At 52.5% G+C, this 56208-nt stretch carries 59 protein-coding genes (2 of these 59 only partly in view); 32 read left to right on the forward strand and 27 right to left on the reverse strand.

Annotated elements, in window-relative coordinates; all coding sequences use genetic code 11:
* On the reverse strand, window positions 1-997 hold the 5' portion of the coding sequence (locus C8N40_RS08340; RefSeq protein ID WP_108211314.1) for a RimK family protein. It extends 482 nt beyond the left edge of the window; 997 of the gene's 1479 nt are visible here — the first part of the coding sequence; the start codon lies at window positions 995-997; its stop codon lies off the left edge, out of view.
* 3 nt (window positions 998-1000) lie between these two features.
* Window positions 1001-1723 (reverse strand): C39 family peptidase, encoded by a 723-nt coding sequence (locus C8N40_RS08345; protein ID WP_108211410.1) that lies wholly within the window; start codon window positions 1721-1723, stop codon window positions 1001-1003.
* Window positions 1724-1943: 220 nt separating this feature from the next.
* On the opposite strand from C8N40_RS08345, the gene C8N40_RS08350 reads away from it, so the two are divergent.
* Window positions 1944-2594, forward strand: coding sequence for an MCP four helix bundle domain-containing protein (locus C8N40_RS08350; protein WP_245905045.1), 651 nt, complete (start codon window positions 1944-1946; stop codon window positions 2592-2594).
* Between the two features lie 90 nt (window positions 2595-2684).
* Here C8N40_RS08350 and argH read toward each other — a convergent pair whose 3' ends face one another.
* The 9 genes from argH to C8N40_RS08395 form a co-directional block, all read right to left on the reverse strand.
* Window positions 2685-4019, reverse strand: a complete 1335-nt coding sequence (gene argH, locus C8N40_RS08355) for an argininosuccinate lyase (protein ID WP_108211316.1) — start codon at window positions 4017-4019, stop codon at window positions 2685-2687.
* 144 nt (window positions 4020-4163) lie between these two features.
* Complete coding sequence (locus tag C8N40_RS08360) at window positions 4164-5231, reverse strand: M20 family metallo-hydrolase (RefSeq protein WP_108211317.1); 1068 nt, start codon at window positions 5229-5231, stop codon at window positions 4164-4166.
* 12 nt (window positions 5232-5243) lie between these two features.
* Entirely contained in the window at window positions 5244-6059 is an 816-nt protein-coding gene (gene proC, locus C8N40_RS08365) for a pyrroline-5-carboxylate reductase (RefSeq protein ID WP_108211318.1), read from the reverse strand.
* 203 nt (window positions 6060-6262) lie between these two features.
* The gene (argB, locus tag C8N40_RS08370) at window positions 6263-7051 is read right to left on the reverse strand and encodes an acetylglutamate kinase (protein ID WP_108211319.1); all 789 of its coding nucleotides are present in this window, start codon (window positions 7049-7051) and stop codon (window positions 6263-6265) included.
* Between the two features lie 192 nt (window positions 7052-7243).
* Window positions 7244-8194 (reverse strand): Rossmann-fold NAD(P)-binding domain-containing protein, encoded by a 951-nt coding sequence (locus C8N40_RS08375; RefSeq protein ID WP_108211320.1) that lies wholly within the window; start codon window positions 8192-8194, stop codon window positions 7244-7246.
* Entirely contained in the window at window positions 8194-9348 is a 1155-nt protein-coding gene (locus C8N40_RS08380; protein ID WP_108211321.1) for an aspartate aminotransferase family protein, read from the reverse strand. The genes C8N40_RS08375 and C8N40_RS08380 overlap by 1 nt, the downstream gene beginning before the upstream one ends.
* A 146-nt stretch (window positions 9349-9494) precedes the next feature.
* The gene (gene argC, locus C8N40_RS08385; RefSeq protein WP_108211322.1) at window positions 9495-10499 is read right to left on the reverse strand and encodes an N-acetyl-gamma-glutamyl-phosphate reductase; all 1005 of its coding nucleotides are present in this window, start codon (window positions 10497-10499) and stop codon (window positions 9495-9497) included.
* Entirely contained in the window at window positions 10487-11689 is a 1203-nt protein-coding gene (locus tag C8N40_RS08390; RefSeq protein WP_108211323.1) for an argininosuccinate synthase, read from the reverse strand. The genes argC and C8N40_RS08390 overlap by 13 nt, the downstream gene beginning before the upstream one ends.
* Window positions 11690-11719: 30 nt before the next feature.
* On the reverse strand, window positions 11720-12406 hold the full coding sequence (locus tag C8N40_RS08395; protein WP_245905046.1) for a GNAT family N-acetyltransferase: 687 nt from the start codon (window positions 12404-12406) through the stop codon (window positions 11720-11722).
* A 574-nt stretch (window positions 12407-12980) separates the two neighbouring features.
* Between C8N40_RS08395 and C8N40_RS08400 the strand changes: the two genes are divergently transcribed.
* A complete protein-coding gene (locus tag C8N40_RS08400; protein WP_108211324.1) occupies window positions 12981-13277 on the forward strand; it encodes a hypothetical protein in 297 nt (98 codons plus the stop codon).
* A gap of 2 nt (window positions 13278-13279) precedes the next feature.
* Here the strand turns inward: C8N40_RS08400 and C8N40_RS08405 are convergent, their stop codons facing one another.
* Complete coding sequence (locus tag C8N40_RS08405) at window positions 13280-14536, reverse strand: aspartyl protease family protein (RefSeq protein WP_108211325.1); 1257 nt, start codon at window positions 14534-14536, stop codon at window positions 13280-13282.
* A gap of 507 nt (window positions 14537-15043) precedes the next feature.
* Between C8N40_RS08405 and C8N40_RS08410 the strand changes: the two genes are divergently transcribed.
* Window positions 15044-15496 (forward strand): GNAT family N-acetyltransferase, encoded by a 453-nt coding sequence (locus tag C8N40_RS08410; protein ID WP_108211326.1) that lies wholly within the window; start codon window positions 15044-15046, stop codon window positions 15494-15496.
* 1 nt (window position 15497) lies between these two features.
* Entirely contained in the window at window positions 15498-16568 is a 1071-nt protein-coding gene (locus C8N40_RS08415) for an alanine racemase (RefSeq protein WP_108211327.1), read from the forward strand.
* A 142-nt stretch (window positions 16569-16710) separates the two neighbouring features.
* Here C8N40_RS08415 and C8N40_RS08420 read toward each other — a convergent pair whose 3' ends face one another.
* Window positions 16711-17634, reverse strand: coding sequence for a universal stress protein (locus tag C8N40_RS08420; RefSeq protein WP_108211328.1), 924 nt, complete (start codon window positions 17632-17634; stop codon window positions 16711-16713).
* A gap of 144 nt (window positions 17635-17778) precedes the next feature.
* Between C8N40_RS08420 and mbhE the strand changes: the two genes are divergently transcribed.
* The 7 genes from mbhE to mnhG all read left to right on the forward strand — a co-directional run bounded on the left by mbhE (window position 17779) and on the right by mnhG (window position 23825).
* Complete coding sequence (gene mbhE, locus C8N40_RS08425; RefSeq protein WP_108211329.1) at window positions 17779-20085, forward strand: hydrogen gas-evolving membrane-bound hydrogenase subunit E; 2307 nt, start codon at window positions 17779-17781, stop codon at window positions 20083-20085.
* Window positions 20082-20624 carry an MnhB domain-containing protein gene (locus C8N40_RS08430; protein ID WP_108211330.1) on the forward strand — a complete coding sequence of 181 codons (543 nt, stop codon included), beginning with the start codon at window positions 20082-20084 and terminating at the stop codon, window positions 20622-20624. Before mbhE ends, C8N40_RS08430 begins: the two co-directional genes overlap by 4 nt.
* Before the next feature lie 3 nt (window positions 20625-20627).
* A complete protein-coding gene (locus C8N40_RS08435) occupies window positions 20628-20981 on the forward strand; it encodes a Na+/H+ antiporter subunit C (protein ID WP_108211331.1) in 354 nt (117 codons plus the stop codon).
* Window positions 20982-21061: 80 nt separating this feature from the next.
* Window positions 21062-22588 (forward strand): proton-conducting transporter transmembrane domain-containing protein, encoded by a 1527-nt coding sequence (locus C8N40_RS08440; protein ID WP_108211332.1) that lies wholly within the window; start codon window positions 21062-21064, stop codon window positions 22586-22588.
* Window positions 22589-22599: 11 nt separating this feature from the next.
* Window positions 22600-23100, forward strand: coding sequence for a Na+/H+ antiporter subunit E (locus C8N40_RS08445; RefSeq protein ID WP_108211333.1), 501 nt, complete (start codon window positions 22600-22602; stop codon window positions 23098-23100).
* Window positions 23097-23366: an MrpF/PhaF family protein gene (locus C8N40_RS08450; protein ID WP_108211334.1), complete on the forward strand. Its 270-nt coding sequence runs from the start codon at window positions 23097-23099 to the stop codon at window positions 23364-23366. The genes C8N40_RS08445 and C8N40_RS08450 overlap by 4 nt, the downstream gene beginning before the upstream one ends.
* A gap of 3 nt (window positions 23367-23369) precedes the next feature.
* On the forward strand, window positions 23370-23825 hold the full coding sequence (mnhG, locus tag C8N40_RS08455) for a monovalent cation/H(+) antiporter subunit G (RefSeq protein WP_108211335.1): 456 nt from the start codon (window positions 23370-23372) through the stop codon (window positions 23823-23825).
* On the opposite strand, the gene C8N40_RS08460 is transcribed toward mnhG, so the two are convergent.
* A complete protein-coding gene (locus tag C8N40_RS08460; protein ID WP_108211336.1) occupies window positions 23776-24612 on the reverse strand; it encodes a metallophosphoesterase in 837 nt (278 codons plus the stop codon). The genes mnhG and C8N40_RS08460 overlap by 50 nt on opposite strands.
* A gap of 191 nt (window positions 24613-24803) precedes the next feature.
* On the opposite strand from C8N40_RS08460, the gene C8N40_RS08465 reads away from it, so the two are divergent.
* Window positions 24804-26588 carry a chloride channel protein gene (locus C8N40_RS08465; protein WP_108211337.1) on the forward strand — a complete coding sequence of 595 codons (1785 nt, stop codon included), beginning with the start codon at window positions 24804-24806 and terminating at the stop codon, window positions 26586-26588.
* Window positions 26589-26753: 165 nt separating this feature from the next.
* Here the strand turns inward: C8N40_RS08465 and C8N40_RS08470 are convergent, their stop codons facing one another.
* Window positions 26754-27800, reverse strand: a complete 1047-nt coding sequence (locus C8N40_RS08470) for an o-succinylbenzoate synthase (protein ID WP_108211338.1) — start codon at window positions 27798-27800, stop codon at window positions 26754-26756.
* A gap of 145 nt (window positions 27801-27945) precedes the next feature.
* Between C8N40_RS08470 and egtB the strand changes: the two genes are divergently transcribed.
* The 5 genes from egtB (at window position 27946) to C8N40_RS08495 (ending at window position 33675) form a co-directional block, all read left to right on the forward strand.
* Complete coding sequence (gene egtB, locus C8N40_RS08475; RefSeq protein WP_108211339.1) at window positions 27946-29220, forward strand: ergothioneine biosynthesis protein EgtB; 1275 nt, start codon at window positions 27946-27948, stop codon at window positions 29218-29220.
* Window positions 29221-29222: 2 nt separating this feature from the next.
* Window positions 29223-30230 (forward strand): L-histidine N(alpha)-methyltransferase, encoded by a 1008-nt coding sequence (egtD, locus tag C8N40_RS08480; protein ID WP_108211340.1) that lies wholly within the window; start codon window positions 29223-29225, stop codon window positions 30228-30230.
* A gap of 82 nt (window positions 30231-30312) precedes the next feature.
* Complete coding sequence (locus tag C8N40_RS08485) at window positions 30313-31425, forward strand: pyridoxal phosphate-dependent aminotransferase (RefSeq protein WP_108211341.1); 1113 nt, start codon at window positions 30313-30315, stop codon at window positions 31423-31425.
* A 239-nt stretch (window positions 31426-31664) separates the two neighbouring features.
* Entirely contained in the window at window positions 31665-33008 is a 1344-nt protein-coding gene (locus tag C8N40_RS08490; protein WP_108211342.1) for an MATE family efflux transporter, read from the forward strand.
* 79 nt (window positions 33009-33087) lie between these two features.
* On the forward strand, window positions 33088-33675 hold the full coding sequence (locus C8N40_RS08495; RefSeq protein ID WP_108211343.1) for a DUF922 domain-containing protein: 588 nt from the start codon (window positions 33088-33090) through the stop codon (window positions 33673-33675).
* Between the two features lie 47 nt (window positions 33676-33722).
* On the opposite strand, the gene C8N40_RS08500 is transcribed toward C8N40_RS08495, so the two are convergent.
* The gene (locus C8N40_RS08500) at window positions 33723-35261 is read right to left on the reverse strand and encodes an FAD-dependent oxidoreductase (protein ID WP_108211344.1); all 1539 of its coding nucleotides are present in this window, start codon (window positions 35259-35261) and stop codon (window positions 33723-33725) included.
* Between the two features lie 213 nt (window positions 35262-35474).
* Between C8N40_RS08500 and C8N40_RS08505 the strand changes: the two genes are divergently transcribed.
* Window positions 35475-35831: a tRNA-binding protein gene (locus C8N40_RS08505; protein ID WP_211318062.1), complete on the forward strand. Its 357-nt coding sequence runs from the start codon at window positions 35475-35477 to the stop codon at window positions 35829-35831.
* Between the two features lies 1 nt (window position 35832).
* On the opposite strand, the gene C8N40_RS08510 is transcribed toward C8N40_RS08505, so the two are convergent.
* Window positions 35833-36237, reverse strand: a complete 405-nt coding sequence (locus C8N40_RS08510; protein WP_245905047.1) for a DUF4296 domain-containing protein — start codon at window positions 36235-36237, stop codon at window positions 35833-35835.
* A 58-nt stretch (window positions 36238-36295) separates the two neighbouring features.
* Between C8N40_RS08510 and C8N40_RS08515 the strand changes: the two genes are divergently transcribed.
* The 7 genes from C8N40_RS08515 to C8N40_RS08545 all read left to right on the forward strand — a co-directional run bounded on the left by C8N40_RS08515 (window position 36296) and on the right by C8N40_RS08545 (window position 42072).
* On the forward strand, window positions 36296-37177 hold the full coding sequence (locus C8N40_RS08515) for a DUF58 domain-containing protein (protein WP_108211346.1): 882 nt from the start codon (window positions 36296-36298) through the stop codon (window positions 37175-37177).
* Entirely contained in the window at window positions 37170-38084 is a 915-nt protein-coding gene (locus C8N40_RS08520) for a hypothetical protein (protein ID WP_146173537.1), read from the forward strand. Before C8N40_RS08515 ends, C8N40_RS08520 begins: the two co-directional genes overlap by 8 nt.
* Complete coding sequence (locus C8N40_RS08525; RefSeq protein ID WP_108211348.1) at window positions 38065-39117, forward strand: vWA domain-containing protein; 1053 nt, start codon at window positions 38065-38067, stop codon at window positions 39115-39117. Before C8N40_RS08520 ends, C8N40_RS08525 begins: the two co-directional genes overlap by 20 nt.
* Window positions 39118-39281: 164 nt before the next feature.
* Window positions 39282-39974, forward strand: coding sequence for a YggS family pyridoxal phosphate-dependent enzyme (locus tag C8N40_RS08530; protein WP_108211349.1), 693 nt, complete (start codon window positions 39282-39284; stop codon window positions 39972-39974).
* Window positions 39975-40184: 210 nt separating this feature from the next.
* Window positions 40185-41105: a glycerophosphodiester phosphodiesterase family protein gene (locus C8N40_RS08535; RefSeq protein WP_108211350.1), complete on the forward strand. Its 921-nt coding sequence runs from the start codon at window positions 40185-40187 to the stop codon at window positions 41103-41105.
* 54 nt (window positions 41106-41159) lie between these two features.
* The gene (locus tag C8N40_RS08540) at window positions 41160-41606 is read left to right on the forward strand and encodes a DUF2750 domain-containing protein (protein ID WP_108211351.1); all 447 of its coding nucleotides are present in this window, start codon (window positions 41160-41162) and stop codon (window positions 41604-41606) included.
* 88 nt (window positions 41607-41694) lie between these two features.
* Window positions 41695-42072, forward strand: a complete 378-nt coding sequence (locus C8N40_RS08545; RefSeq protein ID WP_108211352.1) for a DUF423 domain-containing protein — start codon at window positions 41695-41697, stop codon at window positions 42070-42072.
* Between the two features lie 207 nt (window positions 42073-42279).
* Here C8N40_RS08545 and C8N40_RS08550 read toward each other — a convergent pair whose 3' ends face one another.
* From C8N40_RS08550 to C8N40_RS08565, 4 genes are all read right to left on the reverse strand, one after another.
* Window positions 42280-42711, reverse strand: coding sequence for a hypothetical protein (locus tag C8N40_RS08550; protein WP_108211353.1), 432 nt, complete (start codon window positions 42709-42711; stop codon window positions 42280-42282).
* Window positions 42712-43053: 342 nt separating this feature from the next.
* Window positions 43054-43497, reverse strand: a complete 444-nt coding sequence (locus C8N40_RS08555) for a DUF1573 domain-containing protein (protein WP_108211354.1) — start codon at window positions 43495-43497, stop codon at window positions 43054-43056.
* A gap of 80 nt (window positions 43498-43577) precedes the next feature.
* The gene (locus tag C8N40_RS08560) at window positions 43578-44984 is read right to left on the reverse strand and encodes an ATP-dependent DNA helicase (RefSeq protein WP_108211355.1); all 1407 of its coding nucleotides are present in this window, start codon (window positions 44982-44984) and stop codon (window positions 43578-43580) included.
* Between the two features lie 297 nt (window positions 44985-45281).
* Window positions 45282-45749 carry a PaaI family thioesterase gene (locus C8N40_RS08565; protein WP_108211356.1) on the reverse strand — a complete coding sequence of 156 codons (468 nt, stop codon included), beginning with the start codon at window positions 45747-45749 and terminating at the stop codon, window positions 45282-45284.
* 37 nt (window positions 45750-45786) lie between these two features.
* Between C8N40_RS08565 and C8N40_RS08570 the strand changes: the two genes are divergently transcribed.
* The 4 genes from C8N40_RS08570 (at window position 45787) to coaD (ending at window position 48217) form a co-directional block, all read left to right on the forward strand.
* Window positions 45787-46272: an NUDIX domain-containing protein gene (locus C8N40_RS08570; protein WP_108211357.1), complete on the forward strand. Its 486-nt coding sequence runs from the start codon at window positions 45787-45789 to the stop codon at window positions 46270-46272.
* A gap of 38 nt (window positions 46273-46310) precedes the next feature.
* The gene (locus C8N40_RS08575) at window positions 46311-47246 is read left to right on the forward strand and encodes a DUF3822 family protein (protein ID WP_245905048.1); all 936 of its coding nucleotides are present in this window, start codon (window positions 46311-46313) and stop codon (window positions 47244-47246) included.
* An 84-nt stretch (window positions 47247-47330) separates the two neighbouring features.
* Entirely contained in the window at window positions 47331-47705 is a 375-nt protein-coding gene (locus C8N40_RS08580) for a four helix bundle protein (protein WP_108211359.1), read from the forward strand.
* A 35-nt stretch (window positions 47706-47740) separates the two neighbouring features.
* Window positions 47741-48217: a pantetheine-phosphate adenylyltransferase gene (coaD, locus tag C8N40_RS08585; protein WP_108211360.1), complete on the forward strand. Its 477-nt coding sequence runs from the start codon at window positions 47741-47743 to the stop codon at window positions 48215-48217.
* Here coaD and C8N40_RS08590 read toward each other — a convergent pair.
* Window positions 48174-48854, reverse strand: a complete 681-nt coding sequence (locus C8N40_RS08590) for an NUDIX hydrolase (protein ID WP_108211361.1) — start codon at window positions 48852-48854, stop codon at window positions 48174-48176. The genes coaD and C8N40_RS08590 overlap by 44 nt on opposite strands.
* Before the next feature lie 106 nt (window positions 48855-48960).
* Here C8N40_RS08590 and pyrE point away from each other — a divergent pair, with 106 nt between their 5' ends.
* Entirely contained in the window at window positions 48961-49599 is a 639-nt protein-coding gene (pyrE, locus tag C8N40_RS08595) for an orotate phosphoribosyltransferase (protein ID WP_108211362.1), read from the forward strand.
* A gap of 83 nt (window positions 49600-49682) precedes the next feature.
* On the opposite strand, the gene C8N40_RS08600 is transcribed toward pyrE, so the two are convergent.
* Window positions 49683-51614: an OmpA family protein gene (locus C8N40_RS08600; protein ID WP_108211363.1), complete on the reverse strand. Its 1932-nt coding sequence runs from the start codon at window positions 51612-51614 to the stop codon at window positions 49683-49685.
* 6 nt (window positions 51615-51620) lie between these two features.
* On the reverse strand, window positions 51621-52202 hold the full coding sequence (locus C8N40_RS08605) for a 7-carboxy-7-deazaguanine synthase QueE (RefSeq protein ID WP_211318066.1): 582 nt from the start codon (window positions 52200-52202) through the stop codon (window positions 51621-51623).
* Window positions 52203-52382: 180 nt separating this feature from the next.
* Between C8N40_RS08605 and C8N40_RS23280 the strand changes: the two genes are divergently transcribed.
* Window positions 52383-52517: a hypothetical protein gene (locus C8N40_RS23280; protein WP_281259505.1), complete on the forward strand. Its 135-nt coding sequence runs from the start codon at window positions 52383-52385 to the stop codon at window positions 52515-52517.
* 13 nt (window positions 52518-52530) lie between these two features.
* Here C8N40_RS23280 and C8N40_RS08610 read toward each other — a convergent pair whose 3' ends face one another.
* Genes C8N40_RS08610 through lepA form a run of 3 tightly spaced genes read right to left on the reverse strand, consistent with a single transcriptional unit; the run spans window position 52531 to window position 55668 of the window.
* On the reverse strand, window positions 52531-53412 hold the full coding sequence (locus C8N40_RS08610) for a bifunctional 5,10-methylenetetrahydrofolate dehydrogenase/5,10-methenyltetrahydrofolate cyclohydrolase (RefSeq protein WP_092098346.1): 882 nt from the start codon (window positions 53410-53412) through the stop codon (window positions 52531-52533).
* A gap of 20 nt (window positions 53413-53432) precedes the next feature.
* Window positions 53433-53864, reverse strand: coding sequence for a hypothetical protein (locus tag C8N40_RS08615; protein ID WP_146173538.1), 432 nt, complete (start codon window positions 53862-53864; stop codon window positions 53433-53435).
* Window positions 53865-53883: 19 nt separating this feature from the next.
* Window positions 53884-55668 (reverse strand): translation elongation factor 4, encoded by a 1785-nt coding sequence (gene lepA / locus C8N40_RS08620; RefSeq protein ID WP_108211365.1) that lies wholly within the window; start codon window positions 55666-55668, stop codon window positions 53884-53886.
* 160 nt (window positions 55669-55828) lie between these two features.
* On the opposite strand from lepA, the gene C8N40_RS08625 reads away from it, so the two are divergent.
* Window positions 55829-56208: the 5' portion of a DUF1003 domain-containing protein gene (locus tag C8N40_RS08625; RefSeq protein WP_108211366.1), read on the forward strand. 184 nt of this gene lie beyond the right edge of the window; 380 of the gene's 564 nt are visible here — the first part of the coding sequence; it begins with the start codon at window positions 55829-55831; its stop codon lies off the right edge, out of view.

The raw sequence follows: 56208 nt of genomic DNA on the forward strand, positions 1-56208 counted from the left end.
TCACCACTCCTTGCGAGAAAGAGCTGTCGGGCAGCTTCAGCACACAGGGCAGCCCCAGTTCCTTCACCACCTCCTGCCGGTTATCCTTGTGGATGATCATCGTTTTGGGGACTGGGACCTTGGCTTTGGCCAGCAGCTCGGCCAGGTATACTTTGTTCGTGCACCGGAGTATAGAAACCGGATCATCGATCACCACCAAGCCATCGGCATAGGCCTTCCGGGCAAAGCGGTACGTATGGTGGTTTACAGCAGTTGTCTCTCGGATAAAGAGGGCGTCAAACTCGGGCAGACGGCGGTAATCGTCCTTGGTGATGAGCTCGGTGTAAAAGCCCTGGCACTCGGCGGCCTCCACAAAATGCTGGATTGCTTTCTCGTTCGAGGGCGGGGCCTTCTCCTGCGGATCCACCAGGATGGCCAAGTCGTAAGCCTTGCGGTTGATGCGGGCACCCGAGAAGCGGTGGCGGGCAAAGTATGACTTGGCAAAGCTCTTCAAATACTTCCGGTGATCTTCTTGAACCTCGTTAATAGGCACCTGCGAGATGCTTTGCAGCACCCAGTTATCCTTGTACACGAACTGCGCGCGCAGCAAAGGAGCCTGGAAGTGGTCGTGCAGGGCCTTGCACAGCTTTTCATACTTCTGCGCCAGGTTCTGCCCAAAGTATATACTTAAGGTAAAGCTCGTTGATTTGAGCCCGGCCAGGCTTTTCTGGATCAGGTCCTCCATCTCCACGGTGATGGCCCGCACGATGGTAGGGCTTTTGAGATCCTGCATCGTCGTCACGCTGGGGATGGGCTTGTGGCCCCGCGCCTCGGCCAGCAGCGACACGTAGTAGCCGGCGCTCTGGTAGCGGTGCGAGCGGCACAGGTTAAAGATGCGCGCGCTGCGGATGTCGGTGTAAGTAGGGTTGGTAAGGTATGTCTGGGCGTCGACCACCTCGGTATCCTCAATCGCCTCCTCCCAGTCTTTGGGGTAGTCGACAATAATTATTTTTCGCATGGTTTAATCTTCGAGCGGTTCATAGTGTGCCGGCAGTATGGCCAGCAGGTTAGCGTCGTAAGTGGCCATTCCCAGCATAATGGAATTGACCAGGTGGGTGCCTTTTACTTCGTAATAGTTGTCGCCAAAGTATGGGTTCTCGCGGTAGGGGTCGGCCACCACAATACTTTTCTGATCCTCCCCGAAACCGCACAACACCACAAAATGCCCCATCGGGTAGCCCTGCACGTCGTCGTAAACAGAGTTTCCCTGCTCATCGGCATACTCGCGGGCACTTTGGTAGAGGTAGGTGGCACTTAGGCCCGTCAGGAGCGGGATGTCGGCGTCAAAGTACTTCTTGAGCAGCTGCTTGTTGAGGTCCCGGCAGCGCAACTCGCCGCCCAGCCGCAGAAACTCAATGTAGGCCTGCGTGGCCCTGTGCAGTTTGGCGCTCTTTTTATACTTTAGTTGGTCCTCCAGTTTCAGGATAATGTCTTCGTTGCTCAACCCGATCCAGGTGGGGTCGAAGACGAACATGTTGTACGTATAAATCCGAGCCCGGTAACCTCGCTTAAGTGCATGGCATGCCAATAATACCTCCAGCGTCCCTCCCTCATCCAGCGACGGGACTTCCTTAATCACATCGCTGAGCGAAATTGGATCTTTAAAATACCGGTAAACCGCATGCAGGCTGGTAGGGCCGCAGGTCGAGTCGTCGGGTTGTGTGTGGATTTTTATCGGAATCACTGAAAATACATCTGCCTTAGAATGGTACAACAACGTGTTGTTATACGCTGCATCAGGCAAAAGTTTTAAAACATAAGCAAGATATTTCGTGCTAAAATTTAGCTGTCCGGAATCAATCCGGAGCAAACGAAGTTGGGAAAACAGAGGGAAATGATTACCTTAAATTGCACAAGTACCTGATACTATGAGTTGGAGCTTCAGAATAGGGAACCGAAACCGGATGGCACTGGCGCTTAGCTTTGTTTTCCTGATCATCATGGCCGCGAACTGGTTTGTGAGCTATAGCATGACCAAGGTGAGCGGCCAGTTTAAATCGGTGTATGCCGACAGGCTGGTGCCGGCGCTGGACATCTCGGCGATGCAGGAGCGCTACTACCAGAACCGCCTGCTGCTGGAGGAGCATTTGCTGGCCAGCACTGGAGAGGAAGAGCAGCGCGTTTTGCAGGAGATGGCGCAGAACGAGGCAGACCTGGACTCCCTGTTACAGAAGTTCCGGGCTACCTACCTGACCACGCAGGAAAACAGCGACCTGCAGGATTACCTGCAGGCCGGGAAAGATTACGCCAAGACCCAGCAAGCCATACTTGACATGAGCCAGGCCGGGGACAAACCTGCTGCCCTGGCGATGTTTCGGCAGGAAGGCATGGCTGCGTTCCAGGAGCTATTGAAGCCCCTGCACGCGCTGAGCCAGCTTCAGGAGAAAGTGGGCCATGAGTTGTATGAAGACGCCGAACGGCAGATGACGTCGCTGAAGGTGCTCTCTTACCTGGTGATTGCCATGGCGGTTATACTTGCCCTGCTGGTGGGCACGCTCCTGCAGTCTTCCAGAAAGCTTACTAACATCAAGCCCCAGAAGTATCACCTCAACTAAGACCAGTAATGAAGCAGTGATTCAAAGGGTTATGCGTGATTACTTGTTAATACTGCAGGAAAGAGAGTCATCAGAATCTGACAAACCCCATTAATCACTGGTCAGTTTAGCATAGGCCTGCGCAACGCGATCAAAATGAAAGGCCGCTAGCAGCTGCTGCATCTGCTCGGCGACTTTATCGTTGCACAGGTTACCGATACTGCCTTCGTGGGTATGGGTGGCTTCAGCCGGTGCTTCAAAGGTGCCCGCGTCTATACTTTCTCCCACCGCTTTGTAGGCATCCCGGAACGGCATGCCCTGCAGCACCAACTCGTTCACGGCATCCACGCTGAAGAGGTATTTATACTTTTCATCTTCCAAAATACCTTCCTTTACCTGCAGTTGCTCGGCCATGTAGGCCATCATCTGCAGACAGCTCTTAAGCTCCTGGAAGGCAGGAAAAAGACTTTCCTTGAGCAACTGCATTTCGCGGTGGTAGCCGGAGGGCAGGTTGATGAGCAGCATGCTGATGTCGGTAGGCAGCGCCTGCAGCTTGTTACACTTGCCACGCAGCAGCTCGAACACGTCCGGATTCTTTTTGTGCGGCATGATGCTGGAGCCGGTAGTCAGGTGGTCGGGCAGCGTTACGAAGCCGAAGTTTTGGCTCATGTACAGGCACAGGTCCATGCTCATGCGGGCCAGGGTAGCAGCCACAGCAGCCAAGGCCACGGCTACGGTGCGTTCGGTTTTGCCACGGCCCATCTGGGCGTACACCACGTTATAGTTCATACTTTCAAAACCCAGCAAATCGGTCGTCATCTGGCGGTTGAGCGGGAAAGAGGAACCGTATCCGGCAGCAGAGCCCAACGGGTTTTTATCCGCAATTTTATAGGCAGCCAGCAGCAGTTGCATGTCGTCTACCAGGCTCTCGGCATAAGCGCCAAACCACAGGCCAAACGACGAGGGCATCGCTACCTGAAGGTGCGTGTAACCTGGCAGCAGCACGTGTTTATACTTTTCGCTCTGGGCCTGCAGCACCTCAAACAAAGCCTGCACCTCCTGCACTACCTCCTGCAACTGGTGGCGGAAGTATAACTTGAGGTCTACCAGCACCTGGTCGTTGCGCGAGCGGCCGCTGTGGATTTTTTTTCCAGCCTCTCCTACTCTTCTGGTCAACTCCAGCTCTACCTGCGAGTGAATGTCCTCCACTCCCTGCTCAATGGCAAAATCACCCGCCTCTATACTTTTGTAGATGTTCTTCAGCTCCGCCTGCAGCACCTGTAACTCCTCAGCCGTGAGCAAGCCTATACTTTGCAGCATCTGCGTGTGCGCCAGCGAGCCCAGCACGTCAAAGCGTGCCAGCTCCATATCCAGCTCCGCATCGCGGCCAACGGTAAATTTCTCTATCTCAGCGGCTACAGTCGTGTTCTTTTGCCAAAGCTTCATGTTTTAATTTTGAATGAGTGGGTGAGTGATTGAGTGAATTAACAATTAATGGAGGAATTATTAATGATGAATGAGTAAACTATACTTGTAGCTTGAATAACTTTTGTCCATACCTAGTATTCATTACGCATTATTCACGCATCATTAAACTATTACTTTCTCCAGCAGCTCGATATAGAGTTTTATGCCTTCCTCTATCTCGTGCAGGTAGATGTACTCGTCGGCCATGTGCGAGCGGCCGGAGAATCCGGGGCCCATCTTAAGCGACGGGATAGGCAGTAGCGCCTGGTCAGAAGTAGTCGGTGAGCCGTAGGTTTTGCGGCCCATACTGATGCCTGCCTGCACCAGCGGGTGCTCCAGCGGGATGCTGGACGGCCTCAGGCGCATGGAGCGCGGCTTAACGTCAGCTTTTACATGTTGCTGTATCGTTTCCAGTACCTCCTCCATCGTATAGGCATCGGTCAGGCGCACGTCCACGGTAAAGGCGCAGGTATCGGGCACCACGTTGTGCTGCGTGCCGGCCTGCACCACCGTGACGCTCATCTTCACCGGCCCCAGGTGCTCGGATACTTTCGGGAAAGTATAGCTTTGAAACCACTGGATGTCGGGCAAGGCTTCGTAAATGGCATTGATGCCTTCTTCGCGGGCGGCGTGTCCGGCTTTGCCACGGGCCGTGCAGTCGAGCACCATCAGCCCTTTCTCAGCAACGGCCAGGTGCATTTCGGTGGGCTCGCCCACGATGGCTACCTCCAGGTCGCCCAACTGCGAAAGTATACTTTCGATGCCGTTTTGCCCGCTAATTTCTTCTTCTGCCGTGGCCGCCAATACCAGGTTATACTTCAGTTCCTGCCGCTCATAGAAGTATAAAAATGTGGCTATCAGCGACACCAAGCAACCGCCGGCATCGTTGCTGCCCAGGCCAAAGAGCTTGCCGTCTTCTATACTTGCCTCAAACGGATTACGGGTATAACCGGCATTGGGCTTTACCGTGTCGTGGTGTGAGTTGAGGAGCAGGGTGGGCAACTTTGGGTTGTAGTGTTTGTTGAAGGCCCATAGGTTATACTGCTGCTGGTGAACTTCTTCTACACCATGGCTTTTCAGAAATCCGGCAAGTAGGACAGCGGTTTTACCTTCCTCTTTGCTTAAAGAGGGGGTAGCAATCAATGAACTAAGTAATTCTACAGCCTCGTTGTAGAGGTCTTTCTTGGACATGCTATACTGAAATTATTCGTTCTTATAGAGCTGCTCGGCTTTATGGGAGGATGTTTTTATTCCCTTGATCATGGCAGAGCTAAAGCCGTGGTGCTCCATTTCGTTAAGTCCGGCAATGGTGCATCCCTTCGGAGAGGTAACCTTGTCGATTTCGTTCTCAGGGTGGCTCTGGAAGTGAAGCAGTAAGGATGCCGCCCCCTTTGCCGTTTGTGCTGCCATGCGTAGGGCGTCCCCGGCATGGAAGCCTATTTCGGTGCCCCCTTGCGTTGCCGCGCGTATAGAGCGCAAAAAGAAAGCAATGCCACAGGCACAAAGCGCCGTTGCTGAGGTCATCAGCTCCTCCTCTATCTCCACCGTATCCCCCACGGCCTGGAAAATCTGCCGCACCAGCGCCTGATTCTCCTCGGTAGCCATACTTCCTGCGATACAGGTCATAGACTCACGGATGGCGATGGCCGTATTTGGCATGGCTCTGATCACCTGTACCTCTTTACCCACACGCTGTATGATATCGGCCACTTTCACCCCTGTCACAATGGAAACAAACAGGTGGCGCTTCGGGTCTACGACAGGGGCAATAGCATCGATCACACCATTCAGCTGTTGCGGCAGGATACTTAGAATGATGATATCTGCTCCTGCCACTGCCGCCTCGTTATTGCTGGTTACATGGAAGCCTTCCTGGGTCAGGCTTTCCAGGGAGCGAAGGTTGCGGCGGGTAAGGGTAATGTCGCTTGCCCGGTGCAGACCGGAAGCAACAATTCCATTAGCCAGGGCCACACCCATGTTACCGCCGCCTATGATGGCTATTTTTTTGGATTCTGTCATTGTGCTTGTCATTGCTGTAGTATAAGGAAAGGGCACTATGCCATAGAAGCAATATAAGTAATTTTACCAAGCCTTACGGCAGCCCTTTCCATAGCAAATCAAACTACAGTGTGATCAAGGTGCCGGCCAGGCCCCCTTTGCCTGCCATCTGCGTGATGACTGTAGCAGCCCGACGGCCTGTGCGTATAGTTCCTGCTGCTCCATTAGTTCAGGCTGATGGTAGTGCCGCTGTAACGGGCAGTATTTATACTTGTCAACGCCTCGGCCTCACAAATAAGGACTTGCGCCACGCCCTGCTGCAGCGCGGCAAAGGCATTGTCCAGCTTCGGTATCATACCCGCATGTACCACGCCTTCCTCCTTCAGCGTTTTATACTTTTCTGTATGGATGTGGGCGATAACCGAGTTATCATCCTCTGCATTTTGCAGCACGCCTTTCTTCTCGAAACAATACACCAACTGCACCTTATACTTTGGTGCCAGTGCCGTGGCCAGTACCGAGGCAATGGTATCGGCATTGGTGTTGAGCATGTTGCCCTGGCTGTCATGCGTGAGCGGCGCAAAAACAGGCGTAAGTCTGGCCTCTATAATTGCCTCCAGCGCAGCCACATTTATACTTTCCGAACCGGCCACATCGCCGACAAATCCGTAATCTATCGCTTTCACTGGGCGCTTTTGCGCCGGAATGATGTTACCGTCAGCACCGGTAAGGCCGATGGCGTTGCAGCCAAGCGCCTGCAGTTTGGCCACCACCTGCTTGTTTACCAATCCGCCATACACCATGGTTACCAACTCCAGCGTTTCAGCATCCGTAATGCGGCGGCCATCAACCATTTTCGGGGTAATGCCCAGCCGCTGTCCAAAGGCTGAGGCAATTTTGCCCCCGCCATGCACCAGCAGTTTGGGTCCCGGCAATTGGGCAAAATCAGCTAAAAACGACTGCAAGCGCTCCGGATTGTCCAGGATGTTGCCGCCTATTTTTACTATAATCATATTTATTGACAAAAGACTTTATGACAAAAGGCAAAGGACTATACTTTATCCCATGCTTTGTATCCGCTATACTTTAATTTATTGCCTGTGGCGCCAGTGCAGTCAGAGACGCGACTTTCACTCGTTAGCACCAGTTTGGAAACAGGCGCCAGTAAAATCGAATACTAACAACGAACAACCAATAACGAGTAACTACAAAGCTTCCAGCATGCGCTTGAGCACAGCTTGGGCGGCGTAGGTGCGGTTATTGGCCTGCTCCAGCACCAGCGAGTTCGGTCCGTCCAAAATTTCGTCGCTCAACTCTACATTGCGGCGCACCGGCAGGCAGTGCATCACCTTGGCGTTGTTGGTGGCCTGCAGCTTCTCGTTAGTCAGCATCCAGCCCTCCCCGTCTGTCAGCACTTTTCCGTACGCGGTGTAGCTCGACCAGTTCTTCACGTACACGAAGTCTGCGCCCTGCAGCGCCTCCTGCTGGTTTGTGGTTACGGTGGCGTTTTGGGTAAACTCCTCAGCCAGTTCATAGCCTTCCGGGTACGTGATGACCAGCTCTACGTCTGCCTGCCCCATCCACTCGGCAAAGGAGTTAGCCACGCACTGCGGGATTGGCTTGATGTGAGGTGCCCAGCTCAACACTACTTTCGGGCGCTTCCCGGAAGCGGCATTTTCTTTAATCGTCAGCAAGTCCGCCAGGCTCTGCAGCGGGTGACGCGTAGCCGACTCCAGGCTCACGATTGGCTTTTTAGTGTACTGGATAAACTGATTCAGCAGTTCCTCATTGTAATCCTCGTCGCGATTTTGCAGTTTCGGAAACGAGCGAATGCCGATGATGTCGCAGTACTGGCCCATCACAGCGGCGGCCTCTTTAATGTGCTCTACCGTGGTGCCGTTCATGATGGCCCCCTCCTGCGTCTCCAGTGCCCAGCCTTCTTTGTCCAGGTTCATCACAATCACGTTCATGCCCAGGTTCTGGCCGGCTTTCTGTGTGCTCAGGCGCGTGCGCAGGCTCGGATTCAGGAAAATCAGCCCCAGCGTCTTGTTCTCGCCGAGGGTTTTATACTTATAGGGATTCGCTTTCAGGTGCTGCGCCTCCTCCACCAGTTGGTTCAGGTCAGACACGTCATGCACAGAAGTATATTTTTTCATTAGATCGATTGCGGTTCGGTTTGGTACAGGATGGCCTCGAAAGCCTGCATGAATTTCTCTACTTCGCGGGCGCCAATGCACAACGGTGGCAAGAGGCGCAGCGTGTTTTTGTCGGATGAGGAGCCTGTAAAAATCTGGTACTCCTCCAGCAGTTGCTTGCGGATAGGGGCGCAAGGTTTATCCAGCTCCACCCCTATCATCAGTCCCTGGCCACGTACGTCCTTTATACCTGGCAGCTGGCGCAGCGCGTTCATCAGGCGTTGCCCTATCTGCTGGGCGTTCTCCATCAGGTTTTCCTCTTTTATCACCTCTACCACAGCCAGTGCTGCAGCGCAAGCCAGGTAGTTTCCGCCAAAGGTGGTGCCCAGCATGCCATGACGGGCCTCTATATCCGGATGAATCAACACACCGGCTACCGGGAAACCATTTCCCATGCCCTTGGCCATTGTAATCAGGTGGGGTTTTATATCCGCGTGCTGATGGGCAAAGAACTTACCCGAGCGGCCGTAGCCGGACTGCACCTCATCCAGTATAAGCAGGGCACCCACTTTTTCGCAGCCAGCGGCCAGCGTTTTCAGGAATGCAGGCTCCGGCAGTTGCACGCCACCCACGCCTTGAATGCCTTCCACTATCACAGCAGCTAGCTCTGAACCGTGCTCCTGCAGCGCATGGGCAAAGGCAGCCACATCGTTTAAAGGCAGAAAAATGATGTTATCCGTTTGGTTGATAGGCGCCTGAATCTTGGTGTCGTCGGTGGCGGCCACGGCGGCAGAAGTACGTCCGTGGAAAGCCCCTTTAAAGGCGATGACTTTTTTGCGGCCCGTCTGGAAAGAGGCCAGCTTCAGGGCATTCTCGTTCGCCTCAGCCCCGGAGTTGCACAGGAAAAGGCTGTAGTTTTCGTAGCCGCTCAGTTCACCCAGCTTATCAGCAAGCTCCTGCTGCATGGGCATCTGAACCGAGTTAGAGTAAAAACCGATATCGTATAGCTGGCGCGCGATGCGCTTCACGTAGTGGGGATGGCTGTGACCGATGGAGATAACGGCATGACCGCCGTACAGGTCGAGGTAGCGCTTGCCCTTGTCGTCCCAAACGTAGGCACCCTGGGCACGAACGGGCGAAATATCAAAGAGCGGATAAACATCGAAAAGATTCATGCTGTAAGGTATGGTTTAGAGGTAGGAGGTTAAACAATAAAGGAAATACTCGACGTACATAGCTAAATTGCTGATTGTTGTAATGTTAAATTGTTGTTCCGTATTACTATGGTGCGAACAGCAAGTAACGGTAACGATTAACGATATTAAAAAGCCGAAGCTTTCAGCCTCAGCCCGGCCTGCTCATCCAGCCCGAATAGCAGGTTCATGTTCTGCACGGCCTGGCCCGATGCGCCTTTCAAGAGGTTATCAATCAGGCTGGTGATGACCAGATACTCACCCTGCTTTTGCAGGTGCAGCAGGCATTTGTTTGTATTCACTACCTGCTTCAGGTCCGGCGTGCTTCTGCTGATGCTCACAAACGGGTGACCGTCATAATAGTTGGCAAATAATGCCTCCGCCTCTGCCTGGCTCAAGTGGCAACGGGTGTAGCTGGTGCACAGGATGCCCCGGGTAAAGGGCCCGCGGTAGGGCACAAAGTTTATACTTGGCAACTCACCTGGCTGCATGCCCTGCAGGGTGCGGCGGATCTCGTGCAGGTGCTGGTGGTTGAGCACTTTGTAGTTGGAGATGTTGCCGCTGCGCCAGCTGTAGTGCGAGGTAGCGCTCAGGCTCTGTCCGGCACCGGTGCTGCCCGTAATGCCGCTCACCTGTACCTCTTCGGTCAGCAGGTTCTGCTCGGCAAGTGGTAGCAGCGCCAACTGAATAGCGGTGGCAAAGCAGCCCGGGTTGGCGATGTTCTGCGCCTCCCGGATAGCGTTGCGCTGCAACTCCGGCAAACCGTATACAAAGTCTCTCCCACAACCACTTACAATGTTTTCCTTCAAGTTTTCATTCCATCGGAAATCTTGGCTTAGGTCGATGATTTTTATACTTGCGGGCAGCTGCGCCGCCTCTAAAAACTGCTTCGCCGCGCCATGGCCTACGCACAAAAACAGCACGTCCACGTCCTGCTGCATCTCGTCGGTAAAGTATAAATCCGTGTCGCCAAGCAGGTCGCTGTGGGTGTCGTGCACCGGTTTGCCAGCCTGGCTGTTGCTGTGCACAAAGGCTATCTCTACGTTTGGGTGGTTAAGGAGCAGGCGCAGCAGCTCGCCGCCGGTATAACCTGCGCCGCCCACAATACCTGCTTTTATACTTAGTCCGCCCATTCCGCTGTGTTGTTTACCGTGTGGTACATCTTGGTCTGGTTGCCGAAAATCTTGGCAAAGCCCTTCACGTCGTCAGACGTCCAGGCGCGGTTCATTTCGCCGTAGCTGCCGAACTTGTCGCTCATCAAATCGTGTGCGCTCTCGATGCCCTGTACCTGGAAGTGGTACGGCGCCAGTTGCACGAACACTTTACCCGTTACGTTCTGCTGCGTGCTCTCCAGGAAAGCCTCAATGTCGCGCATCGTTGGGTCGAGCAATTGGCCCTCATGCAGCCAGTTGCCGTACCAAGCCGAAAGCTGGTCTTTCCAGTATAGTTGCCACTTGGTGAGCACGTGTTTCTCCAGCAGGTGGTGCGCTTTGATGATGACCATCGGAGCAGCTGCCTCGAAGCCCACACGGCCCTTGATACCGATGATGGTGTCGCCTACGTGAATGTCGCGGCCAATGGCAAAGGGGGCGGCCAATTCCTGCAAGTGCTGGATGGCCTGTACCGGATGCTCGAAAATCTGCTCGTTTACGCCTTTCAGTTCGCCTTTTTCAAAGTATAAAGTCACGCGCTCGGGCTCGGTTTTGCTCAGCTGCGTAGGGTACGCCTCCTCCGGCAGTGGCAGGTGCGACGTTAGGGTTTCCTTGCCACCCACCGATGTTCCCCAGATGCCTTTGTTGATAGAGTACTGCGCCTTTTGGAAGTCCATCTCCACGCCGTGCTCTTTCAGATAAGTGATTTCCTCCTCGCGGGAGAGGCGCTTGTCGCGGATGGGGGTGATGATTTCCACCTCCGGGATCAGGGCCTGAAACACCATGTCGAAACGCACCTGGTCGTTGCCCGCGCCGGTGCTGCCGTGTGCCACGTAATCGGCTCCTACGGCTTTGGCATGGTTGGCAATAGCAATGGCCTGTGTTACGCGCTCGGCGCTCACGCTCAGCGGGTATGTGTTGTTCTTCAGGATATTGCCGAACACCAGGTAGCGGATGCAGCTGTTGTAGAAGTGCTCCGTTTCATTCAGGTGGGTGTGTTGTTTTACGCCCATTGCGTAGGCCCTGCGCTCTATCTCTTTCAGTTCTTCTTCCGAAAAACCACCTGTGTCTACAATGGCTGAGTATACTTCCAGGCCGAGCTCCTGTGCCAGGTAGATGGCGCAGTAAGAGGTGTCGAGGCCGCCGCTAAAGGCTAAAACTACTTTCTTCATGTTCTTTTTTATACTTGCTGATGATGCGAATTATACTTTTACACTACTCATTTCGGGTGTATTGCACCCAGGCTGCTGGCCCGGCTTCTGGCGGTGGCGCAGCCAGCGCTCGTTCACGCTGCTCTGCTTCGGGGCGGGCTGCTTCTCCACCACCGGAAGGGCAATATAGTCCTTTTCCTTGGTAGGGTCGTAGAGCATGGCCGTGCAGAGGCAGTTTGTGCGGTTCTTGCTTTGCAGGATTTCGAAGTTGACGCAGCTGCGGCAGCCTTTCCAGAACTCCTCGTCATCGGTTAATTCTGAGTAAGTTACCGGCGTGTAGCCCAGGCTGGAGTTGATGCGCATCACCGCCAACGCCGTGGTGAGTCCAAAAATTTTGGCATCGGGGTATTTGGTTCGCGACAGCTCGAAAATCTTCTGCTTAATCCGGCGCGCCAGCCCGCTCTTGCGCAGCTCCGGCGACACGATAAGTCCTGAGTTGGCCACATACTTGCCATGGCCCCAGGTCTCGATGTAGCAGAAACCGGCCCAGGTACCATCAGGGTGCAGCGCGATGACGGCCTTGCCTTCCAGCATTTTCTGGGCAATGTAGTCTGGGGAGCGCTTGGCAATACCGGTTCCGCGTGCCTTAGCCGAAGACTCCATCTCGTTGCAGATCTGCAACGCATAGATAATATGTTGCCCTTGGGCAACCGTCACGATGAATTCAGGTTGGTCCATTGTCAGAAAAGTATAGCAGTGCTAAGGCACGGCTAAAAACAGCTTTAAAAATTTACCGGAAAAAGTATGAATGCAGCGAAACAGCAGCACAGGCCAGGGCCGGACAGCTATCAATCGGATTGCAATAAATAAATGGGTGGAAGATGACTACCGCATAGGAAGTCAGAAAAGCTGCAGGCTACCGCCTGTAACGGACCGCTGGAATAGTAGTCCTTAAAACTACCCTCGGTGAAAGGGTAGAAAAAGCCGCACACTCCGTGGCTGGTGTATGTTTTACCATGCAAGATGATAAAAGCGCCTTTTTTTTCATTTTAGTTGTCTAAAGAAAAAATGGGTTTTGGTGTTATACCCTTGTTTGCAACACAAAGGTTGCGGAATAGAAATGTATTTTGCAACATATTAATTCATTCTGTTTAATAAATTATGTGATTTAGCGGTAAAGTTATAATGTGAATTTCCTCAAGTTTAAATCCCGGCAGTAGTTATACCTAACCAAGTCAAAAGTAACCCGAATTTAGTAACTTGCGTACGTTTGGGCCTCTCTGTTGGTGGGGCGCATTTATACTTTCATGGCATGAAAAACCTCTCGATCAGAGTTATCATCGGCATCCTTTTTTCTGTGGTCGGTCTAGTGTCCCTTTTCTTTTCAAGCGACGCCCTGATGGCGGCTATCTGGCTCAGCTTTGGCAACGGGCTTATACTTTCTGACCTGCGCCTGACGGGCGTGGATGAGCAGGGCAATCAATTTGTAAAGCCCATTCCGCGTGTGCGGACCTACGTGGCCATCATGCTCATTGTTTTTGCGGTACTGTTGCTCTTGTTGCAGATCTTCATGGACATGCAACAGGTGGGAGGCGGCGCGGCGCAGTAAGCCTAAATTTTACTCTGCAGCACCACATTTACGTCGATTATCTCTTTGGCGCGTTTCAGGCGGAGCCGCAATTTACTTCCTGGCCTGCTGTCGAGCATGTTCAGAAGTTCCTGCAGCTGCAACTCGGTGCAGCTTCTTCCATTGATGTAGAGCAACTGGTCTCCGGGTTGCATGCCCACCAGCTTGGCCGGTGAGTCGTCTACCACGTTGGAGATGGTATAGAAATTGATGCCGGGCAGCGGCGTGCTCACCTCAAAGCCTGCCATGTTGTAGTTAAAGGGCTCTTTAAATTTTCGGTTTGGTATCAGGGTAATCTTCTCGTGCGGGTAATCGAAGATGACCGTGAAGCGTTTGAGGATTTCAGAACCGAGGTTCCCGTTTCGGCCGGCGATGTTCAAGGCGTGCTTTACGGCTTCCTCGTCAGGGTAATTAGCGGTCAGGTTCTCGATTTTATACTTCCCCAGCCTGAAGCCCGGCAATCTTCCTATTTTACCATTTATGTCGCCGCCCAGGCCCCTGCCCAGGTAAGCTTCCATAACCTTCGGTGGCAGCGACAGGCGTTCGTTCGTAGGCAGGTACAGCGAGAGGCTGTGGCTGGCGCCGGTGTCCACTATCAGCTTTACATCAAGCGAGTCGCCGTTGTGCTGCCGGACAGAGCCGTACAGGTATGGTTTTGAGTCTTCGATGTGCAGGGCGTACTCTTCTGCCTTACGCTTCTTTCTAACTTTATAATCTGGTTTATATAGTGTTATGGTTTGCGTGCTATAGTTTATTTTCACTATAAAATTTTTGAAGATGTCGTAGCCGATGATGCCGTGCACCGGCATGCCCATTCGCATCGACAGGTCGAAAACCTCCTCCAGCAGCACGTAAACAGTCAGGTTCTCGCCTGCCACGCCCGGCATGGAGATGCTGTTTCCCACGCTGTGCAAGGCCTCGATGGTATACCCCTCTCCCAGCCCCCGTATCTTTATCCGGTTAGTCTGTTGCAGGTCCAGGGAATCGTCAAAGTGCAAATGCGTGATCAGCACGTTCTGCACCCCCGAGTCAAGTATAAAGTTCAGGCTTTGCGAGTTGTTCACCCTCACCGGCAGGACAATCAGGTTATGGACCAATTTAAAAGGAAGAGTTATTTGATTGCGGCCGGTGGTCAGGTAGGCAGTGTCGGGTTGTAGTGGGAGCTGCGCCCATACCTGTACATTGCTTAAGAGCAAAAGCAGGAAAGCACAGATGAAGGCTCTATAACCGGCTACTCTCATGACTTGGAAGGTGACAGGTAAAACAGGAAATTAACGCATCTTATAGTTATACGTCCGCGAGGCCTTACCGGATAGCGTTACCCTTTGAAATATAGCGTGTTGCAACATAATTTACTGCAATCAGGTGTAGCATCCGGCGCGTAGGCCTCTTTGCACCAGCGAGGCGCGGAAAAGCTTTTTTTTCGCCAGGCTGCAGAATTGAATTCATCTAATATAGTATACCGGACGGGCTTTCCAGCACAAGACACGCCTCGCGGCCAGGCGGCAAAACATTTGCACAAAAACTATAGGCCGAAAGTATACGCTAAAGCCCATGGAGGCGTATTCATGCCTTTTGAGGCAAATTTTGCCTCCGGAATGCGTACCTTGAAGTATGGTTTACGTGTGGCATTTTCCTTGAAATTATACTTTACTAATAAATCCAAAGGAAACGCTGCCTGATAACAGCATCGATTGGGTGCCCTTTAAAATTTATCCGACGTTTATACTTAAAACTAAAAAATCAACATGTCTGAAAACACCGGTATCAGTTACCACTGCTTCACTCCCGGGAATGACGCCGGGCTAAACCGCGAAAAGGTGGTGGATTTCCTCTTCAAGCACCTGGATGAGTACGGCGACAAGCGGGAGGATATTGCCAAATGCATGGCGTATGCGCTGTCGGAGGAAGCCGGGAAAGGCGGCGCCGTGTTTGTGGCCCTGGAAAATACCGAGGTGGTGGGCTCCCTTATCTTGAACAACACCGGCATGAGCGGCTATATACCCGAGAACATCCTGGTTTACGTAGCGGTGCACGGCAGCACGCGTGGCAAGGGCGTGGGCAAAAAACTGGTGCAGCTGGCCATTGAGAAGACGCCGGGTAGCATTGCCCTGCACGTGGAGCCGCAGAACCCGGCGCGCCACCTGTACGAAAAGCTGGGCTTCACAAATAAATACCTGGAATATAGATTAACGAAATAGTATGGCAGTTTTAAAACTGTATAGAGAGAAACTAAAGCACAATTACAATCACCTGGATAACGTTTTCCGGGAACACGGCATTGACTGGGGCGTGGTGACCAAACTGCTTTGCGGACAGGAGATTTTCCTGAAAGAAATACTGGCCCTGGGCGTTAAAGAAGTACACGACTCGCGGGTAACCAACCTGAAGGTTATCAAAAGCATGGCCCCCGAGGTGCAGACGGTATACATCAAGCCGGCACCGAAGCAAAGTATACCCGACATTATCAGGTATGCGGATGTAAGCTTTCAGACGGAACTTGACATCATCAGGCTACTATCTGAGGAGGCAGAGAAGCAGCAGAAACTGCACAAGATCATCATCATGATTGAGATGGGCGATCTGCGCGAGGGGGTGTTGGGCGACGAGCTGGTGGATTTCTACGCCAGGGTATTTGAGCTGCCCAACATCTCGGTTATCGGGTTAGGAGCCAACTTCAACTGCCTGCACGGCGTGATGCCTACCCAGGACAAGCTCATTCAGCTGAGCCTTTACAAGCAGATCATCGAGGCAAAGTTTGACCGTCAGATTCCCTGGGTGTCCGGCGGAACGTCGGTTACCATCCCCTTGCTTTTCAACCACCTGATGCCAAAGGGAATCAATCATTTCCGCATTGGGGAGGCGCTGTTCTTTGGCCTGAACCTTTTCACCAACGAGACTTTCGAGAACATGCACAACGATGTGTTTGAGCTGTATACCGAAATTATTGAACTGACAGAGAAGCCCATGGTGCCTAATGGCGTGCTGGCCGAGAACCCCAGCGGCGAGGCCTTTGAGGTAGATGAAAGCCTGTATGGCAAAACCTCGCACCGGGCCATTCTGGATGTGGGCCTGCTCGATATAAACCCCAGGTTCCTTATCCCGAAAGATGCAGATGTGAGCGTGATTGGGGCCAGCTCGGATATGCTTATCGTGGAGCTGGGCGACAACACACAGAACTATAAAGTGGGTGATGTGCTGCGCTTTAACCTGCGCTACATGGGCGCCTTAAGCGTGCTTAACTCCCGCTATATCGTCAAGGAGGTCGTTTAAGCCGGGAGCTGTTTTTATACTTTACAGTAACGTGTTTTATACTTCCCAAAAAGAAATTTGCGAGTTAAGTAGCTGAGTCCAGAAACAACTACGCCCGGCCTCTTATATAGAAGCAGGGCGTAGTTTATACTTTAAAGTTAAATTAATCGGAAAGCAGGGCATCCAGAAAGCCCATGTCCTCGTCGCGTTTCTTGAATACCAACAGCGGAATATCCAGGTCGTAGCGGAGTATCTTCTCGGTAACGCTGCCCAGCACAAACAAGGCGGCAGCCGACATGCCCTTGGCACCTATTACCAGCAGGTCGGCACGATGGCGCTTGGCCTCCACCACCACCAGCTCCCCAATGTCAGCGTCATCCTCCTGACGAACAAGCGAGAGCGAGGAACGTTCAGCTAACTGCGGGAAGCGCTGTATCAGCTTTCTATATTTTTCCTCGGCAAAGCTGCGCATGCGCACATCGAACTCCTCGTAAGACATGCCCAGTGTACGATAGCCAGTGGGTACCTGGTAGGCATGCAGGCACGTTACATGGATGTCCGGCTTTTGCTCGGCCACCTGTAGCACCCGCTCCAGCGCCATGGTGCTGTAATCAGAGAAGTCCACGCTTACCACCACGTTGCGCAGCTTTGGCTCAATGTTTTCCGGCACGAAAAGTACGCTTCGGCGACTTGTGCGCAACACTTTCTGGGCTAGCACGGCCGTTCCACGCAGGCGGAGTTTCCGGCCCATCAGCAACAGATCGATGTTTTTAACCTTGGCCCAGTGCAGCAGTTCCTTCAGTGGGGTTCCCTCCTCCACCAACACCTCCACAAGCGTGTCGGGCAGGTCCTGGAATGCAGGCCCCACCTTGCTCATGATCATCTCCCGTATGCCCTCATCGATAGAAAGGCCTGTGCGTTCCAGGCTCTTTACCAGCTCAGCAGGTACTTCCAGGCTCTTCTCTACGTGTATGAAGTACACATGCTGAATCTGTAGCTCACGACAGATGAAGGCCGCATACGCCACCATTGAGTCATCCATGGCGGTGAGATCCAGCCCCACCATCAGTCGGTTAATAGTATTCATAGTAGTCATTTTTTATGTTGATTCTTACGAAAAATGATTTAACACAGCCTACAGGCCCCTGTATCCGTAACAAAATTACTACGGCCAGGTATGTAAAGTTCTTCTAGACGAATATACAAATAAATATATAGAAACCGTAATTCTATGCTCTACAGTCTGCTTTCAGGCATCCTTTTGGCCGCTATGGCTCCGCAGTTACAGCGGGTGCTGGGCCGTTTCCTGGTAGTGTCGATGGTAGCCTTACCCCTGCTGCTTTTTATATACTACTGTTTTTTTGTGCCCGAGGTGCTGCAGGGGCAGGCGGTGGTTCAAAAATTTGAGTGGGTGCCGGAGCTTGGCATTGATCTGCAGTTCCGGCTGGATGGGCTGAGCCTGCTGTTCGCTCTGCTCATTTCCTTCTTCGGAATGCTGGTAATGCTCTACGCCAGTGCTTACCTGGAGGGAGACCCCCTGCTGGGCCGCTTCTACCTGTACCTGACACTGTTCATGGTAGCGATGCTGGGTGTTGTTACCTCTGATAATATTTTCGGGCTGTTCGTGTTCTGGGAACTCACCAGCATTAGCTCTTACCTTTTGATAGGGTACAAACAGGTAGACAAGGAGGCGCGGGTAGCAGCCTGGCAGGCGCTGCTGGTTACCGGGCTGGGCGGGATGGCGTTGATGGGCGGCCTACTGCTTTTAAGTATTGCCACGGGAAGCTATACGTTCACGGAGATGCTGGGACAGCAGGAAGTGGTACTGCAACATGCCTTTTACCTTCCGGCCGTGCTGCTGGTCCTGCTTGCCTGCTTTACCAAGTCTGCCCAGTTCCCTTTCCATTTCTGGTTGCCCAATGCCATGGCCGCCCCTACTCCCGTAAGCGCCTACCTGCACTCAGCCACCATGGTCAAGGCAGGCGTTTTTCTGCTGGCCAGGCTTACGCCCATTCTTTCCGGCACCGATTTATGGCACTTCTCGCTCATGCTGGCCGGTGGCCTCACAGCTATCATCGGGGCCATAATGGCGCTGCAGCACACCGACCTGAAAGCTATTCTGGCTTATACCACCATCAGCGCCCTGGGCCTGCTGGTAACCATGCTCGGCATTGGCTCCGACTACGCCCTGAAGGCGATGCTGGTATTTCTGTTGGCCCACGCTCTCTACAAGGGCACCCTTTTCCTGGTGGCCGGCACCATCGACCACAGCGCCGGCACCCGCGACCTGACCAAACTGCACTACCTGGGCAAGCAGATGAAGTACAGCGGGACCGCCGCCACGCTCGCCTCCTTATCCATGGCCGGCGTAATCCCTTTTCTGGGCTTTGTCGGGAAAGAGCTGCTCTATGAGGCATCCCTTGAGAACTACATCATGCTGGGCATCAGCCTGCTGACGGGCACTGCCTTTGCAGCCGTGGGGATTTTGATGAGTTACCGTATTTTCTGGCGGCGGGGCGAGGAGAAAACCCAGTTCGACCACCACCCCAACCTGCGTTTATACTTGCCGCCGCTGGTGTTGGCAGTAAGCGGGCTGCTGCTGGGCCTGCTGGTAAGCGTGGTTCCGGCCAACCTGCTGCAGGCGGCCGTCCGGGCCGTTTCCGGAGACCCGGCTATGGAGCTGAAGCTGGCCCTATGGCATGGATTTACCCCGGTGCTGGGGCTGAGCCTGCTGACCTTGCTGCTGGGCCTGCTGGCCTATTATTTCCTTCCCTCGCTGCAGAACAGGGCCACTACCATTCACCCGCTATACCGTTTTGGGCCAAACGCGCTCTACCACAAGTTTTTTGAGCTGTTTCTGCACGGGGCGAGCGCATTTATACTTTGGCTGCAGAATGGGCATCTGCGCAGCTATGTGATGTACATCATGATCTTTTTCTGCGGCCTGCTGCTGTTTACCCTGTGGCGCGACACCCCGGGGCTGGATTTGCAGGAAAGGATTTATCAGCTGCACGAGGTAAGGTTGTACGAACTGGTGGTATTCTTCCTGGTGCTGTCGGCCCTGGTGTTCCTGATGGGCACCCGCTCCCGGCTCACCTCCATTGTGGTGATGGGCCTGATAGGTTATTCCGCCGCCCTGTTCTATATTCTCTTCGGCGCGCCGGACGTGGCAGCCACCCAGTTCCTTATCGAAACGCTGACCGTGGTGATCTTCGTGTTGCTCATGCACAAGCTGCCGGCCTTCATCTACCTCTCCCACCAGTTCAGGAAGTATAAGTTTATCGCCATCGCCGTGGTTTTTGGGGCCCTGATGACCTACGTGATGCTACTGGTGCAGCAGCAAACCGTTGATTCGGAGCTGCGGGAGTATTTTGGGAAGGCAAGCTACCTGGAGGCACACGGGCGCAACATTGTGAACGTGATCCTGGTAGACTTCAGAGGCCTGGATACACTGGGCGAGATTACCGTACTGGCCGTGGCGGCGCTGGGAATCTTCTCGCTGCTGCGCCTTAATCCTGAGAAAGGAGAAAAACCATGAGAACCATAATTTTCGCTACTACCATACGCTACCTGACGCCCTTGTTCCTGATTTTATCGCTCTACATCCTTTTGCGTGGGCACAACCACCCCGGCGGCGGTTTTATCGGAGGGTTGATTGGGTCGATTGCTTTCGTGTTTCATGTGCTGGCGCACGGCTCGGACAGGACCGTAAACGTTTACTTCCGCCTGAAACTCTACAGCAAGGGAAAGCCTGAAGAAGACACCCCCCCCGAGCACATGTGGCGCCTGCTGAGCGTAAACACCTGGAACCGGCTTCCCAGCTACCCGCAACCGGAGTGGCGCTACCACATCGTGCGCCTCAGGCCTGCCTACGTGATGGCCACCGGGCTTTTCCTGGCCGCATCCAGTGGTCTGTTGGGGCTCTTACGGGGCATGCCCTTCATGACCTCCTGGTGGATGGAAGCCGAGATACCGATTATTGGCGCATTGGGCACCCCTTTGCTTTTTGATGCAGGTGTTTACTTGTTGGTATTGGGGATGGTGCTGAAAATGGTGTTCACAATGTCTAAAGAATAAAAAATGGAAACCCTGCTGCCGCTCATGGTCGGAACACTGTTCGCTGTGGGCCTTTACTTTATTCTTCACCGCCACCTGTTTAAGGTTATCCTGGGGCTTATACTTTTCGGGCTGGCCACCAACCTGTTTTTATTCGTTATCGGGGGGCTTACCCGGGGCGGCAGCGCCATCATCAGCGGCGAGCACGAGGTAGCCGTGGAGCCATACGCTGACCCCGTTCCGCAGGCCCTGCTGCTCACGGCTATTGTCATTGGTTTCGGCATACAGGCCTTCTCCATCGTCCTTATCCGCAGGGTATACATGACCTTTAAATCCAACAACGTCGACGACCTGAACAAGGAAAACGAGCATCACTAACGTTCCCCAACACCATCCGCAGCATCCTTACCTGGTATAGCTGCGTTTACGCAACAGAATCATCACGCTCAACCTACTATATGCCATCAGATTTACTGCTCGTATTGCCTTTGTTGCTTCCACTCTACGGGGCGCTGCTTTGCCTTGCCTTCTGGCAGCGGGAACAGTGGCAGACCATACTGGCAGGTGTTTTTCAGGTGGCGTGGCTGGTGGCTGGTGTGCTCCTGCTGCGGCGCGTGCTTCACCTAGAGGTGGTCTCAACACAAATAGGAAACTGGCCTGCCCCCTTTGGCATTACCCTGGCAGCGGACGTGCTCAGTGCCCTCATACTGGTAACGGCCGGCGTCATCGGGCTGGCAGTTTACCTGTTCTCGCTGCAGGGGCTGGACATCACACGCAGGCGGTTTGGCTATTACCCACTTTTGCTCCTGCTGCAGATGGGGGTGTCCGGCGTTTGCCTTACCGGGGACTTGTTTAACCTGTACGTGTGGTTCGAGCTGCTCCTGATCTGCTGTTTTGCCTTGCTGAGCCTGGGGGGCACCAAGGGGCAACTGGAGGGCACGTTTAAGTACGTGACCATCAACTTTCTGGCGTCGGGGCTGCTGCTGACGGGCATCGGCACGATGTATAGCCTGTACGGCTCGCTTAATCTGGCGGAACTGGCTCTGCTGGTGCGGCAGCCGGAGCATCCTAACCTGCCTTTATTAAGTATGGTCAGCGTTTTTTTCCTGACCGGATTTGGCATCAAAGCGGCCATTTTCCCGCTGTTCTTCTGGCTCCCGGCCTCCTATCACACGCCACCGGTTGCTATTTCGGCCTTTATTGCCGGGCTCCTCACCAAGGTTGGGATTTATACGTTGATACGCCTGTTCACGCTCCTGTTCATCTCTGACCTGGGGTTTATGCTGCCGCTGATGGTTGTACTGGCTGCCTTGACCATGCTCATCGGAGTGGTGGGCGCTGCCGCTCAAACCGATTTCAAGAAGATTCTCTCTTTCCACATCATCAGCCAGATAGGCTATATGCTGATGGGGCTGGCCATATACACGCCCCTGGCCCTGGCGGGTAGCGTGTTCTTTATCGTGCACAACATCCTGGTAAAGACGAACCTGTTTTTGATAAGCGGCATCGTGGCGCAGCGCTACCGAACCTCCTCCCTCAAAAGGCTGGGCGGCGTGTACCTGCAGCAGCCTATGCTGTCGGTGCTGTTTATCTTATCGGCACTGAGTCTGGCCGGAACGCCGCCAAGCTCTGGCTTCTGGGGAAAGCTGATGCTGGCGCGGGCGGGCCTGGAAGCCGGGCAGTATGTGCTGGTAGGCGTTTCGCTGTTTGTGAGCATCATCACCCTTTTCTCCATGACCAAGATCTGGAATGAGGTTTTCTGGAAACCTAGGCCTGTGTCTATACGCAAAGGGAGCCTGGTGACGCCGGTAAATCCGCTGCGCCTGTGGCAGTTATACTTGCCCGTGACCATGCTGCTGGGCGTTATACTTTTGATAGGGGTGTATGCCCGGCCGCTTGTCAGGCTTTCGGAGCGGGCAGCCGAGCGCCTCCTGCACATTGAACCGTATACAAATACGGTATTACCCAAAAAGGCTGCTAACTAAATTAACTAAATATGAGGCTACTTCTGATCCACACCATCCTGGCCGCTTTTGTAGCATACTTTGCTTTTCAGCATCCCATTACCAGCGGCGTTCCATACACGGCCATCAGCGCCACCCTTCTTTTTGCGGCGGTGATGGGGACACTCTGGCTGAGCACATACTTTTACAGGCGCACCTACTTCCGTAAACTGCCCAAGCTGCTGTACTTTATACTTTTCTTTATCAAGGAGCTTCTGGTCGCTAACCTTAAAATAGCCTACGACATCATCACACCCCGGTTCCGGATCCAACCCACGGTGATGGCCTTTCCCTTAACAGTCAAGACGGACCTGGAGATCTCGTTGCTTGCCAACCTGCTTGGCCTTACCCCCGGCACCCTGAGTATAGATGTAAGCGAAGACCGCACCACGCTCTATGTGCACACCTTGTACCTCAAGCATGGCAATCTGGAAAGCCTGAAGCAACACATCAAGAACGGATACGAACGACGCATTTTGGAACTGACCGCATGAGTATATTTCAGATAACATTGATTGTGGGGATTGTGATGCAGAGCGTGTGCCTGCTGCTCACCGCCATCCGCTTCGCCATAGGCCCAACGCTGCCCGACCGCGTCACGGCCTTTGATTTGTTTGTGGCCAACGTCATCGGCATCATCGTCATTTTCACCGAGCTTACCAACAACGAGGACTTTATAGATGTCGCCATCATCCTGTCTTTGTTCGGGTTTCTGGGCTCCATCTCTTTTGCCTATTACATCATGAGGATAACCAAGTAACGTATGGAAACAAGCATAGACTGGGAACTGGTACGGGAGATTGCGAGCTGCGTGTTTATACTGTCGGGGGCTGGCTTTATGCTGATCGCCTCTATAGGGCTGCTTCGCTTTCCGGATTTTTACATCCGCATGTCGGCTATCACCAAGGGATCCACGCTGGGTTTAGGGCTTATCCTGATGGGGATGGCCATATACTTTAACCAGCCTGGCATTTTGCTCAAGGTGCTGGTCATCATTGCCTTCACCTACATTACAGCGCCTGTGGCAGCGCATGTCATCGGCCGCACGGCGGTGCAGAACGGCATCGCATTCTGGGAGAAGACAAACCTGAAGGAGTTTAGGGAATACCTGACGAAACACAGGCTGGAGCGGCAGATTAACCAGGACAGGTATACAGAGGAAGCGCCTGTTACGATGGAGAAGGATGGTGGCGCTGGTGATGTTGCTGGTAAAGTATAAACGGCCTCACCGACTCGGCATAGATATGGTGCGACTCCACGGAGGTAATGATGTGGTCAGGATAAGTTAAGGCCGTTAGCCTACCGCCAAACACGCAGCCCGTGTCTATGTTGATGGTATTGTTGCGCCAGCGCGGCTCCTGCACCGGCGTATGGCCATACACCACGATGGCCTTCCCGCAGTATTCAGCGGCCCAGTCCAGGCGAACAGGCAGCCCCTTCTCATCCAGCTCGCCGGTAGTTGGGCCGTAGAGGCAAAGCTCGCGCACCCCCTTGGAGTTGCGGCCATGCAGCCTTTCCTCCAGGCCGGCGTGTGCCACCACCAGGCGGGCCTCATCCAGGATAACATGGTGCGGCAGCTTGCTCAGAAAAACCTTCACCCGCTCCCGGAATGCGTCGTCGTAGCGCTCCATCTGGGCTTTGGTAAGCTCCAGCCCGTGCCGCACCTGCACGTTGCGCCCCAGCAGCAAGCGCAGCAGCTTGTCGTCGTGGTTGCCCGATACGCAGTAGGCAATGCCCTGCTCCACCATGTCCATCACCAGGCGCAGCACCTCCGGCGAGTTAGGACCGCGGTCTACCAGGTCGCCTACAAATACAGCCTTGGCTCCTGCAGGCGGCTCTACCTCATACGTTGCCTCACTTTTGTTAAAATGCACTTTGTAGCCAAGCAGCCGCAGCAGTTCCTGCAGCTCCTCAAAACAGCCGTGCACATCCCCGATCACATGGAATGGCCCGTGCTCCTGTGGAAGCTCTAGATTATAAAAAGGATGATCTACCCGTTTTCCCATACATTGCTTTTTCGTTCCCTATCAATTGTCTGCACCTATATTAACAGCTAAAGCCTGTTCCGGGTTAGGCTGCCGCGCAACATTTTTATTAAAGGATCCGGTAAAAGAGTGCAAAAAATAATTGTGCTCATTTTCAGCTCTATCTACTTTTGTAAATTAACCTGTCACCAACATCTGGCTCCTCCCTGCTAATGCCAACACCCTACAGAAAAATCAAGATACCTTTATTGTGGCTGCGCCGCCGTACTTCCGACCGGGAGTTTATGCTCATATCGAGCGTGTTGGTGGGCCTTACGGCTGGTTTGGCGGCGGTTATCCTTAAATCGCTGGTGCACTACATTCAGGTGATGCTGGCCTATGGCAACCGCCTGCTCAGCCAGCCCTACTGGCTGGTGGTGTTTCCGATGGTGGGCATACTGCTTACGGTTTTCATCGTCCGGTATTTTTTTAAGGGAAGCATCGGGCGGGGTACGGCGAATGTGCTGTTTACCATTTCCCAGAAGTCAAGCATGCTGGAGCGGCACAAAATGTACTCGCATGTGCTCACAAGCGCCGTCACGGCGGGTTTTGGGGGCTCGGCCGGCCTGGAGTCGCCGATTGTGGTCACAGGCTCTGCCATTGGCTCCAACTATGGCCGAGACTATCACCTCAACTACCGCGACCGCACCCTGATGCTCGCATCGGGGGCGGCAGCGGGCATTGCCGCCGTATTTAACGCGCCCATTGCCGGGGTGTTGTTCGCCATCGAGGTCCTGCTAACGGATATCAGCATCTCTGCCTTTATCCCGCTCATCATTTCGGCTGTGGTGGGAGCGCTCTGCTCAAAGATTATGCTGGAGGAGGATATCCTGTTCAACATTAGCAAGGCGGAGTTTTTCGCCGCGGAGCACGTGCCCTTTTACGTGTTGCTGGGCATACTTTGCGGCATGGTGTCGGTGTACTATACCCGCATGGCCCTGCGCGTGGAAGACCTGTTTGAAGAGTATAAAACCTCCTTTTTTAAGCGCGCCCTGATAGGCGGTGCGCTGCTGGGCCTGCTCATTATGCTCTTTCCGCCGCTTTTCGGGGAAGGGTACGATGCTATCAGGGTGCTGGAGCGCGGGGAAGCGGAGCAATTGCTGCAGGAAAGCTGGCTCGCGTTTTTCGGCACGAACGAGTGGCTCATACTTTGCTTTGTGGGGGCGCTGGCGCTGGTAAAGGTAGTGGCGACCACCATTACCATAGCCTCCGGAGGTAACGGGGGGAATTTTGCACCCTCCATGTTTGTGGGGGCCAGCACCGGTTTTTTCTTTTCACGGCTTCTCAACATGCTTAACCTGAGCAACCTGCCTACCGGCAGTTTCGCGATGGTAGGCATGGCCGGCATACTGAGTGGGGTGATGCATGCGCCGCTCACGGCCGTGTTCCTGATTGCAGAGATAACCGGCGGCTACACGCTGATGATACCCTTGATGATAGTAGCGGCTACTTCGTTTGCGCTGGTAAAGTACTTTGAGCCCTACTCCCTTGATACGAAAAAGCTGGCGCAAAAAGGCCACCTGCTTACCCACAACAAGGATAACACCATCCTGCGCATCATGAAAATCCGGCACCTGATCGAGACAGAGTTTCAACCGGTGTCGCCGGAGGCTACGCTGGGAGAGTTTGTAGATGTGATAGCTCATTCGCGCCGCAACCTGTTTCCGGTGGTGACGGCAGAAGGCAAGCTGGACGGCGTTATACTTTTGGAGAACGTGCGCGAAATCATGTTCAAGACTGAAAAGTATGACAAGGTAAAAGTGAAGGAGCTGATGATAAAGCCACCTGCCATTGTGCAGTACGACGACAGCATGGCCGACGTGATGAAGAAGTTCGACGAGTCGGGCGCCTGGAACCTGCCTGTACTGGAGGCCGACGTATACCTGGGCTTTGTCTCCAAGTCCAGCATCTTTACCAAGTACCGCAAGCTGCTTATCAAGACAACGAATGTGAGTTGATATTGGATGATTAAATGAGTGAGTTCAGAATGAGTGGATGAGTGAAGGTTTTATACTTTTGTTAGCCCGTTAAAGCTGCTGACTGAGGGAAGTTTAAGCAACAGCATAAGTATAAATTATTCTGAGCATACTTTTTTCACTCATCCACTCTTTCAAAATTCAAAACTATACCTCCCTCCAAAGCTCACCATAGCGGATCTGCAGCGGCGACGGGATGTTGTTGTGGTAAAGCTGCCCTGTGCCGAGGCCTTGGGGCATGGTAATGTCATACTGTGCCGTAAACTGCGCAATGGCATTCAGGCCGATGTTCGATTCCAGCGCTGAAGTCATCCACCAGCCAATGTTGCGCGCCTCCGCCATGCTTATCCATTCCGCGCTGGCTGCCAACCCGCCCACCAAGGTCGGCTTGAGGATGATGTACTGCGGTTTTATACTTTCCAGCAGCTCTTCCTTGGCATCTTCCTGCACTCCAATCAGTTCCTCGTCCAGGGCGATGGGTACGGGCGTGTAGGCGCACAGCTGCGCCATTTCCTGCACCTGCCCCTGCCGGATGGGTTGCTCAATAGAGTGCAGCTCATACTTTGCCAGGCGCTCCAGCTTTTTGTAAGCCTCCTGCGGCGAAAAAGCCCCGTTGGCGTCCACCCGCACCGTCAGCTGATTGGCAGTGGCCACCTCGCGTATACTTTGCAGGATCTCCAACTCTGTTTTAAAGTCCAGGCTGCCGATCTTGAGCTTCAGGCAAGTATAGCCGTCGTTGAGTTTCTGCTCAATCTGCTGCTGCATAAACGCCCGGTCGCCCATCCACACCAGCCCGTTTATCGGAATGCCCCTTTCACCACGGCTAAAAGCGTTGTCATAGATCAGCCCGTTGCCGCCGTTCTCTAGATCCAGCAACGCTGTTTCCAGGGCAAAGCGCAGCGCGGGCCACTCTTGCAGGCCAAGTTCCTGCGGCAGCGCTGCATCTATACTTAGCTCCACCTGCCGGTTGTTGACCAGCTCTGCCACCTGCTGCAGCTTATGCTCCAAATCCGGGCGGTAGTCTATACTCAGTCCGGCCAATGGAGCGCACTCCCCGCGCCCGTATACTTCGGGAGTGGCTGTGTCCCATACTTTGACAAAGTATACGTGATGCTCAGAGATGGCGCCACGGCTGGTGCGGGCATCAAACTTAAACTGCAACGTATGCGGGGTATAGCTTAACTGGAGGCTCATAAATCTGGAATTGTTTTGATGCAAGATAAACCATTCTTACGGGAATTGCCGTAGAAGTAGCGCCCATGAGATGGCAGAAAACGCGTCATTTTACGTACACAGCCTTAGAAAGCCATACGTTACCTCAGCCCTAACCCTATTCTAAATGAGCATAAAAACCACCTCCGCCGTGCCAGCCTTGCTGGAGCGCTTCAACCAGATCCGGAAACGCACCGAGATTATCTGCAGCCCCCTGGAGCCCGAGGATACCGTGGTGCAGCCCATCGTGGATGTGAGCCCGCCCAAGTGGCACATGGCGCATACCAGCTGGTTTTTTGAGACGCTTATCCTGAAGCCATACTTGCCCGGCTACGAGATTTTTCACCCGCAATATGCCTACCTGTTCAACTCCTATTACAACAGCCTGGGCAGCCGGGTATTGCGCCACCAGCGCAGCACCCTCACGCGCCCGCCGCTGCGCGAGGTGCTGGCCTACCGCAAGTATGTAGACGAGCATGTGAACAGGCTATTGCAGGAGCTTTCGGACGAGGAGCTGGAGCAGTTCCGGCCCGTGCTGGAGCTGGGCCTGCAGCACGAGCAGCAGCACCAGGAGCTGCTTATCACCGACATCAAGTACATAATGGGCACCAACCCCATGCTACCGGCCTACCAGCCGCAGCCTGCACACCCGAAACAAAGTATAGCCACCCCTGCCCGGTTTCTGGAGGTGCCGGGCGGAAAGTATAAAATCGGCTACCAGGGCTCCGGATTCTGTTTTGACAATGAGTTGGGGGTGCACGAGGTACAGCTGGAGGATTTCGAGATCATGAACCGGCTGGTGACCAACGGCGAGTACCTGGAGTTTATGCATGATGGCGGCTACGGCGATTTCAGGCACTGGCTGGACGAGGGCTTCACCTTGGTAAAGGAACAGCACCTGGAGGCACCGCTGTATTGGGTGAAACAGGACGAGGAATGGCATCGCTTCACGTTGTACGGCCTGGAGAAAGTAGACCTGAACGACCCGGTTTGCCACCTGAGCTTTTATGAGGCAGATGCCTTTGCCAACTGGTCCGGCAAGCGCCTGCTCACTGAGTTTGAATGGGAGGCGGCCACTCAGGCATACCCGCCTCAGCAGGGCAACTTTGTAGAGAGTGGGCTGCTGGAGCCTGCTGCTGCAGACCCGGCCAAAGAGGGCGTGCAGCAACTTTTCGGCGATTTGTGGGAATGGACCTATAGTGCCTATCATCCCTATCCGGGCTTCTCAAAAGCTCCCGGCCCGATCGGAGAGTACAACGGCAAATTCATGATCAACCAGATGGTGCTGCGCGGCGGCTCCTGCGCCACCCCCGAAAGCCACATCCGCGCCACTTACCGCAATTTCTTTCACCCCGACAAGCGCTGGCAGTACACAGGTATCCGGCTGGCCACTAAAAAATAAGTATGGAGATAAACACCCCCACAGCACCCATGATTGACTTAAGCCGCCACCAAGATGGCTCCTCAGACACAAGCGCCTTTGCCCGGGATGTGGCTGAAGGACTTAGCACGAAGTATAAAACGCTCCCCTCCCGCTATTTCTACGACGGCACCGGCAGCCGCCTTTTTCAGCAGATAATGGACTTGCCCGAGTATTACCTGACCCGCAGCGAGCTGGAGGTACTCACGCAGAACAAAAAGAATATGGCCGGCCAGTTCTCCCAAGGCGGTCCTTTCCACTTGATTGATCTGGGTGCCGGGGATGCGCTAAAGACAAAACTGCTGTTGCAAGAGCTAACGGCACAGCAGCGCAACTTTGATTATGTGCCGGTGGATATCTCGAAGGATGCGATGCTGGAACTGTCGGATAGCCTGCAGCAGGAGTTGCCCCAACTGAAAGTAGAGGCCGTGGTGGGCGAGTATTTCCAGGCGCTTGAGTGGCTGCAGGAGAACAAGGATGGGCGCAAGGTGGTACTGTTCCTGGGCTCCAACATTGGCAATTTTAAAGCAGAGGAAAGTATAACGTTCCTCCAAAGCATTCGCAGCTACCTGCATGCAGGCGACCAGCTGCTGATGGGCGTAGACCTGCGCAAGGACCCAGGAGTTATACTTAAAGCCTATAACGACGAGGCCGGTATCACGGCAGCCTTTAACCTCAATTTGCTGGACCGCATCAACCGTGAGCTTGGCGCAGATTTTAACGTGGACCAGTTTTGCCATCATGCCATTTATAACCCCCTGGAAGGCGTGATGCGCAGCTTTCTGGTAAGCAAACAGGCGCAGGACGTGCATATTTCCGAGGCGGGCCTTACCGTTCATTTTGATGCCTGGGAAGCCATTCATACCGAAAACTCCTACAAGTACAGCATCCCGCAGGTTGAGGAGTTGGGCAGGCAATGCGGCTTTGCCGTGGACACCGTTTTCTATGACAGGCAGAAAGGCTTTGCTGACGTGCTGTTCAGCGTAGCATAAAAATTTATACTTTTAAAGGCGTAAAGTTTCGCATCTCTACAACTCCTAAACTCTTTAATTCTCTAACTCTCTAACTAAAACCATGAAGGTTATCTCGCTTGCCGAAGGAAGCAGTTACTTCAGAAGCCCGGAGTCGGCTACCGCAGCTGCCATCGCTGCGCTGCAAAACGACAAGACAAAGTATGGCCCCACTGAGGGCACCCTACCGTTGCGGCGCGCCATCATCCAAAAGTATAAGGCCGATGGTATCGAGTTACAGCCCGAGCAGGTTCTCGTTACACCCGGTGCCAAGCAGGCACTCTACAACCTATTTACTACGCTGCTAAAGGAAGGCGATGAAGTAGTGGTGCCTACCCCGGCCTGGTTTGGCTTTCATGAGTTGCTGAAGTATAGCCCGGCTAAAGGCATCGCGCTACCCACTAGCCTCTCGGACGAGTATAAATTGACACCCGAGATGCTACGCAGCACCCTCACCAGCCGCACCCGTATCCTGCTGCTCACCAACCCGGGCAACCCCACGGGCCGTATCTATACGAAAGAGGAGCTTGAAGCGCTTCTGGAGGTAGTAAACGATTTCCCGAACCTATACCTTATTTCCGATGAAATATATGACCTTGTTACTTACGGCAGGCCTTTTACTTCTATCCTTTCCTGCCAGGGGGCGAAAGCGGCAAGAACAATCGTCGTAAACGGTTTCTCCAAATCCTTTGCCATGTCGGGCTGGCGGCTTGGGTTTATACTTGGCCCAGCGGATTTGGTAAGGAGCTGCATTGATTTTCAGCGAGCCACCTTGTCGGGGGTGAGCCTGTTTGCGCAGGACGCCGCCGAGGCCGTACTGAAGGCGCGTGAGCAGGAGCTGCCACCTATGCAACAAGTACTGGCAAAAAACCGGGAGATCATGCAGAAAGGGCTGGATGCCATCTCCCACGTGCCTTACTACCTGCCCGACGGGGCTTACTACTTCTTCCCGGACCTGAGCCATTACCTTAACCAGACCAGCATCACGGGTGAGCAACTGAAGACCACTGCCGATCTCTGCCGCTACCTGCGCAACTGTTATAACCTCGAGCTTGCTCCTGGCGATTCGTTCGGCGCACCGGGCCACGTGCGCATGTCCTTTGCCGTAGAAACACACCGCCTGCAGGACGCCATGCAGCGCTTGCGTCAGGGGCTTATACTTTTAACTGAGGCCTAAAGTATATTGGGTGAACGGGTTTTGCTGGGTATACTCCCCTCTGCCCATTTAACTAGAAAACGGCATTAAGCTAAGTATGGCTGCTGATTTCCTACTTATTAGGCGCGCGATGGAGCATTTAGTACGGCTGGTGACAGTTATACTTTTGCCTATACTTCGCTTTCATCAGTGCCATCAGAAATAACCTGCGTTTTAAAGTTATTTCAGCTAATTTTGCGGCCTTATTACCTTTTCGCCGCATGAACCTTTCCGAATACAAGGACCATTTCTCCCGGAATTTCACACTTGCCTACCCAGTGGTGCTCAGCCAGCTAGGGCATATTTTGGTTAGTGTGTTTGATAGCCTGATGGTAGGGCAGACGGGTACCACGCCCCTGGCCGCTGCCTCCCTGGGAAACAGTATCTTCACGATTACGATGGTGTTCGGGCTGGGCGTGTCCTACAGCATCACGCCCCTGATTGCGGCTGCCGATGGACGCCGCAATTATACCCGCATTTCGCTCCTGCTGCTCAACGGGCTTGTTTCAAATGTGCTGCTGGGCATTTTGCTTTTCATCGCTGGCTACTTTCTTTCGCCTTACATCACCATCCTCAACCAACCCACCGACGTGGTAGAGCTGGCCATTCCCTATATCAATGTCCTGTTCTTGTCGATGGTGCCGCTGATGATTTTTCAGGCATTCCGGCAGTTTGCTGAGGGGCTCTCGTTTACAAAGCAGGCCATGTACATTTCCATACTTGCCAATGCCCTTAACGTGCTGCTCAACTACATTCTCATCTTTGGCAAGCTGGGCTTTGAGCCAATGGGGCTGCTGGGTGCCGGCTGGGCTACGCTTATCTCCCGCGTGGTGATGGCCCTGGCTATGGCTGCCTGGGTGCTGTACGCCAAGCGGTTCGAAATTTTCCGGCACTTTCTGCGCCTCAGGCACCTTTCCTTCGTGCATATGTACCGCATGTTCCGACTGGGCCTGCCCATCTCTCTGCAGATGATTTTTGAGATGGGCGCCTTCAGCTTTTCGGCAGTGATGATCGGCTGGCTGGGCGCCACGGAGCTGGCCGCGCACCAGATTGCTATTAACGTGGCTTCCGTAACTTACATGATGGCCAGCGGCATCGCTGCGGCTGCCACCATCCGCGTGAGCAACCAGAAAGGGCTCGGTAACTTCGGTGCCATGCGTATTGCCGGCTTTAGTAACCTGGCTATGGGTACACTTTTTATGCTGGGAAGCGCTCTGCTGATGGTGCTCCTGAATCGCTTTATTCCGATGTTGTATATCGATGATCCGGAGGTAATCCAGATCGCCTCCGGGCTACTTATCATTGCGGCCCTTTTCCAGATATCGGATGGCGTGCAGGTAGTAGGTCTTGGTGCTCTGCGCGGGCTGGAGGATGTACGAATCCCCGGGCTCATCTCGTTACTGGCATACTGGGTGGTGGGACTACCGGTGGGATACGTGCTTTGTTTTAAGGCCGGGTTTGGGGTGAACGGGATCTGGATGGGCCTTTTAATCGGGCTTTCTATTGCCGCTATCTTGCTCACTATCAGGTTTAAAGCGCTCAGCGCACGCCTGGCACTCAGGTAAAGTACAAATTCAGGGCACTTTTTAACCCGGTGGTCTGTTGCCACAGCAGTAACAGTATCAACTTTTAGCCAAAGCCTACATGTTTACCTTTACCCTGTTCCTGTCGTTCTGGGCCAGAGTAATGCTGCCTCTTCTCCAACCTGAAGCAGGGGCTGCAGTCCTGCCATTTACAAATATAGCGCTGTATTCTCCTATAGAAAGTGCTACTAATGAGCAGATTACCTGGTCTGTTGACAGAAGGCTGACGTGGGATGACTTCAAGGCCGCACCGGATGACGCAAACCCGCACCATGCCCTGACGGCAGCCAATTTAGCGGTCAATGCCAGCTGTAAAAAGAATCAGTTTACCTACACGGTTACCTGCGTCTTTTTGCCGCAGCAATCATGGTCTAAACGGAAAGGCTCTGAAAAACTGCTTGCCCACGAGCAGCTGCATTTCGACCTGACAGAGGTGCACGCCCGTCAGCTGCGGCACGATCTGCAACAGGTAAACTGCTCTAACCACAAAGTTAAATTGAGCCAAGTGGTGAACGCCGCCTTTAAGCGCTGGAAGGAAGAGCAGAACCGCTTCGACGAAGCCTCCCGCCACGGTTTGGATAAAGAGGAGCAGGAAGTATGGGCCAATAGTATAGCTGCCCGCCTGAAAAAATTAGAGGCCTACCAGTAATTTCCTTTGTTACTGGCAGGCCTCTAATCGAAAGTATAAATGTTCGTTTATTCCTGGTTAACCTTTCCGAGGTCTGCAGTGGATGGACCGGTGATTACCTTACCAAACGGATCGAAGCGGGAACCGTGGCATGGGCAGTCCCAGGAGCTTTCTACGGTATTCCAGCTTACCACACAGCCCATGTGTGGGCATACAGCGGAGCATTGGTGCCGCACCCCGTCCTGATCGCAGTACACGGCAATTTTCTGAGCCCCTTTTCGCATGATGCTGCCGGTACCGGGAAGTACCTGCATCGGGTCATCCACCTCGCCGGGTGTTACGTAATCTTTAAACTGCGCCGCTACGTTCAGATTTTCTTTCAGGTACTCTCCCACCGACTTCAGCGGTGACCGGGACGGGTCGTATAGTTTAGCCCACGGATTGGGGCGCTCCATAATCAGGTCTGTAATCAGCATACCGGCAATGGTTCCGTGCGTCATGCCATGGCCGGAGTCGCCGGTGGCAATGTACACATTCTCCTCATCCCCCGGGTTGCGGCCAATGTAGGCCAGGCCATCCACCGGTTCATACACCTGCCCAGACCACACGTATTGTACCTGTCCTGCCATCGGGAACTTCTGGCGGGTCCAGTCCTCGAGTTTGCGGAAGCTTTCTGCCGGGTTATGGTTTTGCCCCGTTTTGTGATCCTCCCCCCCAACAATCAAAATGTCATTGGCTGCATCGCCTACGGTGTCTTTTTGCAGGCGCACGTAATGGTAGGGATCCTTCATGTCCCAGTACAAGGCATCCGGAACAGAATCCTTGGGTACCTCCACCCCAATGGCATAAGTACGGTAAGGCGCCTGCTTGGTATGGATGGTTACCCTGTCGTTTACCGGTGTGTTGGTGGCCACTACCAGGTGATTGGCAGAGACCGAACGGTTATGGGTCGTTACTACAGTTGCCACGGCACCTGATTTAAATTCCTTCACATGGGCTCCGGTAAAGATTCTGCCCCCATTCTCCATGATGGCCTTTGCCAGGCCAGCCAGGTACTTCATGATGTGGAAGCGGCCCTGGTTAGGATAATGCAGGCATGGGAAAGTGCTGAGCGTGTCTACAGGGCTGTGTTTGCGCATGACCACGTCCTGCCACCCGATTTGCTGCAAGGCCTCCAGCTCCTGGCCCAGTTTCTCCGCCTCATCCGACGTGGTGGCAATCAGATAGCCGTCTACGCGGGTAAAGTCGCAGTCGATATCTTCCTGGCCCACAATCTCCTCAATTTTGTCGATGGCCTGGCCATGGCTTTGGCAGGCAAGGCGCGCGCCGTCTTTGCCGAACAGCTTCACCAGGTTGTAAAACTGCTCGTCCAATGCATTGGACAGGTGCGCCGTGGTGCGGCTGCTCTCCCCGCCGCCAATGTTTTTCGACTCCAGCACCACAACTTTCCGCCCCTCCTTCGCTAACAGATAGGCTGTGGTTAAACCTGCTATACCTGCTCCCACGATGCATACATCGCACGTAATGTTCTCGTTCAAGGCCTCAGTGGGAGGAAGCTGCACCTGATCCACCCACACCGACTTTGTGGCTCCGGATTCTTTTTTCATAGTTTCTTTTTGTACAAATGGGTTTGTTGGCATTACCGGGGGCGCTGCCAGATGCTTAGGAGTACGATGCGGCGGGGCTTATGTTGCTGCAAGGCTTGTGGAGGGTTTTTCTGGGCGGTGTAGAGGTTCTTATGGAAGCATCAGCGGCGCCAGGTTTGGGAAGACACGATACGAATCCTTATCTTATGCCCCCAGAACTCATAGTTAAACAGCATGCACACTCCCGAACACGCCATGGAACAGATATCCTGGCAGGAATTTGAGAAAACCGATATACGGGTGGGGACTATCATCGCCGCCGAGGAGTTTCCGGAAGCGCGCCGACCAGCCTACAAGGTACAGGTAGACCTGGGTCCGCTGGGCATCAGGAAATCAAGTGCGCAGATAACGAAGCATTATACGCCCGGCGAACTGGTGGGGAAACAGGTGCTGTGCGTTGTGAACCTGGGCAGGAAACAAATTGGCAGCTTTATGTCGGAGGTGCTGGTGACCGGCTTTGCCGATGAGAACGGAGATATAGTGCTGGCGCAGCCGGCCGGTCAGGTGCCAAACGGCAGCAAACTTATCTAGCCTACTCCAGTACCCTTAAACCCTGTTTGTCGCCTTGTGGCCTTACTTCCTGCGGGCGGCCTGCCTCTGCCTGGGCTTTGGCTTCCCGGGCGCTTAGGGTGTCTACAACAATTTCGTAGAGCGCATCCATTTGGGGCAGGTTGTTCAGGTAATAGTTATAGGTCTCCTTAAACTGCTGCTGCGTAACATTATAGTGCTGAAGGATTTTCTCCTGCTCTTTGTTATAAGCCATTAAGGCGGTATCGGTGTAGGCAATGTTGGTCTCGATGACGGCTTCCCGGGTGTGGATGTCAGCCAGGATACGTACCATCTTCTCCCGCGGAACCAAATCCTTGGGCGTATCGCTGCTCTGGCTCTGGCAGCTGAGCAGGCAAAGGCAAGAAAGAATACAGAAAAGTCGTTTCACGGGTGCATATTACGAGTTTATCGCTTAATTTTAAAATCAGACTGCAGCTTACCATCCCATGAAAGAGCTTGTAAAGAAGCTAAGAAAGTATGAAATACGTATCCGCAAGGCGATTAACACGCAGATGCAGGGCGATTTCCACTCTGTTTTTAAAGGGACGGGGCTGGAATTTGACGATGTGCGCGCCTACCAGTACGGGGACGACGTGCGCTCTATAGACTGGAACGTGTCGGCCAAGGGACTTGGCACTTATGTAAAAACCTACCGGGAGGAGAAAGAGCAGTCTGTATTTCTGATACTGGACGTGAGCGCCTCGCAGCGCATCGGCACTGGCGAGCAGCAGAAGCTGGATGTGGGCAAGGAAATCTGCGGCGTGCTGGGCCTGTCGGCGGTGCGGCAGCATAGCCAGATAGGCATTATCTGCTTCTCCGACCGAAAGGAAAAGTATATTAAACCTGCCAAGGGCATCCAGCAGGCCTATGCCATCATTAAGGCTTTGAGTGAGCTGGAGCCTAAATCAAACAAGACGAACCTGGCCGCAGGCATCAAGCTGACACTCGACATTATCAAGCGCCGCAGCATCATTCTCTTGCTTTCCGACTTTATCGACACCGCTTACGAGAAAGAGCTGAGCATGCTGGCCCGCCACCACGACCTGATTGTGCTGCACCTGCGCGACGTACGGGAGCAGCAGCTGCCGCCGATGGGCATCATCCCCATACTTGACAAGGAAACAGGCCGTACCTTGTGGCTAAACACCTCCGGCGAGGAGTTCAGGAAGCGTTACCTGGCCCAGTACCAGGAAAACCAGGAGCAACTGTTGCGCATTTGTCAGAAATACCAGGCCAACTATCTGGCCATCAATACCAACGAAGATTACGTGCCCCAACTGGTTAACCTTTTCAGGCTCCGTAACAAGTCTACCAAGAAAAGTGCGTAAGCTAGCTATACTTATACTTTTGTGCCTGGGGCATCTGGTGGCGCAGGGGCAGCAATTACTTACCCCACAGGGAGGTTTCAGCCAGGATACCATACACCTGGGCGAGCTGGTGCAGTACACGCTGGTGCACCGCCACCCGGACACCCTGGAGGTCGTGCTGCCGGCCGCCAATTATAACTTTGCGCCATTTGAGCTGGTCGATAACACCTACTACCCTACCCGCACCCGGAACGGTATCAGTACCGACAGTGCCGTGTATACCTTACGCACCTTTGAAATAGACTCGGTACAGCAGTTGGCGCTGCCGGTTTACCTGCTGCGCGAGCGCGACACGGTGGCCTACTTTGCCGAGACGAGCAACATTTACCTGCAGCAGCTGGTTAAGGAGGTGCGGGAGCCGCTGCCAATTAAGGCGGACACCGAACTTATCCTGATCGGGGAGAAATTCAACTGGCCGCTGATGCTGCTTTGGGTAACCACCATCCTGGCGCTGTCCGCGCTTATCTGGCTTATCTTTGGGCAGTCCATTAAGCGCCGGTATAAGCTGTACCGCCTCCGGAAGGATCATTTATACTATACTTCACGCTTTAACTCGCATAAAGACCGCTTCCAGAAATCGGGGGTGCAGTCGAGTTTGGAGAAGGCCGTGACGCTCTGGAAAAACTACCTGACAAAGCTGGAACGGAGCGCTATCAACTCCTTCACCACCAAGGAGATTGTGGAGTTCTACAACAACGATGAGGAGATAAACACTGCCCTGCGTATTTGCGACAAGGCCATATACGGCAATCTGCAGGCCGAGTATGAAGGCGAGACGAACCTTGCCCTGGGTATGCTGCGCCGCTTCTCCATACAGCGCTATAAATTACACCGCGAACTGATCCGAAATGCTAGAGATAACGCCTGACATGTGGGATTGGCTGAGCCTGGAGTGGTTTGAACTGAGCACTTTCCGCTCCTACGACTGGGTTTACCCGCTGGCCCTGTACGCCCTTCCGGTCATTCCGCTGTTGTTTATACTTAAATCTATACTTCGGCGCAACACAAGGCTCAAGCTGGACATGGCCCTGTTTCAGGGGCGCAGCGGCTGGCAGTGGAGCAGCCTGTTGCGCTTTGTACCCAGACTGGTGCTGATGCTGTTTACCATGCTGGTGCTGGTGGCGTTGGCACGGCCGCAGCGCGTAAGCGAGCAACTAGAGCTTACCTCGGAGGGCATCGATATTGTGGTGGTGTTGGATGTATCGGGCTCCATGGAGCTGCAGGATATAAAGCCGACCCGCCTGGAGGCAGCCAAGGAGGTAGCCCTGAACTTTATTGACGGCCGTGTGCAGGATCGAATCGGGATGGTGGTGTTTGCAGGCGACGCCTATTCCCTTGCCCCGCTCACGACCGATTACGACTTGCTCCGCGAAAGTATAAACACCATCCACTACGGTATCATTCAGAACGACGGAACGGCCATTGGCAGTGCGCTGGCTGTCGCCATTAACCGCATGCGCGACTCTTCCTCCAAAAGCAAGGTGATCATCCTGATAAGCGACGGTGAGAACACGGCCGGCAGCCTGGACCCTGAGCTGGCCGCGCAACTGGCTTATGGGTACGGCATAAAACTTTATACTATCGGCATTGGTAAAGATGGGCAGGTGGCCTACGACCGTGACGGCACCGGGCAGATACTTTACGTGGAGACGCAGATGGATGAGACAAGCCTGCGCCAGATTGCCAGCATTGGTGAGGGGCAGTTTTTCAGAGCTGACTCGCGGGATGCATTGCAGCAGATTTTCCAGCATATAAACAAGCTGGAGAAAACGGAAATTATAGAGAGCCGCTTCCGCGACACGCAGGATTACTACCAGGTATACCTGAAGTGGGCGCTGGTGCTCCTGCTCTTCTGGATGCTGCTCAAAAACACCTTTATCGCCAACGTGCTGGAAGACTGAGGGGTTAGAGAGTTAGAGAGTTGGGGAATTAGAGAGTTTGGGAGTTGTAGAGACGCAATACGTTGCGTCTTTTCAGTTATAAAGTTAGAAGGTTAAAAGTTAGAAAGTTAAGTGTTGATTCAGGCATTCACTCAATCACTCATTCAAAATTATACGATAGAACTATGAGCATTAAGGACAACATATTATACTTTGACGAGCATCTTCGCGATACACCGTGCCGCCTGGTGGCTGTTACCAAAACCCACCCCGTAGAGAAGATAAAAGAGGCTTACGATGCGGGGCACCGGCTGTTCGGCGAAAACCGGGTGCAGGAACTGGTAGAGAAGTATGCTTTGCTGCCCCACGACATTGCCTGGCACCTGATCGGGCACCTGCAGACAAACAAAGTAAAGTATATCGCAGAGTTTATAGATACCATTCAATCGGTGGATAGCCTGAAGTTGCTGGTGGAGATTAACAGACGCGCCGAGATGTACGGTCGCACGCTGCCCATTAACTGCATGCTGCAGATAGCCATTGCCGATGAGGAAACAAAGTATGGCATGAGCTGCGAAGAAGCCGAGGCGCTGCTACAGTCGGAGGAGTACCGGCAGATGAATTACATCCGCATCACCGGTGTGATGGGCATCGCCACCAACACCGACAATGAGCAGCAGCTGCGAGAGGAGTTCCGCCAGCTGCGCGGCTGCTTCGAGCACCTGAAGGCAAAGTTCTTTCGGGGCAACGACGACTTTAAGGAAATATCCATGGGCATGACCTCCGACTGGCAACTGGCGCTCGAAGAAGGCAGCACCATTATTCGGGTAGGAAGCGGCATTTTCGGCCAGCGGGATTATAGTAACACGAGTCGCTAAACAATTGCTGATAGTAGGTTTGTCGGGCGATAAAGTATAGATTTATACTTCCCATACTTTCTCTAAAGTATAAATCAACTAAAGGTTGTGGGTTTTATACTTTGAGCTAGTTTTATACTTTAGCACAAGCGTTAAGAAAATGTAAAGTATAACCTAAGAGGTTTTATATAGGGAAATTTAGGGCCATTTTGTTCGAAAAAACGTAGAACGATGCACGCTATACTTTACTATCCGCTTGCCGCGCTATTGCTCTTAACCGCTTGTACTTCCGGGAAGATGAACCACGAGCCAGTTGCCGCTACCAATCCTCCGCTGCCAGCCTTTGACTTGGAAGGCCACCGGGGCGCACGCGGATTATTACCCGAGAACACGGTACCGGCCATGCTGAAGGCGCTGGAACTAGGAGTCACCACCCTGGAAATGGATGCACACATCAGCCAGGACGGCCAGGTGTTTCTCTCCCACGACCCTTACATGAACCGGGAGCATGAGCTGTTGCCCTCAGGCGAGGAAATTCCGGAGGCGGACGCCAAAAAGTATGTGCATTACCAGATGCCTTACAGCCGGATCCGTACTTTCGATGTGGGCTCCAAGTACTTCAGCAAGTTTCCGGAGCAGCAGCTGATGAAAGCCTCTAAGCCTCTGCTTTCGGAGGTAATTGACTCGGCACAGGCTTACATCAAAGCACACGGACTGCCGCAGGTGTTTTACAACATCGAAACCAAGTCGAAACCGAGCGGTGATAGCAAGTACCACCCAGCCCCGGAGGAGTTTGTAGACCGGCTGATGACTGTGGTGGACGAGAAAAACATCCGCCCTTACGTAATAATACAGTCCTTTGACCCTAGAACCCTGCAGGTGCTGCGCCGCAAACACCCGGACGTGAAAACCTCGCTGCTGGTAGAGAATCTGAAAGGACTGGATCATAATCTGACTCAGCTGGGCTTCACACCCAATATCTATAGCCCTAACTATAAACTCGTGACGCCCGCTCTCGTAGAGGCTACGCATAAGCTGGGCATAAAACTGGTGCCCTGGACTGTGAACGACCTGCAGGCCATGCAGCGGTTGAAGCAGATGGGTGTGGATGGTATCATCTCCGACTACCCGAACCTGTTTCAGGAGCTATAGCCAAAACGGGCGTTTATACTTTAAATCGAATCTAAACCATAAACCCAGAAACATATGACACAGCATGCCACAAACATCGAGCAACGGTACCAGGACTTCATAAAGCATGTGGTGGATACCGAACAAGTATGGGGACTAACGCAGGAGGATACCTGGGCCACCTCCACCTCAGCGGAGTATGAGGACACCGAAGTCATCCTGTTCTGGTCCAAAAAGGAAGGTGCCATTGCCTGCGCGGAGGATGAATGGGCAAGCTATACGGCTGAGGCAATAAGCTTGGTGGAGTTTCTGGAGAACTGGTGCGTGGGCATGTATGGCGATGAGTTGCTGGTGGGTGCAGACTGGGATAAGGATTTATCTGGCAAGGAAGCAGAGCCCCTGGTGCTGGCCCTGGATGTGGTAGCACAGCTGAAAGCCAAAGGCAAAACGCTGCAGTTTACGCAGTACGACAGTCAGGAAGAGTTTGAGGAGCAGCTGATTGAGGCGCTGGAAGCCGAGTAATGTATAAACGGGCTGCTTTTTACGTTTTCCTGTCGTACTTTTGAGGTATACCTGCGCAGCTTGCAGGCCCACTTAATCCACCATTACCGTGACGCAGAAAACCATACTTTTGCTTGCCAGTGCTCTTGGTGCCCTCACCGTGGCCATTGGCGCCTTCGGAGCCCACGCCCTTGCCCCTTTGCTACAGGCTAATAACCGTATCGATACGTTTGAGACGGCTGTAAAATACCAGATGTACCACACGCTGGCCCTGCTGGCTGTGGGCTTGCTGCTTTTTAATGTGCAGCAACCGGCCCTGCAAACGGCGGCCTGGTGCTTTTTCCTCGGCATCCTGATTTTCTCCGGCTCCCTGTACGTGCTTTGCCTGACAGGCATCACCTGGCTAGGGGCCATCACCCCCATCGGCGGCACCTTTTTCATCATTGGCTGGGGCGCACTTTTCTATGCCGTGCTGAAGGCGCTGTAAAAGTATAAACCAGATTTAGAAATAAGGGCAAAGTATAAATCTATACTTTGCCCTTATTTTTTGCTTTTAACTTTTGATGTTTCGGGTGAAATTGAAGTGAAACTTCCAAATTTTAAATTCCTTTCCTTCTGTTTTTTATAACGTCTAGTGCATGAGGCGTGAGAGGCCGTCGGCCGTAGCATGGCTTATGTGTAATGTTAGCAACAGTTATTTTTTTCTAATTATACTAAAAATGCTTTTAAGGTTATTTAAATCATCCTTTTCCCTAACGACATAATTGATTGTTGCATTTTCTGAATTTAAAACCTCTACTCCATATATCGGTTTATTTAAGTCTGAGCATGCTGTATCTAGTTTAGAAAAGTCAATTCTATTAATTAATTCAGTTATTTTTATCCAACTCAATTTGTCAATCTTTACAGGTGTCCGATATTTAGCATTTTTCACATGGAGATAATTGGCAATCGGTGTGATGTAATATATTTTCCTTCTTTTTAAATCTATTTCATATTCCTCTCTAAATAAAGTCGAGTCGCTATTGTTAATAAGCGACAAAAGCTCGATTTCTTTTTGACTTTGTTGAGCAAAAGAAATTAAGCTATAGAAGCTTAGTAGAAATATGAAAGTGAACTTTTTCATAATTGTTGCTAACTATCAGCTAAACGTAAACCTACGCTTAGCTGCACTATGTACGGAGTAGAATCTATGTTACTCTGCCCCATACAGCAGAGGCCATCTCATTATATTTTATACTTCTAATATACAGAGTTTCTAAGGAATACCAAGTAGACGCAACTAGGGTATTACCATCGAGTATATAGCTGCAATTCTATACTACAAAGCGCCCAACAGTGAATGCTTATACTTCAAGTTCATCCTTTGCACTTTCATACTTGGATTTAGCTTGGCTTTAAAAGCTGCGAAAAAACAAAGGCCACCCTTTTCAGGATGGCCTTTTATACTTTATAAAGCGGCTAAGGCTTAGTTCTTAGCGGCGCTAGCGTTGCTTTTTTCCTTGATGTTGGCTACGATGTAGATATACTTGGCACCGTCTGCGGCGTTAGAATGCACCACAATCGCTTTCTTCTGCTGGCCCAGTCTGCCGGCGCTGTTATACTTGGCTGTGATGAAGCCAGTTTTGCCAGGCATAATCGGCTCCTTCGTCCAGGCTGGGGTCGTGCAACCACAGGTAACGTCTACGCGCTCCAGCACAAGCGGCTGCGTGCCGGTGTTTTTAAACTGGAACGTATGCTCCACCACATCACCCTGCGTAATGTCGCCGAAGTTATGCTCCATTTCGTTGAAGGTCAGGGCCGGACCATTAGTAGCCTGCTCCTGTGGGGCTGTTGCCTTTGGTTTCTCCTGGGCCACGGCGCCACCCATCACCAGCGCAGCAAAGGCAAAAGAAAGGATAACTTTTTTCATCTTGTGTAGAGGGTTAAGGTTATATATTATACTCTATATACGTTCTTTAGCAAAAACGATGCAAAATAAGATTTCTTTTGTCAGTCAACTAATAAATGCTCGTTAAAGTTCAGCAGGTAAAGCTCTTCCGATGAGCGTGTAAGGGCCGTGTAAAGCCAGTGGGCAAACTCCTCGTTCACCATATCCTCCCTTAAAAATCCCTGGTCCACAAAAACGGCCTGCCACTGCCCGCCCTGCGCCTTGTGGCAGGTAAGGGCGTAGGCAAACTTTACCTGCAGTGCGTTCAGGTAGGGGTTTTTCTTCAGTTCCTTGTAACGCTCTTTCTTCGTCTTGATGTCGAGGTAATCCTGCAGCACCTCCTCGTAGAGCTTCTTGTTCTGGTCGGCGGGCAGTGCCGGCGCATCGGTATAGAGCGTGTCCATTAGAATCTTCACCTCCTCCTCGTGGGCATCGGGGTAGTCCACAAAGCGGATGCGGATATCAGCAAAACGGAAGCCATACATCTCCTCGTAGCGGATAATCTTGGTTACTTCCACAAAATCACCGTTGGCCATAAAACCGATGTCGGAGTCTTTGGGCAACCAGAAGTAGTTGTTGCGCACAATCATCAGGTAATCGCCCACACCCAGCTCGTCCTCAGCAAAGAAAATCCGGCGGCGGATGTGTTGGTTATACAGGTTTGCGTTTTTGTTGGAGCGGCATATGACGATGGTATTCTCAATACCGAACTTGTCGTAAGCGTAGCGCAGGCCGTCTTCCAGCTTCTCGCCTGTCATACGGTAAATGTCGCGCCAGCCTTTGGTAAAGAGCTTTATCTCCAGCTTCTCCTGCTGCATGCGGTCACGGAGCTGGGTAGCGTTCATCAAAATACCCGATGCCTCCGCCTGCCGCATCACCTGGCGCAGCTCTATCCCCTGCACATGGCAACGGAAATTCTGCTTCAGGTAATCAGCATTTAAGGAAGGACTAAGGGTTTGCCCCACCGGCGGCAGCTGGGCGGTGTCCCCAATTAGCAGCAACTTGTTGTTTTTCTTGTCGAACACGTACTGCAACAGGTCCTGCAGCAGGCCATTCTCGCCAAAGCCGCTTTCATCCGATATCATCGAGGCCTCGTCCACAATGTAAATCGTGCTATCCGATTTGTTCGGCTGCCGGGTAAAGGAGAGCCCCTCGGAGAAGGGGTTGGAGGTTTGGCGGTAAATCTTTTTATGGATGGTGAAGGCTGGCCGGCCGCTGTAGCTGGCCATTACCTTGGCCGCACGCCCCGTGGGGGCTAGCAGCACATACTTATAGCCAAAAGTGTTTAGTATCTTCACCAGCGAGGTAACAACCGTGGTTTTACCCGTACCGGCATATCCTTTCAGCAGGAACACCTGCCGTTCGCTGGTCTTGTCAAGTATAAATGTTTCGAGCTGCGAAAAGAGCCTCGCCTGGTCCTGGGTGGGTTCAAACGGAAAACTGCTTCGTAAGGCTTCTACCGGGCGCATCTTTTGAGTTAGAGAGTTTAGGAGTTTGGGAGTTAGAGAGTTGGAAGGTTAGAAAGTATAAGTATACATGCCTGGCGCCGGCATCTGGCCGGTGACGCACGGTGTCCGCGAGTCTCCAGACTCGCTTTTATACTTTGTTGATGTTATCACCCTCAGTCAGTACTACGTAAGTTTTACGATGGTTAAGAAGTATAAATGTTTTGTAAGTATGAACACATAACAAAAAAGGGCGCTAAAAGTGTCAGAAGAAGTAAAATCTATACTTCCAAGAAAGTATAAGTACAACTCCTAAACTCTCTAACTTTTTAACTTTTTAACTCTAGCCACGTCTTCCGGCGTAATGGTGGCCATACTGGTACTGGCTTTGGCAATGAGCAGCGGCGGCTCCTCCCCTTTCACAGCGTATACTTCGGCCTCACAGAAATTAATCTTGCGGCCCTGCTTCAGCACATAGCCTTTGGCCAGCAGTTTGTCGCCCAGTCCCGGATGGAAGTAGGAGACCTTGATTTCGGCGGTTACCACATGGTGGTCTTTCGGCACCAGGCTCACGGCGGCAAAGCCCGCCACAATATCAGCCAGCGTGGCGATTAGGCCGCCATGGGCAAAACCTTTATGCTGCCGGTGATGTTGCTCCAGCTTAAGTTCGCCTTCTATCCTACCTTCTTCTATCTTTGTCACGTTAAAGCCCATGAGCTTCATAAATCCCTGGCGCTCGAGCTTTTCGCGTATGTCCGCCTTGTAATCCGGATTGTACGTTTTAATCATACTGTAAATTTACGACCTAATTAACCGCAAACCAACCATGTCAGACCTTAATCCGGATGCCGCCGCTTATGCTGGCAAGTTGCGCGTGCGCGTGTGCGGCATCTGCCTGCAGGAAAACAAACTGTTGCTGGTGCGCCACAGCCATACGTTGGGCAACACTGCTTTCTGGGCCCCTCCGGGTGGCGGCTTGCACTATGGCGAAACAATGCAGGCGTGCCTGCGCCGGGAGTTTGCGGAAGAGACCGGGCTGCAGGTAACAGTGGGCCGCTTCCTGTTTGTGAACGAGTTTCTGCAGCCGCCCCTGCACGCGGTGGAGTTCTTCTTTGAAGTGAAACCTGTAGGCGGAACCATGATAACAGGCACCGATCCGGAGTCTGCGGCAGACCGGCAACTGATACAGGAAGTGCAGTGGCTCACCATCAGGGAGATACAACGTATCCCAACAACCGATAAGCACCGCACGTTGCAGCACCTGCTCTCGCTCGACGACCTGTTGGGCCTGCCGCATAATTTCATGGCATAGCGCTGTCGCCGCTGCCTTTTGCCATATTTTTTCTATACTTGCAGCAGGGTGCTACACCCGCCAACGCTTACACACGACGACAGGACACCTTGGATACCATCAACACACATTACCGGCTTTCGCACCAGATCGAAGACGAGGCATTTTCGCTGCAGCAGGCAGACCAGTGCAACCTATACATGGCACTGAGCCAGAAGGCGATACGGTTTGCCGTCTTTAACAGCGAGCGCAACAAGTTTGTGGTGTTAGAGGATTATGAACTGATCACGGTGTTCTCGCCGATGCAGGTGGGAGAGCAACTGCGCCTCATTGCCCGGGAAAACCCGCTGCTGCAGCAGCGCTGGAACCTGGTTCGGGTAAGCGTCAGTAACCAGCACTTCACGCTGGTTCCGGAAACGCTCTACGACCCTTCGCACCAGCAGGACTACCTGCGCCTGCACTCCGACTTTAACCCGCAGCAGGACACGGTGCTGAGCTACCGCCACAGCGGCCTGGAAGCGATGAACATTTTTGCCGTAGACGGCAGCACTTACAAGGCTTTGCAAGACATTTTCCCGGAAACAAACCTGCAGGTGGTGCACCTAACCAGTTCCCTTATCCGAAGCATCCTGCACCAGGTGCCACGCTCAAACCAGCGCAGCATGTATGCTTTTGTAGAGCGAAACTATGTGAGTTTGCTAGTGGTGGGCCCCGCCGGGCTTGAGTTTTGCAACATCTTCCACTACGTCAGCCCGGAGGACTTTATTTACTACATCATCTTCATCATGCAGGAGCAGAAGATGGACCCGGAGCAGGAAACGATAACCGTTTGGGGCGACATCACCCACGACTCTACCCTGTTTAACATTCTGCAACGCTACATCCGCCAGGTGCGTTTGGGTAAGAAACCTGCCGATATTACGTATAGCTATAAGTTTAACGACCTGTTTGAGCACCGCTACTTCGAACTCTACAGCCTGCACTTGTGCGAGTAGGCATTTTTGAATGAGTGATTGAGTGGATGAGTGAATTAGTTTACTCTATTGTAGGGTTCATGTAAAAATATCACTCAACTCCACATGAGTAACACCATCACAACAAAAGCCGATTTTGTAGAGCAGTTCAAAAACCGGACTAAAAAATTGGCTCTTGACACCATCCGGTTTAGTCAAAGCTTACCACGAACGGAGGAAGCAAACAAAATGAAGCGTCAGTTACTAAGATCGGCAACATCAGTAGAGGCAAATTACAGAGCAGCATGTAGAGCGAGATCAGCAGCAGAGTTCTACGCAAAGATTAGTATTGTTATAGAAGAGGCTGATGAAACACTTTATTGGCTGGAGCTTTTGGAAGAGTGCGGGACTTCACCTAAGACTTCTTTGGCAAGTATAACGAAAGAAGCGACCGAGATTGTATCAGTATTAGCAAAAGCAAGAAAAAACACGAATAGATAAATTCATTCATTCTCTCAACCATTCATTCATTGATCATGAAACGCATCGCCCTTTTTCCCGGATCTTTTGACCCTTTTACCAACGGCCATTACGATGTGGTGATGCGCGGATCTAATTTGTTTGATGAGGTGGTGGTGGCCATTGGAAATAACAGCAGCAAGCAGCGCTATATCCCAGTGGACAGGATGTTTGAAGTGATGACGCGCCTGTTTGAGGGGCAGCCAAATATCCGCGTAACAACGTTTAAGGGACTCACGGCAGAGTATGCCAGAGAGATTGGGGCGCAATTTTTGCTGCGCGGGCTACGCAACACCACGGACTTTGAGTATGAAAACACAATCGCCCAGGCCAACCGGCACGTCAACCACGACCTGGAAAGTGTTTTCCTGATCACATCCCCCCACCTTGCCGCCATCAGTTCCTCCATCATCCGGGAGATACACCGTTTTGGCGGCAACGTGGATGAATTTATACCTTTCCGGTTTTCAGAGATTGCAGATAGTGTCGGATAACGAAAGCGATGGAAGTATAGGCTTTTGGCAGCACATCGAGTACTTCTTCCGGCGTCATCCAGCGCACCTCCTCAATAAACTCCTCTGCCTGTGGTTTGATAAGGCTGTCGTCGGTGCACTCCATTAAAAACCAGCTGGTTTTCTTAAGTATTTTCTTGCCTTTAAAAGCGTAGGAATGCCAGGTCTTGGGCAGCTTCTCCACTACCTCTACCTTTATGTTGCACTCTTCCTCAACCTCGCGCACGGCGCCTTCACGCACTTTTTCCTTCTTCTCCAGCTTTCCTTTGGGCAGGTCCCACACGCCCAGGCGGTATATCATCAGAATCTTTCCGTCCTTAATCACCAGCCCACCGGCAGCTCTCACGATCTTGAACTGATCTTTCAGGTGATCAATCAGCCTTTTCTTTTTATCGGCCACCAGGGTCAGCGAGTTTAGCTTCTTTAGCTTCTTTACCTCCATCAGGCGCACGAGCCTATCGATGAGCAGCGGATCTGTCTCTTTTATAAGCACATCCCCTACTAAATCTTTGGAGGTGAAATGATCGGTGGCTTTCAGGATAAGGTCATACTCGTGTTTGTATACCCTGTCGGATGCCTTTTTTAGGATAAGCGGAATATCGTTGATAAAAACGTTCATTCAGTTGGAGCTACGAAAGAAGCAAAATTTACACAAAGCAAGAAATAAATCGTCTCAATCAAAACAGCAAACCTAAAAAAGGAAGATAATTTCTGTAAATTCGGCCATGGATTCTATGACAACAGCACATCAGGTGGCCTCGTTCCTTCTGGAGACGCAGGCGGTTAAATTAAGTCCGGAGCAGCCGTTTAAGTGGAGCAGCGGCTGGAACTCCCCTATCTATTGCGACAACCGCGTCACGCTTTCTTTTCCCTACATCCGCAGCTACATCAAGCAGCAACTGGCCGAGCTGGTAAAAACGCATTACCCGGAGGCGGAGGCAATTGCCGGTGTGGCCACGGCAGGTATTGCACAGGGAGCACTGGTGGCAGACTTGCTGGAGATGCCTTTTCTGTACGTGCGCCCCGAGCCCAAAAAGCACGGGATGGGCAATCAGATAGAAGGCCGTCTATTGGAAGGCCAGAAAGTGGTAATGATCGAGGATCTGATCTCAACGGGCGGTAGCTCTTTAAAAGCGGCTGAAGCGGTGAAAGCTGCAGGTGGTGAGGTATTGGGTATGGCGGCCATCTTTACTTACGGCTTTGCCACAGCGGATGAAAATTTCCAGAAAGCAGGCTTGCCCCTGTATTGCCTGAGTAACTATAATGCGCTGGTGGAAGCAGCTGCCGCGCAAGGATACATTCCGGAGTCTGCCATGGGCACGCTGGCCGAGTGGCGCCAGTCGCCGCACACCTGGGGAGTTTAATTGATAATGAGTAATGACTAATGAGTAATTGACAATTAATTGCTTCTATTACTCATTAGTCATTACTCATTAATAATTATTCATTAAAGTACCTGCATTTCGATGCGGCGGTTCTGCTGGCGGTTTTCGTCGGAGGTGTTGGGCTTTACAGGCTTTGTTTCGCCGTAGCCTTTGTAGCGGATACGGTCTTTGCCGATGCCATTACCGGCCAGGTAGTCTACCACAGATTTAGCGCGCCGCTCAGACAGTACCTGGTTCGCCTTATCTGAGCCCACATCATCCGTGTGTCCGGAGATCTCTATCTTCACCTGCGGATTCTGCTGCATAAAGGCAATGAGCTTGTTAAGCTCTGTCTTCGATTTCTTCACCAGCGCATACTTTCCCGTATCAAAAAATAGGTTGTTGAGCACCATGGCCGCCCCGGTTTTGATGGGTTCCAGGTACACATCCAGCGCCACCGGCGATAGGGCTTTGGAAAAAGTGTAATCAAAACTGAGGCTGTTCATCAGGTACCTGGGCGCAGATACATACAGCGCATACTGCTTGCCCTGCGTCAGCACCACCGTATACTCGCCCGTTACTTTATCGGAACTTACCTGTTGCACCAATGAGTCGGCCTCCACGTCGTAGAGCTGCACTTGCGCGGCCAGCGGTTTTTTGGAGGCTGCATCAAGCACCCGCCCCTGCGCATAAGTGCTGTTCACGCGGCTGCGCCATTCGGCAGGAACATCAAAGGTAAAAAGCTGTATGCTTGGCGCACCGCCATCGGTGCTTGTTTGGCGGGAGTAATACCCTATCTCGCTGTCGGGGGTGATGAAGAGCGATCCTTCGTCGGCATGGGTGTTAAGCGGATAGCCCAGGTTTTGTGGGGCACTCCACTTACCGTTCGCATGCTTTTCTGCCTTAAACACATCCAGTCCGCCCATACCCATGTGCCCATCGCTTACAAAGTATAAGGTAGTGCCACTCATGTGGATGGAGGGCGCCATGTCGCGGCCGGTGGAGTTGATTTCTTTCCCCAGGTTAACAGGCTTGGTCCAGGTACCATCGTCGTTGCGGTTGGTAAACCAGATATCTTCCTTACCAACCCCGCCTCCGCGCGTGGAGGAAAAGTATAAAGTACGCCCATCTGCCGAAAGGCTTGGCTGCGAATCCCAGGCCTTGGAGTTAACGGTATTGCCCATGTTCTGGGGTTTGCTCCACTCACTGCCCGTCCGGAAGGAAATGTACAAATCGCAGTCGCCCTGGGTGTCGGGACGGTTGCAAGAGGTAAAAACAAGCGTTCTGCCATCTCCGGAAATAGTCGCGGCCCCCTCGTTGGCCGGTGTGTTGATGTTGGGTGAAATCGAAGCGGGCGCTTGCCAGGTACCATCTTTATACTCGCTCACATAGATGTTCTCGTCGTGGTCGGGCCTGCCACTTTCGCGGGCAGTATAGATAAACAGGCGCTGGTCGGCGGTGGTATAAGGGAAATACTGTAGTCCAAAGCGATTCAGCGTGCCGGGCAACTGCTGCGGAGTGAACGGCACAGGTTTCTTCATCGCCTCCAGGGCAAAGCTGGCTGTTTTAAGCTGCTGCCTGGCACGATCTACCTGCCGGGCATTGGTAACGCCGGTTTTCAGGAATGTCTCGTACCACTCCTTTGCCGCGCTATACTCTCCTTTCTCAAAGTATAATTCTGCGAGTTCAAAATAGTTATTGGCCTGCCCTTTAGAGAAAGGAAGCAACTCCAAGCCTTTCTGCATGTACTCAAAGGCTGCCGGCTTGTTGCCCATGATGCGGTGCAATCCGGCCGCCCGCAGATAGGCCTCAGCAAATTGCGGATCACGCGCTATCGCCTGGTCAAACGCCTCCAGGGCGCGATTGAAGTCCCGCGCGCGGGCGTACTCTTCTGCTTTCTCATATAACCGCTCTGCCTTGGCCGAGGTAGTGCTAAGCTTGTGATTTTGTGCCAGACTGAGGGAGGCAGAACCGAACACCAGGAAAAAGGCAAGGAGCAGCTGTTTATACTTCATGTGGAGTTATGGAATATCCATGTACTTGTGCGTCTGTAACGACACGCGCCATTTCGGGTTGTTTTTAACGTATTCCACGATCAGGGGCGTCATCTCAGCTGCTTTGCTCCACTCCGGCTGCAGGTATAATTTGCAGTGCTCCCCTACGCTGGCTGCGTGCTCTTCGGCCCACTTAAAATCGCTTTTGTTAAAGATAATTACTTTTAGCTCATGCGCAAAAGGATACACAGACGGATCGGGCTGCTTGAATTTTTTAGGCGAAAGGCATACCCAATCCCAGCTGCCACTGATGGGATACGCACCGGAAGTTTCGATATAGGTTTTGATGCCGCGCGCCTGCAGTTGCTCCGTCAGCGGGCCCAGGTTGTAAAGCAGCGGCTCGCCGCCGGTTATCACCACGGCTTTGCCAGGGTAAGCGGCAGCCGTCTCCACAATAGATTCGATGGGCGTGAGCGGGTGTGCCTCTGCATCCCAGCTTTCTTTTACATCGCACCAATGGCACCCCACGTCGCAACCCCCTAAACGGATAAAGTATGCGGCCGTACCGGTGTTGCCACCCTCTCCCTGTATCGTATAAAAAGCCTCCATCAGGGGCAGTTCGCTACCATCCTTTGGGACCTGGTGTATAGAGGCTGTTTTGATGACGTTCAATTCTTCCAATGCTGTAAAATCTAAAGCCATACTTTTATACTTTGAAGTAAGGCCACTCATACTTGCCGCCCTAATTATAAACCGTAAGGCAGGCGGAACTTACAAAGTTAGCTAAAAATGCAACAAGGTTTGCAGTCCATGTGTTCCTTGCTCCACAGAAGGCATTTGTTTATACTTTTATACTTTCAGAAGGCACCTGAAAAGTATAAACCTCACCGCATCCTGTTCGGGCACGGTGAGGTTTATACTTAAAGCAGCTATATACTTAACCGTATACTTCTTTCTTAGATGCTCTGAGTGTATTCATCATCAGCATGGCAATGGTAAGCGGACCTACGCCACCCGGAACCGGCGTGATGTAGCTGCACTTCGGTGCCACACTGTCAAAATCCACATCGCCTCTCAAACGGAAACCGGACTTGCGGCTAGCGTCCGGCACACGCGTGGTGCCTACGTCAATCACAACGGCGCCTTCCCGCACCATATCCGCAGTAATTAAACCTGGCTGACCAACGGCCACAATGATGATATCGGCCTGGCGGGTGTGGTAAGCAAGGTCTGTAGTATGGCGGTGGCAAAGCGTAACGGTACAGTTACCCGGGTAAGCCGATTTCGACATCAGGATGCTCATAGGCGTTCCGACGATGTTGCTTCGGCCAATCACCACACAGTGCTTGCCTTTTGTTTCTATCTCGTAGCGCATCAGCAGCTGCAGAATGCCGGCTGGTGTGGCGGGCAAGTAAGCAGGCAGGCCAGCCACCATGCGGCCTACGTTAGTTGGGTGGAAACCATCCACGTCTTTCTTTGGGTCAATAGCCTCGATAACCTTTTCTGTATCGATGTGCCTTGGCAGGGGCAGCTGCACGATAAAGCCGTCTACTTCCTCATCCTCATTCAGCTCCTTTATCTTGTTCAGCAACTCTTCTTCGGTAACGGTGTCCTCGTAACGGATAAGGCTGGAGCCAAAGCCAATGCGCTCGCAGGTGGCCACTTTATTTGTGACATAGGTAATGGAGCCGCCGTCGTTACCCACCAGCACTGCGGCCAGGTGTGGCACTTTGCCTCCTTTTGCTTTAATAGCAGCTACCTCAGCTGCGATTTCGTTTTGAATGGCTTCGGATGTTTTTTTACCGTCGAGCAGGGTCATTTTGAAATGTGAATTATGAGTTAAGAGTTATGAGTTACTTCTTTATTGTCGAAGAGCTTCTTCCAAAGAAGTTGCCCGTACACAATATTTGTTAAGTAGGAAGAGGTTATAATAAGGCGATATAAATCTTGACCAACAGGCTTTATTATTTCATTGATTACCATACTTATTGCAAAAGTTGCGGAAAGCAAAATTATACTTTTCACATAGCTATTCTTAGCAAACAAAATTGGTACACCCGACAATGCATGATAAACAACCGCCGGAAGCCAGTAAATGACAACATACATTAGGGCTGTATCAAAATCTCCCTCATATAGCCTGCCATAGACAAATAATAGGGTGAATTGCGTAACAGCTACAACTATTTGATATGTTGCGACCTGGTTCCCTCTCATCAAACTTGCAGTTGTTATAGTATATAAGCCACAAGCCCCGGCATGCAGGGGCACGCCGGGGCTTGTTTATACTTTAGTCGAGTTTGAGCACAGCTAAAAAGGCCTCTTGCGGAATCTCCACGTTGCCTACCTGGCGCATGCGTTTCTTACCTTTCTTCTGTTTCTCCAGGAGTTTACGTTTACGCGAAATGTCGCCGCCGTAGCACTTGGCCAGTACGTTCTTGCGCATGGCTTTCACAGTCTCGCGGGCGATGATTTTTTGCCCGATAGCAGCCTGAATGGCAATCTCGAACATCTGGCGTGGTAGCAACTCACGCAGCTTTTCGCAGAGGCGCTTGCCCCAGTCGTAGGCTTTGTCGCGGTGCACAATGGCGCTCAGGGCATCCACCTTCTCCCCGTTCAGCATGATGTCCAGCTTTACCATGTTCGATGGGCGGAAACCTATCAGCTCGTAATCCAGGGAGGCATAGCCACGGGAAATGGTCTTCAGTTTGTCAAAAAAGTCGAACACGATCTCGGCCAGCGGCATCTCGAACGTCATCTCCACGCGGTCGCTGGTCAGGTAGGTCTGGTTTTTCAGAATACCCCGCTTGTCCATACAAAGCGTGATGATCGGTCCTACGAACTCAGACTTTGAAATGATCTGCGCCTTGATAAACGGCTCCTCGATGTGGTCGATATAGTTCGGATCCGGCATCTCCGACGGAGCGTTTACCTTCACCATTTTATCTTTGGTAGTATAGGCATGGAACTGCACCGACGGCACCGTGGTGATCACCGTCATGTCGAACTCACGCTCCAGGCGCTCCTGCACAATCTCCATGTGGAGCATGCCCAGAAAGCCGCAACGGAAACCGAAGCCAAGCGCGGCTGAAGTCTCCGGCTCCCACACTAGCGAGGCATCGTTGAGCTGCAGCTTCTCCATGGAAGCACGCAGTTCTTCGTACTCGCTTGTCTCCACCGGGTAGATACCGGCAAACACCATCGGCTTCACATCCTCAAAGCCCTGAATGCCCTGCGCCGGACGATCCACGTGGGTGATGGTATCCCCTACTTTTACTTCTTTGGCGTTCTTGATACCCGAGATCAGGTAGCCCACATTGCCGGTTGACATCTCCTGGCGCGGCTCCTGGTTCAACTTCAGCACCCCGATTTCGTCGGCCTCGTAAGTCTTGCCCGTGTTGATGAACTTTACCTTGTCGCCTTTCTTCAGTGTGCCGTTGAAAATACGGAAGTAAACTTCGATGCCCCTGTAAGAGTTAAATACAGAGTCAAAGATCAGTGCTTGGAGCGGTGCCGCCGGGTCGCCTTGCGGAGCCGGAACACGCTCGCAGATAGCATTCAGAATATCCTCGATACCAATGCCAGCCTTACCGGACGCATGGATGATGTCCTCTCTGTCGCAGCCAATCAGGTCGATGATCTGGTCAGATACTTCCTCCGGCATGGCGTGTGGCAGGTCGATTTTGTTCAGGACCGGGATAATTTCCAGGTCGTTGCCAATGGCCAGGTATAAGTTAGAGATTGTTTGCGCCTCAATTCCCTGAGAGGAGTCCACAATCAGCAGCGCGCCCTCGCAGGCAGCAATAGAGCGGGAAACCTCGTAGGAAAAGTCAACGTGCCCGGGTGTATCGATCAGGTTGAGCACATAGTCCTCTCCCTTGTAATGGTAGTTCATCTGGATGGCGTGGCTCTTAATGGTAATGCCGCGCTCACGCTCCAGATCCATGTTATCGAGCAGCTGGTTTTGCATCTCACGCTCAGCCACCGTAGAGGTAAACTCCAGCAGGCGGTCGGCCAGGGTACTCTTACCGTGGTCGATGTGGGCAATGATGCAGAAATTGCGAATGTTCTTCATATAGTATCAATACGGAAAACAAAGTTAAGAAGAAACTCTGTTTGTTGCTTCTTTCGGGCTCAAGAAATATAGTTTAAGGCCGCTTTTAGGCACTTCTGTCTCTAAATGGGCCAGGTTCTAAGCGTTCCAGCGTATACAAGGCAGTATGATTGGAGGATTTATGAATAAGAACCTAAAGATTGATACGGCTCCAGACTCGTCCGGCGGCATGACCCGGGTAGTAGAGCGCAATATAAAAGCGTTGCTGGACCGTAAAAAGCAGGAAGACGAAAAGCGAACAGCCGAAAACAGGATTGCTGACAGCATCACAGGGTTTGTGGGCAGCATGACCTTTGTCTATATACATGTTGCCTTTTTCGGGCTCTGGATCCTATGGAACACCGGACTGCTGGGTCTGGAGCCTTTCGACCCGTCACTGGTGGTGCTGGCCATGATGGCTTCTGTAGAGGCTATTTTTCTATCAACTTTTGTCCTGATTAGTCAGAACCGTATGGCAGCACAGGCGGATAAACGCGCCGAACTGGACCTGCAGATCAGCCT

Source organism: Pontibacter mucosus (genome assembly GCF_003054055.1).
Lineage (GTDB): Bacteria > Bacteroidota > Bacteroidia > Cytophagales > Hymenobacteraceae > Pontibacter > Pontibacter mucosus.

Excerpts from the sequence above, each read along its gene's own strand:
- lepA (WP_108211365.1), bottom strand. The coding sequence starts at position 55,668 with ATGAAGAACATTCGCAATTTCTGCATCATTGCCCACATCGACCACGGT.
- C8N40_RS08405 (WP_108211325.1), bottom strand. The coding sequence starts at position 14,536 with ATGAGAGTAGCCGGTTATAGAGCCTTCATCTGTGCTTTCCTGCTTTTG.
- C8N40_RS08445 (WP_108211333.1), top strand. The coding sequence starts at position 22,600 with ATGAGGCTACTTCTGATCCACACCATCCTGGCCGCTTTTGTAGCATAC.
- C8N40_RS08610 (WP_092098346.1), bottom strand. The coding sequence starts at position 53,412 with ATGACCCTGCTCGACGGTAAAAAAACATCCGAAGCCATTCAAAACGAA.
- C8N40_RS08500 (WP_108211344.1), bottom strand. The coding sequence starts at position 35,261 with ATGAAAAAAGAATCCGGAGCCACAAAGTCGGTGTGGGTGGATCAGGTG.
- C8N40_RS08450 (WP_108211334.1), top strand. The coding sequence starts at position 23,097 with ATGAGTATATTTCAGATAACATTGATTGTGGGGATTGTGATGCAGAGC.
- C8N40_RS08505 (WP_211318062.1), top strand. The coding sequence starts at position 35,475 with ATGCACACTCCCGAACACGCCATGGAACAGATATCCTGGCAGGAATTT.
- C8N40_RS08565 (WP_108211356.1), bottom strand. The coding sequence starts at position 45,749 with ATGATTAAAACGTACAATCCGGATTACAAGGCGGACATACGCGAAAAG.
- mnhG (WP_108211335.1), top strand. The coding sequence starts at position 23,370 with ATGGAAACAAGCATAGACTGGGAACTGGTACGGGAGATTGCGAGCTGC.
- C8N40_RS08515 (WP_108211346.1), top strand. The coding sequence starts at position 36,296 with ATGAAAGAGCTTGTAAAGAAGCTAAGAAAGTATGAAATACGTATCCGC.
- egtB (WP_108211339.1), top strand. The coding sequence starts at position 27,946 with ATGAGCATAAAAACCACCTCCGCCGTGCCAGCCTTGCTGGAGCGCTTC.
- C8N40_RS08530 (WP_108211349.1), top strand. The coding sequence starts at position 39,282 with ATGAGCATTAAGGACAACATATTATACTTTGACGAGCATCTTCGCGAT.
- C8N40_RS08400 (WP_108211324.1), top strand. The coding sequence starts at position 12,981 with ATGAAAAACCTCTCGATCAGAGTTATCATCGGCATCCTTTTTTCTGTG.
- C8N40_RS08540 (WP_108211351.1), top strand. The coding sequence starts at position 41,160 with ATGACACAGCATGCCACAAACATCGAGCAACGGTACCAGGACTTCATA.
- C8N40_RS08525 (WP_108211348.1), top strand. The coding sequence starts at position 38,065 with ATGCTAGAGATAACGCCTGACATGTGGGATTGGCTGAGCCTGGAGTGG.
- coaD (WP_108211360.1), top strand. The coding sequence starts at position 47,741 with ATGAAACGCATCGCCCTTTTTCCCGGATCTTTTGACCCTTTTACCAAC.
- C8N40_RS08600 (WP_108211363.1), bottom strand. The coding sequence starts at position 51,614 with ATGAAGTATAAACAGCTGCTCCTTGCCTTTTTCCTGGTGTTCGGTTCT.
- egtD (WP_108211340.1), top strand. The coding sequence starts at position 29,223 with ATGGAGATAAACACCCCCACAGCACCCATGATTGACTTAAGCCGCCAC.
- C8N40_RS08485 (WP_108211341.1), top strand. The coding sequence starts at position 30,313 with ATGAAGGTTATCTCGCTTGCCGAAGGAAGCAGTTACTTCAGAAGCCCG.
- C8N40_RS08440 (WP_108211332.1), top strand. The coding sequence starts at position 21,062 with ATGCCATCAGATTTACTGCTCGTATTGCCTTTGTTGCTTCCACTCTAC.
- C8N40_RS08390 (WP_108211323.1), bottom strand. The coding sequence starts at position 11,689 with ATGAAGAAAGTAGTTTTAGCCTTTAGCGGCGGCCTCGACACCTCTTAC.
- C8N40_RS08460 (WP_108211336.1), bottom strand. The coding sequence starts at position 24,612 with ATGGGAAAACGGGTAGATCATCCTTTTTATAATCTAGAGCTTCCACAG.
- C8N40_RS08360 (WP_108211317.1), bottom strand. The coding sequence starts at position 5,231 with ATGTCCAAGAAAGACCTCTACAACGAGGCTGTAGAATTACTTAGTTCA.
- C8N40_RS08555 (WP_108211354.1), bottom strand. The coding sequence starts at position 43,497 with ATGAAAAAAGTTATCCTTTCTTTTGCCTTTGCTGCGCTGGTGATGGGT.
- C8N40_RS08420 (WP_108211328.1), bottom strand. The coding sequence starts at position 17,634 with ATGAATACTATTAACCGACTGATGGTGGGGCTGGATCTCACCGCCATG.
- argB (WP_108211319.1), bottom strand. The coding sequence starts at position 7,051 with ATGATTATAGTAAAAATAGGCGGCAACATCCTGGACAATCCGGAGCGC.
- C8N40_RS08415 (WP_108211327.1), top strand. The coding sequence starts at position 15,498 with ATGGCAGTTTTAAAACTGTATAGAGAGAAACTAAAGCACAATTACAAT.
- C8N40_RS08375 (WP_108211320.1), bottom strand. The coding sequence starts at position 8,194 with ATGAAAAAATATACTTCTGTGCATGACGTGTCTGACCTGAACCAACTG.
- C8N40_RS23280 (WP_281259505.1), top strand. The coding sequence starts at position 52,383 with ATGCAACAAGGTTTGCAGTCCATGTGTTCCTTGCTCCACAGAAGGCAT.
- C8N40_RS08465 (WP_108211337.1), top strand. The coding sequence starts at position 24,804 with ATGCCAACACCCTACAGAAAAATCAAGATACCTTTATTGTGGCTGCGC.
- C8N40_RS08410 (WP_108211326.1), top strand. The coding sequence starts at position 15,044 with ATGTCTGAAAACACCGGTATCAGTTACCACTGCTTCACTCCCGGGAAT.
- C8N40_RS08590 (WP_108211361.1), bottom strand. The coding sequence starts at position 48,854 with ATGAACGTTTTTATCAACGATATTCCGCTTATCCTAAAAAAGGCATCC.
- pyrE (WP_108211362.1), top strand. The coding sequence starts at position 48,961 with ATGGATTCTATGACAACAGCACATCAGGTGGCCTCGTTCCTTCTGGAG.
- C8N40_RS08605 (WP_211318066.1), bottom strand. The coding sequence starts at position 52,202 with ATGGAGGCTTTTTATACGATACAGGGAGAGGGTGGCAACACCGGTACG.
- C8N40_RS08580 (WP_108211359.1), top strand. The coding sequence starts at position 47,331 with ATGAGTAACACCATCACAACAAAAGCCGATTTTGTAGAGCAGTTCAAA.
- C8N40_RS08380 (WP_108211321.1), bottom strand. The coding sequence starts at position 9,348 with ATGAATCTTTTCGATGTTTATCCGCTCTTTGATATTTCGCCCGTTCGT.
- C8N40_RS08535 (WP_108211350.1), top strand. The coding sequence starts at position 40,185 with ATGCACGCTATACTTTACTATCCGCTTGCCGCGCTATTGCTCTTAACC.
- C8N40_RS08570 (WP_108211357.1), top strand. The coding sequence starts at position 45,787 with ATGTCAGACCTTAATCCGGATGCCGCCGCTTATGCTGGCAAGTTGCGC.
- argC (WP_108211322.1), bottom strand. The coding sequence starts at position 10,499 with ATGGGCGGACTAAGTATAAAAGCAGGTATTGTGGGCGGCGCAGGTTAT.
- C8N40_RS08350 (WP_245905045.1), top strand. The coding sequence starts at position 1,944 with ATGGCACTGGCGCTTAGCTTTGTTTTCCTGATCATCATGGCCGCGAAC.
- C8N40_RS08495 (WP_108211343.1), top strand. The coding sequence starts at position 33,088 with ATGTTTACCTTTACCCTGTTCCTGTCGTTCTGGGCCAGAGTAATGCTG.
- C8N40_RS08395 (WP_245905046.1), bottom strand. The coding sequence starts at position 12,406 with ATGGACCAACCTGAATTCATCGTGACGGTTGCCCAAGGGCAACATATT.
- argH (WP_108211316.1), bottom strand. The coding sequence starts at position 4,019 with ATGAAGCTTTGGCAAAAGAACACGACTGTAGCCGCTGAGATAGAGAAA.
- C8N40_RS08470 (WP_108211338.1), bottom strand. The coding sequence starts at position 27,800 with ATGAGCCTCCAGTTAAGCTATACCCCGCATACGTTGCAGTTTAAGTTT.
- C8N40_RS08430 (WP_108211330.1), top strand. The coding sequence starts at position 20,082 with ATGAGAACCATAATTTTCGCTACTACCATACGCTACCTGACGCCCTTG.
- mbhE (WP_108211329.1), top strand. The coding sequence starts at position 17,779 with ATGCTCTACAGTCTGCTTTCAGGCATCCTTTTGGCCGCTATGGCTCCG.
- C8N40_RS08490 (WP_108211342.1), top strand. The coding sequence starts at position 31,665 with ATGAACCTTTCCGAATACAAGGACCATTTCTCCCGGAATTTCACACTT.
- C8N40_RS08560 (WP_108211355.1), bottom strand. The coding sequence starts at position 44,984 with ATGCGCCCGGTAGAAGCCTTACGAAGCAGTTTTCCGTTTGAACCCACC.
- proC (WP_108211318.1), bottom strand. The coding sequence starts at position 6,059 with ATGACAGAATCCAAAAAAATAGCCATCATAGGCGGCGGTAACATGGGT.
- C8N40_RS08550 (WP_108211353.1), bottom strand. The coding sequence starts at position 42,711 with ATGAAAAAGTTCACTTTCATATTTCTACTAAGCTTCTATAGCTTAATT.
- C8N40_RS08435 (WP_108211331.1), top strand. The coding sequence starts at position 20,628 with ATGGAAACCCTGCTGCCGCTCATGGTCGGAACACTGTTCGCTGTGGGC.